The sequence below is a fragment of the Pseudomonas bananamidigenes genome, assembly GCF_001679645.1.
GTDB classification, from domain to species: domain Bacteria; phylum Pseudomonadota; class Gammaproteobacteria; order Pseudomonadales; family Pseudomonadaceae; genus Aquipseudomonas; species Aquipseudomonas bananamidigenes.
Window position 1 is genome coordinate 1 of sequence record NZ_LRUN01000010.1, and the last position, 57,671, is coordinate 57,671.

Genomic DNA, 57,671 nt, shown 5'->3' on the forward strand with positions numbered 1-57,671 from the left:
CCGTTTGCCATGACGCCTTTGCAGGCGCCACACACATCAGGCGATCACGATGCCATCGGCATTGAGGCTGCTCAGCGAAACCCCGACCAGCGTCACCGAATCGGCACCGAACTTCAGCACCGTGTCCTGCCCGACCGCCGAGGCATGGGCACGGAAGTCATCGCCCGGCAACACACCCTGCACGCCGAGGAACACCAGTTTGTCATTGCCGGTGAATCCCACCACCCGGTCCTGACCGAACGCACCGCTGAACAGGAAGGTATCCGCCCCGCCACCCGACTCCATCAGGTCGTTGCCGGCGCCACCGACGAAGACGTCGTTGCCCGCCCCGCCGATCAGGTGATCGTTGCCGTCCAGGCCGAACAACCAATCGCCGCCGGCATGGGCCTTGAGGGTGTCGGCGCCGTTGCTGCCTTTGACGCTCGATGCGTATTGCGTGACGTTGCTGCCGACTTTCAGACCCTCGGCGGTCACGCTGTGGGTCACGTCGTCCTTGAACAGGCCCCAGAGGAACCCCGGCTCCCTGGTGACGATGCTGCCGATGTCGCGGGTAATGCTGATCCCGCCGTTGGCATCGCGGATGTACAGGTTGCCGGCACCGTCGTTGGCGAAGGCGAACTTGTTCACCGACTGCTGCAGTTCAAGGGTATTGCTGCCCGAGCCGCCGAGAATGATGTTGTAACCGCCGCTGTCGCGGAAAGTGTCGTTGCCGGCGCGGCCTTCCAGGTAATCGTTGCCGCTGCCGCCCTGGATCAGATCGTTGCCGTCACTGCCGATGATGAAGGTGCTGCCCTTGTGGGGTTCGGCGTTGCGGTTGAGGTCCTGCACCCAGGTGTTGGCCCGTGCCGGGTCCGACAGGTTGGCGACGATGATCGTTGAATCGCGGCTGGTGAGATCGTAGAACTTCGACTCGATCACCCGGTTCATGCCGTCGCCGTAAGCGGTGGGCAAATGCGAGATCCAGGTCGGGATGTTGACGATCGAATAGGGCAGCACGTTCCACGCCGCCGAGGCGTAGTGGTCATTGAAGTTGACGATGTTGTCGGTCGCCGAGACTTTCGGCGCATCGTGGACGCCCAGCGTTGCTCCGGTGAAGGTCGAACCATCGAGTGCGCGGAACACCGGATCGTTCTCGTAACCGACGTTGAGCACCTTGTCGGTGCTGCTCTGGGTCGGCGAGGCGTAGGCGATGTAGTTGGCGTCCTGGAAGAAGCCGCCCCACTTGCTGCCGCTCAAGTCCGCCATGCTGTTGACCGCCAGCCCCCCGAGGCTGTGGCCGCTGACCAGCACGTCCTTGCCGCTGAGACCGTTGGCCCTGGCGAAGGCCACCACGTTGTTCATCAGATTGCCGAAGGCTTCGCCGACGTAGTTCTTGGCGTAATCCTTGGGACCGAACGCGGCCAGCAGGTCATTGATGGCGTCGGCGATGGAGTCTCCGATCAGGATTTCCCGGGGACCACTGGTACCGCGAAAGGCGATACCGATCTCCGTGAGATGGCCCTGGGCGTCGTACTTGCCGAGGATCTCCACCTGGGCGCTGGTGTAGCCGGGTTTTTCGCCAAAGAAGGTTCCACGCACGTCGGTCTTGCCGTCATAGCCCAGTTGCGCGGCGGTGATGGGCGTCCAGCCCGCCTTTTTCACGGCGTCGAGGGCGAGTTTTTCCGAGTCCGGATTCCACGGCAGGCCGGGAATCACCCCTTGCGAGTCAGTGCCGCCGATCAGCGCACTGATCAGCGTGGCCGGCAGACCGAGGCCGAAACCGTTGTGCTGATAACCGACCGCAAAACCGTTGTCGAGGTTGTGATAGGAATACAGCGTGATGGCCATGGCATCGCTGAACAACGCCTTGGAGTCCGCTGTGCTGAAGTTCTTGTAGTCATACACACCCATTGCTGTTGCCTCTCTCTTTGTTGGAATTATTCAGAGATAGCTCACAACCAGAACGCCCCTCTCGGGACGTCCCGGAGCATTTACTGCGTATTCATACTGTGGGAGCGAACGGGCTCGCTCCCACCGGTTTACTAGGCGAACACGAAACTCGAATCCGACAGGTTAGCCACACCCACCCCGATCAGGGTCACGGCATAGTCGCCAATCTTCAGCACGGTATCGGCGCCGGACTGCGAAGCGTGCTGCTTGTAGTCGTAGCCCTGCCCCGCGCCCTGCACGCCCATGAACACCAGTTTGTCGCTGCCCTGGTAACCGTGAATCGAGTCGAAACCGAACGCGCCGCTGAACAGGAAGGTGTTGTTGCCACCCACCGCATTCATCACGTCGTTGCCGGCGCCGCCGACGAAGGTCACATGAGCCTTGTCGCTGAACAGGTGATCGTCACCGCCCAGGCCGAACAGCCAGTCACCGTCTGCGGTGGCTTTCAGCGTGTCGCCGAGTGCGCCGCCATTGAGCGAATGGTTGTACCCGGTCAGCTCGGCACCGTTGGCCAGGCCTTTGGCAGTGACTGTCCAGGTGATTTCCTTGCTGCTCCACATCGAACCGGACTCTTTGCTCACGATTGCGCCGATGTCACGGGTCATGCTGATGCCACCGTAGGCATCGCGCACGTACAGCGTGCCGTCACCGTCGTTGGCGAAGCTGAAGTTCTGCAACGGTTTCTGCAGGTCGAAGGTGTTGTGCCCCTGACCGCCAAGCAGAATGTTGTAGCCCCCGTCATCGCGGAACAGATCATCGCCGGCACGGCCTTCGAGAAAGTCGTTGCCCGCCCCGCCCTTGAGCCAGTCGTTGCTGTCGGTGCCGATGATGAAGGTGCTGCCGGTGTGCGGCTCGCCGCTGCGGCCCAGATCCTCGACCCAGGTCTTGCCCCGGGATGACGCTTCCAGGTTGGACACGATGATGGTCGAGTCCTGGCTGGTCAGGTTGTAGAACTTCGAGTCGATCACCCGGTTCAGGCCATCGGCGTAGCCCAGCGAGCTGTGAGCCGACCAGTTCAACGGATTGACGATGCTGAACGGCACCAGGTTCTGCGCGGTGGACGCGTAGTTTTCGTTGAAGTTGACGATGTTGTCGGTGGTCGAGTCGTGCGGCTTGTCGTGCTTGCCCATCGACGCCGTGCTGAACGTGGTGCCGTCGAGTGCGCGGAACACCGGATCGTTCTCGTAACCGATGTTCAGCACGTGGGTGCCGGTGCTGCTCTGGGTCGGCGAAGCGAAGGAGATGTAGTTGGCGTCCTTGAAGAACCCGCCCCAGTCGCTGGCACTCAGCTGCGCCACGCTGTTGACCCCGAGCCCGCCGAGGCTGTGGCCGCTGATCAGCACGTCTTTGGCTGCGATGCCGTGAGCCGCGGCAAACGCGGCCACGGATTTGAGCAGGTTGTCGAAGGCGTTCTTCGCATAGTTTTTGGCGTAGTCCACCGGCCCGAGGGCAGCCAGCAGGTTGTTTTTCATGTCGCCGAAGGTATCGCTGTAACCCAGGCCGCCGGTGCCGCGAAAGGCCACGCCGATGCCGATCAGCTTGCCGGCAGCGTCGTATTTGCCGAGCACTTCAGCCTCGGCGCTGGTGAAGCCGTCCTTCTCGCCGAAGAACGTGCCTTTCGCGTCCGTCTTGCCTTGATAGCCCAGCGCCGAGGCGCCAAGCGGTTTCCACCCGGTACCGGGCAACGCCTGTCCGGTCGGTGTGTAGGAATACAACGTCAGCGCGATGGCATCGCTGTACAGCGCTTTGCCGTCGGCATTCTTGTAGTCAAACAGTCCCATGTCGTGCTCTCTCTTCCTTTCAAAAACGGCAGTTCTCTGCAGAACTGCCGCTACACCTTAGAACTGCCAGTCCAGCGTCAGGCCCACACCGTGGTCCTTCTCGTTCGAACCGATCAGTCCGTTGTAGTCCAGGTTGACCCGGACATCGCGATTGAGCGCCAGCCCGGCACGAACGCCAACCACCGCTGCGTCACGATCCATCGACACACTTTGCACGTTGAATGCGCTGTTGCCATTGGCGAAGGCCAGATGGTTTTCGGCATCCACGCTGCTCAGGTTGTGCTGCCAGCCCAGTGTCGCACCCAGTTCCAGCTGATGTTTCTCGGACAGGGCAAATGTGCGCTTGGCGCGCACGCCGAGGGTCGACAGTACGGCGTCTCGGTTGTCTTCACCGCCCTTCAGTGCGGCGGCATCCCCTTTTTCGGTGAAGCTGTCGCTGTTGAGGTGCACGTAAGCCAGGTTGGCGAACGGCTCCAGGTTCATCGGTTGCAGGCCCAGGTCATACGCCGCTTCGGCGAACAGTTGCGTGGTGGCCGCATCGCGTTTGGTTTTCTGCTTGCCGCTGACACCGGCAAATTGCAGATCACGTTTGACGTCGATGCGATGCCAGCTGTAAGCCGCACCGGCGCTCAGGCGCAGCGCATCGATCTGATGCCCCAGGTACGCACCCAGGTGATAGCTGTCGACTGACGCCGAAGAATGCGTGCCGCTGCCCATGTTCAACGAGCTGTCGCTATAACCGGTAACGAAACCCAGACGGGTATCTTCAGTGATCAGGCCATCGACACCGAGCAACAGCCCGCCGATGGAGCTGTTGGAATTGGCGTTGTCATGGCCGCCATCGCTCTTGCCCCAGGCACCGAGCACCTTCATCCAGGCGTTGCTGCGGTCATCGGTCGGCGCGCCGGCATCGAACATATCCCGTTCACGCAGACGTTCGCCCACCGCATCGCGCAGGTAATGGCTGTCGTTGATCAGCATCGTGCCGATGGCCGGGTGAATTTCGCCGGACAGTTGCTGGAACGCGTCCTGCGCCACCGCAGCGGTCGGCGACAGCAACAGGGTTTCGAACAACGCATTGCCCGCGCCCAGACGTTCGGCGGCGGCACCGACGGCCCGCTGGTTCGGGGTCAGGCCGACGCTGGCGAACGAAGCGCCGTTACGCCCCACATTCAGTTGCACACCGCCCGACGAGTAATCGAGGGTGCCGCCCAGGAATGCGTAGCTTGGCAGGACCTGACCAAAACGGCCCTGAATGCCACCCGCCGCCTGCAGGATGTTGAACTGGCTGCCGAGCAGGGATTTCACCTCGCCGGTGGTCAGCAAGGTCGGGCTGTTTTCCAGAGACAGCGCAACGGTCGCGCCTTCGATGGTTGCAGTACCACCGGCCACGACGCGGTCGCTGCTGGCAGGCGAGACTTCCACGGCGTAGGTCGAGCCCGGTTCGAACGTCACATTCCCGGCCACGTTCAAGGTACCGATCGAATTGCCCGGCGCAACGATACCGCCGCTTTTCGCGGTCAGCGCCGCGATGCTGCCGTTGCCGCCGAGGATGCCGCCGTTATTGACCGTGACCGCCGATTGCAGCGAGCCATTGATCGCCAGTCGCCCCTGATTCACCAGCGTCGGACCGGTGTAGGTGTTGGCGCCGGTCATCACCAGCGTACCGAGGCCCTGCTTGGTCAGACCGCCATGGCCGGAAATGTCGTTGCGCCAGATGTCGAGCCCGCAGGTGATGTCGGTGCACACACGCTGGGTTGGCTTGCCGGCGTCGATGATCGCGCCGATGCCCGGCAGGTCTGCCACGAACTGGCTGGAGCCGTAGGCGCCCTCGATGCGGAATTCGGTCGGGATGTCCTGCTCGGTGACGAACATCGCCGGGCCGTCGATGGCTTTGCGCAGGTTGATCATGCCCCAGCCGTACAGGGCGTCGATCCCGGGTGCGCCGAGGTCGGTGGCGGTGGTGCGCAGCACGCTGGCGACCTGGGCACCGGTCATGTACGGGAAGCGCTCCATCAGCACCGCCACGGAACCGGCGGCGTGCGGCGCAGCCATCGAGGTGCCGTTGTAGTTGGCGTAGCCGGTGGTCAGGTTGTCGGCGTTGGTGCCACCGATGATCGAGCTGTAGATCTGGGTGCCCGGCGCCGAGACGCAAAAACTCGCGGTGTAACCGCAACGCGAGGAAAACGTACTCATGATGTACGGGTTGGCGCTGGCCTGATCCGGGTTTCTCTGCAGGGCGGCGACGGTCATCCAGTTCGGCGCGATTTCCGGCACGAAATAACCGAGACCGGCGATGGCGTCCGGGTTGTTCAGGTTGTAGTCGTTGCCGGCGGCGAAAATGGTCACGATCCCGCTGCGTGCGGCGGCAATCGCACCGTCATAGGCACCGCCGGGCTTGGTGCCGAGCAGCGTACGGATCTCGTTGAACTGCAATTGCGCGTCGTTGACGGTGAAATGCGGATAGGCCGGGTCACGACCACCCAGGTCGAAGCGGTCGGTGATGCCGATGCCCCAGCTGTTGTTGATGATCCGCGCGCCGCTGGCGATCAGGGCATCCCAGCCGGCCTTGTACACCGCGCCGTCGTTGCCGCGCACGATGCCGTCTTCCGGGCCCGGGTCGCCGTTGTCGGCGCTGATGATCTGCGCACCGAACGCCACGCCGTGCATGGGGCCGCCGTCACGGCTGCCCGCTGCGATGCCGCCGACGTGGGTGCCGTGGGCGCCGAGTTTGCCGTTGGAACCCACCGACGGTGAACCGTCATAAAGAAACGCATCCCCGGCTTTGACCGGGATGTACGGGTCGGTGTATTCGCGAATGCCGCTGGTGACCAGCGTTATCACTTTGTTCGGACCGGAAAACTCCGGGTGCGCGGCATACACCGGCTGGTCGAAGATCCCGAGTTTCACACCCTTGCCGGTGTAACCGGCGGCGTAGGCGTAATCCGCGCCAATGGCCCCCAGGCCCCAATCGGCCTTGAACTCGGCGCTGCGCCAACTGGCCGGGTCCCCTGCCCGGCCGTTCTCCACGTAAGGTGCAGCCTGTGCGCTGCCCCAGGCGGCCATGGCGCAGAGCAGTGCACAGTTGAGAGATTTCAGGCGAAAGCCTCCACCCGATTGCGCGGGGGTGTTGTTGTTTTTCATCCAGCGACCTTCCTTAGTGATGTTGCGAAAAATCCGTCTTTTGAATTGATCGTTCCCACGCTCTGCGTGGGAACGCCTCCAGTGACGCAGAGCGTCACGGGCTGCATTCCCACGCGGGAGCGTGGGAACGATCATCTCTTGATGAGTCAGAACTGCCAGTTCAGGCTCAGGCCGACGCCGTGGGTCTTCTCGCGGCTGGCCAGTTGTCCGTTGTAATCGAGGTTGACCCGCACGTCGCGGCTCAGCGCCAGGCTGGCCTGCACGCCCACCAGCGCGGCATCGCGCACCAGTGGCGAGCTTTCGACGCTGTACGGCGCACTGCCGCTGGCGAAGCGCAAATGCTGCTCGGATTGGATGTCGCCGAGACTGTGCTGCCAGCCGAGACGGCCGCTGACATCAAGCTTCTGCGAGCCCGACAGGTTGATGGTCTTGATCGCCCTGGCGCCCAGCGTGCCGAGTACTGCGTCACGCTGGTCGCCACGGCTTTTCAGCGCGGCCGCGTCACCCTTCTCGGTAAAACCGTCACTGTCCAGATGCACGTAGGCCAGATTGGCGAACGGCTCAAGGGCCAGCGCTTGCAGATTCAGGCGATACGCCGCCTCGCCGAACACCTGTGTGGTGGCGGCATCGACCCTGGCTTTCTGTTTGGCGCTGACGTCGCCGTATTGCAGATCGCGTTTCACGTCGGCGCGGTGCCAGCTGTAGGCCGCTCCGGTCCTCAGGCGCCAGGCACCGATGTCATGCCCGGCGTAGGCCCCGAGGTGATAGCTGTCGACCTTGGCCGATGAATGCGTGCCGGATCCCATGCTCAACGAGCTGTCGCTGTAACCGGTGACCAGACCGATACGGGAGCGCTCGTCCAACGCACCATCGACACCGGCCAGCAGACCGCCGATCGAGGTGCTGTAACCGGCGGTGTCGTTTCGCGAGTCGGTTGTCCCCCAGGCGCCGAGGGCCTTGACCCAGCCGTTGCCTTGCGCGCTGTTTGCATCGTGAAGGCGTTCGCCGATGGCGTCGCGCAACTGGCGGCTGTCGTTGATCAGCACCGAACCGAGGGCCGGGTAGATTTCCCCGCTCAGTTGCTGGAAGGCTTGTCGGGCATCGCTGGCAGTAGCCGACAGCAACAGGCTTTCGTACACCGAATTGCCTGCGCCCATGCCCTCGACGGCGCCGGCCACGGCCCGTTGGTTCGGGGTCTGGCCGACACTGGCAAACGACGTGTCGTTTCGCTCGACACTGAGCGTAATCCCGTTGCCGGTGGACGCCAGGTTGCCACCGATGAACAGGTAATCCGGCACCACCGCACCGAACTGCCCCTGAATGCCGCCCGCCGCTTGCAGAATGTCGTACTGATGACCGAGCAGGCTTCTGGTTTCGGTGGTGCTGAGCAAGGTCGGGCTGTTTTCCAGCGACAGACTGACGGTCGCGCCGCTGATAGTCGCGATGCCGCCGGCGACAATCCGGTCGCTGGCCGTCGGGGACACTTCCACCGCGTAAGTCGAACCCGCTGCGAAGCTCACGTCACCGGCCACATTCAACGTGCCGATGGAATTGCCCGGCGCCACACGACCACCGTTATTGGCGATCAGCGCGCCGATTCGTCCGGACCCGCCGAGGGTGCCGCTGTCGTTGACCGTGACTGTCGAAGTGAGCGAACCGTTGACGCTCAGCAGACCGCCGTTGACCGTGGTCGGCCCGCGATAGCTGCTGTTACCGGTCAACAGCAGGCGACCGGCACCGGACTTGATCAGACTGCCCTCATACACCCGGCTCGCGGCGGCTGCGTCCCGGGCCGTACCGATGGCGTAATCGGTCTGATCCTGCTGGCTGGCGCCGGCCGGAACGCCGTTCTGCCAGCCCTTGTCACGCAGGGTTTGCTGCCAGGCGGTGTGTTCGGCGAGATCTTCGCTGCGACGCTGGATCAGTGCCTTGTCGGAAATGTCGTTGCTCCACACATCGCTTTGCCCGGCCAGCAGATGCGCGTCGAAGGCGCCGAGCAACTGCCCTGGCCCGCCCATCGCCCGCTTCAGGTTGGCCACACCCCAGCCGACCTGCGTGGTCGGTGCGTCGGTCACCGATCCGTCAAGCTGGGTAGCGGTGGTCAGCAGTACTTGCAGCGCCTGCTGGTTGTTCATGTACGGATACCGCTCCATCACCAACGCAAGCGCCCCGGTGGCATGCGGCGCAGCCATCGAGGTGCCGGACTTGATCGCGTAACCACCGTCGGGGATGGTGCTGTCGATCTTCGCGCCCGGCGTGGTGATGCACCAGTATTTGGCGAGGCCGCACTGGTTGTATTTCTGCTGATTGCTCTGGTCCAGCCCCGACACCGCCAGCCAGTGACCTTCCAGATCCGGCTGAAAGTACGGAAGCGCCGAACGTACGCTGGCGTTGGGATAACCGCTGTTGCCGGCGCTGAACACGTTGATCACACCGCGACGCGAAACATCGGCGGCGGCATCAAGCCAGGTGCCTTTGTTCCAGTGCTGGGCGTAAGCGGCGTGCAGATCCGCCAGGGTCCGATAGCTGACATCCGGCGGCTGGCTGCCCCAGCTGTTGTTGATCGCCCGCACGCCAGCGTCGGCCAGGGCGTCATAGGCCGCTTTGAAATAGCGTGGATCGGGATTGGGGCCGAACAGGAAACTGTCGTTCTTGTTGGTGTTGCCGACGTAGATCTGCGCATTGAACGCCACGCCGTGCATGCCGTTGCCGTCACGGGATGCCCCCATGGTGCCGACCACATGGGTGCCGTGGGAGTCGTTGTTCGGGTTGAGCGTGCCATTGACACTGAACGGCGAGCCATCGATGTAACTGCCGCTGGTCAGCAGCGGATGATAACGGTCGCTGGCGAACTCGGGATGGGCCGCATCGAAACCGGAATCCAGCGCACCGATCTTCACGCCTTTGCCGGTGATGCCGGCGGCGTAGGCCTGATCGGCCTGCATCCGGTCCAGGCCCCAGTCACGGAGAAATTCCGCCGAGCGCCAACTCGCGGGATCACCGGGTTTGCCCGACTCCACATACTGCGCATGAGCCTGGGAGATAGAAACTGCGAGCAACAGCGTGCCGACCGATGTCGGCTTGAAGCGTACGTCCATGTTCACCACTCGTTTTTGTTGTTTGGTGTAAAAACTACTGTGTTATCGCGTTCGCGGACCTTGCCCGAATGCCTCATCCACCCGAGCCAGATCCTGCTCGCTCAAGGTGCCCGCGTAGTAATGCAGCTTGGTCCAGGCCATGAGGTAGTCGTAACGTGCCTGGGCCAGATCGCGGCGGGTGGTAAACAGTTGTTGTTCGGCGTTCAGCGCGTCCAGATTGGTCCGCTCGCCGCCGAGGATGCTTTGTCTGGTCGAGACCACCAGCGCTTCGGCCGAAGTCAGGGCCTTTTGATACGCGCGCAACTTGTTGACCCCGGACAGGCAGGCACTGAACTGGCGGCGCAATTCGATGAGGGTTTCGCGCGTCTTGCCGTCCAGCTCGTATTCGGCCTGCTCCATGTTGCGGCTGGCCTGACGGGTCGAGGCCGATACGCCGCCACCGGCGTACAGCGGCACGTTGACTTCAAAACCGATGGTGTTGGTTTCGTAGCGCTGGTTGTAGGTGTTGCCGCTTTCCGATTCGTTCTGACGCACCGTGGCGTAGGCACTAACTTTCGGCAGGTGCCCGGCGCGGTTGCGTTCGACTTCGTAGCGGGCCACTTCCACGGCCTGGCGCTGCGAGGCCAGATTCGGGTTGTTGCTGATCGCCAGCTCGTGCCAGGTGTCGTAATTGGCCGGCATCAGGGCGAAGGTCTGGAAGTTCTGATCCAGTGGCGCCAGATCGGCGATGTCCACCGCCGGTACGCCGATCAGTGCGCCCAGTTCTCGCAGCGCGGCGTCCTGCTCGTTGCGCGCTTCGATTTCCTCGGCGGTCGCCAGTTCGTAGCGCGACTCGGCCTCGAGAATGTCGGTTCGCGTACCTTCACCCTGCTTGAACATGTGCTCGTTCTGCTGGAACTGCTGCTCGTAGGCCTTTTTCTTGGCCTGGGCGATGTCGATCTGATCCTGGGCGAACAGGGCCTTGGTGTAGTTGTCCAGGACGCGCACCAGCAATTCCTGACTCTTGCCACGGAAGTTTTCGTCGGCGAACAGCGACTGTGCCACGCCCTTGCGATAGGCCGCGTAGGCTTCGTAGTCGAGCAGCGGTTGTTGCAGGGTCAGGTTCGAGCCGTAACTGTTGTAGTTGCGGTTCTCGGAAAAATTGCCGCGATCGGTCAGTTGCGTGACCTTCGACGTGTTGTGCCCCTTGTTGTAGTTGTAACCCAGTTTCGGCAGCAGCCCGGCGCGGCCGATGGCACGGTTTTCCAGACCGGCGTCACGCTCCTTGATCGCGCCGAGAAACACCGGGTCGTTGCGTAATGCCTGTTCGTAGATCTCGAACGGCCCCATGGCCGCCATGGCACTGTTGCCCGCGAGCAGCGCGAACGCTGCCGCCAGCATGGAAAGCTTATTCATACAGCCGAACATCCTTATTCTTCAGTCAATGCGGAGCCGGCCCGGTCGAGCAACGGTTTGAACAGGTAGTTGAGAAGTGAACGTTCGCCCGTGCGCACGAACATTTCCGCCGGCATGCCCGGCTTGATCACCAGGCCATTGAGCTTCTCCATGGCCTGATCGCTGACACTGCTGCGCAACACGTAATACGGCGCACCGGTTTTCTCATCGACCATCTGGTCGGCGGAAATCAGGCTGACTTCGCCCGCAACACGCGGTGTCTTGCTCTGGTTGAACGCGGTAAAAAGGATGTCCACCGGCAGGTGCGTGCCGACCTTGTCGATCAGGTTGATCGGCAGGTGCCCTTCCACTTCCAGGCGAGTGCCTTGCGGAACGATCTCCAGCAGGGTTTCGCCCTGACGCACCACCGCGCCTTCGGTGTGTACGCCGAGATTGACGGCGACGCCGTCCGAGGTCGCAAGGATTTCGCTGTGTTGCAGGTCGAAACCGGCGGAGGTCAGTTGCTCGGACAGCGTGACGCTTTTGAGTTGCGCATCCGCCAGTTGGCTGCGGACTTCTTTCTGGTATTCCTCGCCGTGCTGTTGCAGTTTCAGGCGCGATTCGAGAATGCCCTGCTCCACACGGCCGCTTTCACCGGTGTTCTCTGCCAGCTGTTGCTGTACTTGCGACAGTTGACGCTGATATTCCATCAGACGGTTGCGCGGAATGTAGCCGTTGTCTGCCAGCGGTTGCAGGTTGCTCAATTGCTGCTGCAAAGATTGCGCCTGAGCATTGAGGTCGGTACGGGCGCGGCGCATGCCGGCCAGTTGCGCCGTGGCACCTTCGATACTGGCACGCAAGGCGGCCTGCTCGCGGGAGAAGGCTTCACGACGGCTGCTGAACAGTTGACGCTGGCCTTCCAGCACCAGCGCCAGGCGCGGATCGGTGCTGTCGCTCAGTTCCGGTGGAAACGTCACCTGCTTGAGGTTGTCGCGCTCGGCCTGCCAGCGTGCCACGCTGGCCCAGGCCATACGGTACTGGGCCTGCAGCGATTGCACGTCGGCGGCGACCTGTGTCTGGTCGAGGCGGAACAAGGGCTGGCCCTGCTTCACGATCTCGCCTTCGCGCACCAGAATCCGGCTGACCACGCCGCTGCTCATCGACTGCACGGCCTTGCGCTTGCCGGAAACCACCACCGTGCCTTGCACCGGAATCCCCTGATCCAGCGGCGCCAGGGCCGCCCAGGCAAAGAAACTGCCGGCGCCGGCGATGGCGAGAATCCAGCCCATGCGGGCGAAAAACTTCGCGTCGCGCTCCGGACGTTCGGTGATGTAGGCGTGTTCCATGGTCGCTTCGTTTTCTGTGTTCATGCTCGCGCTGCTCATACACCCGAATTCCTTGTCGAGGGCTGGTACTGCCGGCTCATGCTGAGCCCGCCCGGTGCCTGCGCGGTTTTTTCCGTTTGCTGGGGCTGTTGCGGCGGGTTGCCGGACAGCGCCTTGAGCACGTCATGGCTCGGGCCGAAGGCTTGCAGGCGACCATCGTTGAGCACCAGCAGCTTGTCGGCCTGGGCCAGCACCGAGGAACGGTGCGTCACCAGGACCACCGTGGTGCCCTGCGCCTTGAGTTGCACGATGGCGCTGGACAGCGCCGCTTCGCCGACGGTATCGAGGTTGGAGTTCGGCTCATCCAGCACCACCAGGCTTGGCGTACCGTAAATGGCCCGCGCCAGCGCCACACGCTGTTTCTGGCCGCCGGACAGACCGCTGCCGTCCTCGCCCAGCTGGGTGTCGTAACCCTGCGGCATGCGCAGGATCATTTCGTGAACCCCGGCCTGTTGCGCGGCGGTCACGACTTTCTGCGGATCGGTCTCGCTGAAGCGCGCAATGTTTTCGGCGATGGTGCCGCTGAACAGTTCGATATCCTGCGGCAGGTAGCCGATGTACGGACCAAGTTGATCGCGGTTCCAGCGGTGGATGTCGGCACCGTCCAGGCGCACCGTACCGCCCAGGGTCGGCCACACACCGACCAGCACCCGCGCCAGGGTCGATTTGCCGGAACCGGAGGCACCGAGCACGCCCAGCACTTCACCGGCCGCCAGATTGAAGTTGATCATGTGCAAGGTTGCCGCACGTTGCCCGGGCGGGCCGGCGCTGACTTGTTCGAAGGCGATCTGGCCTTTCGGCGCCGGCAGCGCCATGGCGTCGTCGCTCGGCGGATACGCCTGCAACAGGGCATCGAGACGGCGATAAGCCAGCTTCGCCCCGCTCCACTGTTTCCACACGGCGATCAACTGGTCGATCGGACTCAGCACCCGACCCATGAGAATGGAGCCGGCGATCATCATGCCGGCGGTCATGTCGCCCTTGATCACCAGCAAGGCTCCCAGCCCCAGCACCAGCGATTGCAGGCACAGACGCAAGGTCTTGCTCAAAGAACTGATGACTGCGCCAGTGTCACTGGCCTGGTTCTGCAAGCCGAGGAAACGCGAATGCACCTGGAACCAGCGCTTGCGCAGCGAGCCGAGCATGCCCATCGCCTGAATGGTTTCGGCGTTGTGCAGGTGGCTGGTGGCCAACTGGCTGGACTTCTGCGAGAAACCGGCGGCTTCGCCCAGCGGAGACTTGGTCATGTATTCATTGAGGCACGCCAGCGCGATCAACAGCGCCGCACCGGCAGTGGCGAGCACGCCGAGCCAGACGTTGAACAGATAAATGACAAACAGATAGACCGGGAACCATGGCGCATCGAAAAACGCGAACAGCGCAGGCCCGGTGACAAACTGGCGAATGTGGGTCAGGTCGCCCAGAGACTGGCCGGCATTACCCTCGCCCTTGAACAGGTTGCGCTCGAACGCCGCCTGGTAGACCCGAAGGTTGAAACGACGCTCCAGCTGGCTGCCGATGCGGATCACAATGAAGCTGCGCACCACTTCCAGCAGACCGATGAACGCGAAGAAACCGACGACCATCAGCGACAACATCGCCAGGGTGGTTTCGTTTTGCGAAGACAGCACTCGGTCATAGACTTGAAGCATATAGATGGAGGGCACCAGCATCAGCACGTTAATCAGTGCGGTAAAACACCCGACACTGATCAGAATGCCTTTATAGTCACCCAATGCCTTGAATAAGGGAGCGGTGGCCGGGGCCTTCGCCATCTTCATTGTTTATTCCTGAAATGATATTTCCCGCCATACTTGGCGAGTCTTCAATTAATGAGCCCGCGCTCATGGCGGGACATACACCAACAGTATCCGCTTACACTTCAATAACAACTTCCGCTATAAAACCGGAATCCTTGATTATTAAAGCCCTGCTTATAACTGTAACGGACTGCCTTATATTTAAACTGTGTATCGATCCCGGCCATCACGGCTGTTTCGCCGCCCGTTCAAGGGTAATTACCAGGCCCGACTTCAAAGTACTCAGATAAAGCCCATCACGTTGTCGGCTGAAGAACTGGATTCTTGAGCCCTCCTTGCCGGTGATCGAGAGCCCGTCCGGATCCGGAAACCAGCCGGTGGCGGTCTCCTGCAACCACGCACTCAGGCAATCGGCACCCTTGCCCAGGACCTGATTGGCCTCAAGGTCGACCACACAGGTATTCGACGGTTTGTCCTGCATCGCTTGTGATTCGGGGCTGTCGCCGCGGGCGCTCAAGGTCGCCTGCCACGGCCCGGCAAATACCGATGGATCTTCGAGTCTCAGGCTGCTTGCCATGGTTGTTTCTCCATACATCATCAGCATCGGCAACAGGTACGCCGCCGCTTTGCGGGTAAAAGCGAATTGGATCATAGGAAATTTCACTCCGGCGCGTAGCCTTGCTTACCGGCCAAGGCGATGCAAGTGAAAGAAAGCGGCGCATGACACGCCGCTTTCCCGTTACATCACGCCACGATGTCGCTGTACGCCGCCTGGCCAACGGTGCTGACCTGGAAGTCCGCCACGCCATGCCCGGAGAAGTCCACCGACAGCAGGCTGTTGCCGCCCGAGGTGGTCAGGATCGCGTCGCCCGCCGCACCGGTGAAGGCGCTGACGAAATGCAGGCCTGCACCTTTGGTGATGCCGGTCAGGTCGATTTTGTCCAGACCGCTGACGAAATCGAGGATCTGATCGATTGCACCCGGCTTGGAATCGGAGCTGGCGGCGAACACGAAAGTGTCCGAGCCCGAACCGCCCCACAGTTTGTCGGCGCCGCCGGCCCCGTAGATGATGTCGTTGCCGGCACCACCCTTGATTTCGTTGGCTGCGCTGTTACCGATGATCAGGTCGTTGCCCGAACCGCCGATGGCGTTCTCGATGGTGACGCCCTTGGCGATGGACACGTTGCCCACCAGGCCGCCCACGTCGGAGAACGAGGCTTCATTGAGGTTGATCTTCTGGTTCTGGGTGAAACCCGAGAAGTCGAAGGTATCCTTGCCACCGGCATCCCACACCGAGAACACCAGCTTGTCCGCCGACGAAGTCGCGCTGAGGAAGTCGCGACCGGCGTTGGAGTTGAAGCCGTAGGTGGTGTCACCGGTACGGGTGGACATGTTGGCGCCGTAGAGCTTCTGGATGGCGGCGATGTCATCCATCAGCGGGCCCGAAGCGTAGGCCTCGACACCGCCCTTGCTGAAGTTCTGGCTGGTGTTGCTTTCACTCCAGTAACTCATGAGGCTGTAACCGCGGGTGTCTTGCCCGTAGGTCGCGTCATTGTAGGTCGGGTTGCCATTGCCGGCGTTGTAGTCGCCGGGGTGAGACAGGCCCAGGGTGTGGCCGATTTCGTGGGTCAGTGTCTGACGCCCGTAGTTGTTCACGCCCGGGGTTTTGTTGACATCGTATCCACTGCCGGTCAGGTACCAGGACTGACCGTCATAGCCTGGTTCGGTACCTGGCAGGAATGCGAATGCCGCTGCGCCTTCCTGACCGCCGCTGTAGTTACCGAAGGTCATGTGGCCGTCGCCACCTCTGGCGGCTTCGGTAAAGGTCACGTTGGCGACGTCGGCCCAGGATTGCATGGCGAGCACCGCCTGGGCTTTTTGCAGGGCACTGAACTGACTGAAACCGGTGACGCCCAGTCCACCGAAGTTGGCGGTCTTGGAGGTCAAGAAGGTGTAGGTCAGTTCGATCTTGCCGCTACCGTCGAGATCGTGCCAGGAGGCACCGTCGCGCAGCAGCTGAGTGGCGGCTTGATCCACCGTGAAGGAGGGTTTGCCATTGACCGTGAGGTTGCCGCCACGATCGTACTGATGGCTGAAGCTATTGATCTGGTTGTACGCCGAGCTGGTCGCAGCCAGAGGTTGTGGCGCCGCGTTCAGCTGGAAAAGCTGTTCGGCGGTATCAATAGCATTAGCTTTTACTTTCGACATAAACACACTTCCTTGTTTAGCAATGGAACAGTTTTTGTCCGATAGCGACAACCTCTGGCGAGATTGTCCTATCACTCGCCCAATGAAGGCGTAAGAAACCTGACACAATTTGAAATCTGTCGTCTAGCGTTTTTTTCGAGATCAAATTGAACTATTCCGGGAAAGCCCCGTAAACAAAGCGCATGCCGCCGAAAGAATGTTGCAAGTATGGTGAGTTTGCCTAATTGTCTGACGATTTCTTATTTAAATATTAAATATCGGTAAGTTTCCTTTTGCTGCACGCGTCTCACTTTTCTGCACTTTATTAGTGCAACGCCATTGAAGTGACATCAGTCAGATAAACACTTTTATTATGAGAGCGAAGAAACTCGCCCTCATAATTGCAATTCCTGAAACTTCAGCTACCGGTGCGGATCTTGTTCCACACCCGCGTCCGGATCCGGTCGATATCCAGGGGCATTGCCTCGAGCGCAAACAGCTTGCCCATCATGTCCGGGCTCGGATAAACCTTGGTGTCATTCTTGATGGCCGGGTCGATCAGAGCGTCGGCCTGCTCATTGCCGTTGGCGTAATGCACGTAGTTGCTGATACCGGCCATGACCTCCGGCTGCAGCAGGTAGTTCATGAAGGCGTAGCCGGCCTTGGCGTCCGGAGCATCGGCGGGCATGGCGACCATGTCGAACCAGATCGCAGCCCCTTCCCTGGGAATCGCGTAACCGATATCGACACCGTTCTTCGCCTCTCTGGCGCGGTTTTCCGCCTGCAGGATATCGCCGGAGAAGCCGACCGCTACGCAGATGTCGCCATTGGCCAGGTCACTGGTGTACTTCGACGAGTGGAAGTAGCTGACATAGGGCCGCACTTTCATCAGCAGCGCTTCGGCCTTCTTGTAGTCCTCGGGATTTTTACTGTGATGCGGCAGCCCGAGGTAGTTGAGCGCTGCGGGAAGCAGCTCCGGGCCGTTGTCGAGGATCGCCACGCCGCACTTCTGCAGTTTTTGCATGTTTTCGGGCTTGAAGATCAGATCCCAGGAATCCACCGGCGCGTTATCGCCCAGCACGGCCTTGACCTTGGCGACGTTGTAGCCGATGCCGGTGCTGCCCCACAGGTAAGGAAAGCCGTGTTCATTGCCCGGGTCGTTGGTCTGCAAGGCCTTGAGCAACACTGGATTGAGGTTTTTCCAGTTCGGCAACTGGCTCTTGTCGAGCTTCATCAGCGCCCCGCCCTGAATCTGCCGGGCCATGAAGTGGTTGGACGGAAACACCACGTCGTAACCGGATTTGCCGGTCATCAGTTTACCGTCGAGGGTCTCGTTGCTGTCGTAGACGTCGTAGGTCACGCCGACGCCGGTGGCTTTTTCGAAATTCTTCGCGGTGTCCGGCGCAATGTAATCGGACCAGTTGTAAACCTTGACCGTGTCTGCGGCGTGGGCAAGGGAAACCGCGAGCATCATGGGTGCAAGAGCGAGGGTCTTTCGGAGCATGGATCGATTCCTGTATTGGCTATTGTTGTTGGCAGGCAATCAAAAGGATCAAGCAATCAGAAAATCAGGACGTAGGTCTTGCGCACGGTCTCCTGGATGTCCCAGATGCCGAGCGTATTGGCCGGCAACATCAGCGCGTCGCCACCTTGTATGTGCAGGGTCTCGCCGCCGTCGTCCGGAGTGAACGTGCAGCGCCCGGAAATGAAGTGGCAGAACTCCTTGGCGGTGATCTGCCGCCGCCAGCGCCCGGGCGTACATTCCCAGACGCCGGTTTCGACGCCGTCATCGCGTTCGACGCTGGTGGTCGAAGCGATGGCGACCGGTGTGCCGATCGGTACGGCGACCGGATTGGAGTCCTCCAGCTGCAACGCGGGGGTGTTCTTGAATTGGGTGATGCTCATGGCGTTACCTCGTCAGGAGTAAAACAATGTTCAGTGCATGAAACCTTCCATGAACCCGGCCACCCGACTGGCAAGCCTGCGCCGCCAGGGCGCGGTCGCCGGGTTGGCCAGGGTCTGGTCCTCGTGGACAAAGCTTTTGATGATCGCGTTGTAGCCGAGCCAGCGGCACGGCTCCGGCTCCCATGCCCGAAGTGCATGGATCCCGCCGTCCGGCAGCACCCAGGGCTGGCGCACCAGTTCGGTATCGCGCTCGAGAATCAGATCGGCCAGGGTGCGCCCGCCCAGGTTGGACGCGCCGACACCTTCCCCGCCATAACCGCCGGACAATGCGATGCCGTTGGCCCGATCGCAGAGCATGTGCGGCCTGAAGTGCCGGGACATGCCGAGGTTGCCACCCCAGGCGTGGGTGATCGTGGTGTTTTTCAGCTGCGGGAACAGTTCGCCGAACAGGTAGCGGCGCAGTTCCACCTCATCCCGGGTCAGGTCGAAGTCATGGCGCAACCGACCGGCGAACTGATAGCCGCCACGAGCGCCGAAAATCAGCCGATTATCGGCACTGCGCTGACCGTAAGTGACCTGGCGGCTGAACTCACTGAAGGCCTGCCCGCGATCAAGACCGATTTCGTTCCAGGTCGCCGCCGACAACGGCTCAGTGGCGACGATCAGACTCTGTACCGGCAATTGATAACGGCCCAGCGGTGCCAGGGTGACTGAATAGCCTTCGATGGCCGGGACGATCCAGCGACTGCGCACACTGGCCTTTTCGGTGCGCAGACTGCCCGCCTGCCAGTGGGTTACGGGACTGTTTTCGTAGACCTTCACGCCCATGCCCTGAACGGTGCGGGCCAGACCGCGCACCAGCTTTGCCGGCTGCAGGGTTGCGACATGCGGTGCGTAGATTGCGCCATAAGGCTTGGCAACGCGGATCTGTTGCGCCAGTTGCTCGCGACTGAGCCAGCGATAGTCATCGTCGGTCAGGCCTTGGGCATGCAATTTTTTCAGATAGGCACGAAGACTGGTTTCCTGCTCGGGATAGCGGGCCGCACAGTACAACACCCCGCCTTTGCGATAATCGCAGTCGATGCCTTCGCGTTCGAGGACGATCTCCACCTCATCGGGAATGCTGTGCAGCAAATCGTATGAGGCCCGACGCTGCTCGGGTGACAGTCCCGCCAGCAAGCGATCTTCGCCGAGCAGATTGCCCATCAGCCAGCCACCGTTGCGACCGGATGCCCCAAAACCAGCGGTTTGCGCCTCGACGATGGCGATGTCCAGCCCCGGTGCCAGCTTCTTCAGGTAGTACGCCGTCCACAACCCGGTATAACCGGCGCCGATGATCGCCACGTCGACGTCCAGGTCTTGCTCCAGGGCCGGGCGCGCAGTGAGCGGCTCGTCGAGTTGGTCCATCCACAAACTGATAGTGCGCCACGCCGGCATGCAAGACTCCGCCAATCCAGATTTCGATGGCGTCGATCCTAGTGGTTGATCTCAGGGGATGTCTTGCGCGCGTGCCCGCAAAGAAATTTGTTTGACGTAGGCTTTGGGCGACTGGCCGGTGTGCTGACGAAAACAACTGTAGAACGCCGAAAGTGAGTTGAATCCGGCGGCGAACGCCAGTTCATCGATGCGCAGCGGCGGCATGGCGCCGTCCAGCGATTGCAGCAAATGTTGCAGCCGGGCCTGGTTGACGTAACGGTAGAAGCTCTGCCCCAGCACCTGATTCAGCAGATAGGAAATCTGGTTGCGGCTGTACCCGCACTCCTTCGCCACCCGCTGCAGGTCCAGTTCGGGATCAAGGTACGGCTGCTGACGCTGAAAATACTGCTGCAGATCGTCGGCCATGAAGCTCAGCTGACGGGGTGACAGCCCCAGGCGGCTTGCCGCCGGGCGCTGGTTTGTCATCGGGGCACCGGCACTGTGTTCGCGTACCAGCGAGGCGTATTCGTTGACGCGCCAGATTTTGGCGTCCCTGACCGTGATCGCTTCACTGGAACGAAACGACACCAGGCCGTTACCGCCACGCAGCGTCACTTCGTACTGGATGAACGCAGTGTTGCCATCAATGCGAATGCGGTCGCAATGCTCCAGCGCTTCGTCGGATTCCCGAGGCATGCTGACACGAACGTACTCACGCAATTCATCGAGGCCGAGCACGCGATTCTGGAAAAAATCGTTGTACTGGATGTCCGGGTGATACAGCGCCATGACGCCGTCCAGATCCCGGTGTTTCCAGCACAGGTGATAGCGCATGACGGTATCAGCCGTGGCCCGGGTCTGTTCCGGACCGTCATCGTCGGCGTGCATAAAAGGCTCTTGAAGAAAAGAACCGAGCTTGCCCAACTTCCCGAACGACATCAACACGCCAGGAATGATGGCACTTTGGCGATAGTTTGATCGACTGTGACTTACATCAAAAAAATCCCTGCAATTGCCAAACGGCCTGAAAAATCTCACAGGCTTTTCACATTCAGATGCTACTTTTAAGGACAGTCTCCGGTTGAGCCAATGAGGGCTCTTCCCACCTACCATGAGCAAACGGAAGTGCTCGATGAAGAAGGCGGGCAACACATGAACAATGGATCCAGCAAAGTCACGTTCCCCAACGCCTGCCAGCTGATGCGCTGGCATTTTCACCCCATGGGCTTCGAAGCCACGATGGATGCGCCGGGCAGCATGATCGCCCGCCTGTTCGATCGGGCCAGTGGTGAAACCATGATCGCCATCGCAGGCATACCCTGTGCCACGGTGATGAACGCGGCCGATGTCGAGCGAATAATCGAAGCGGTCGAGGATGAGCTGGAGGCGTTCATTCCTTCGGAATCCTTGAAGAATTACGCCTAGCTCATTGATTTAAAACAAAAAGCCCGCGATTACGCGGGCTTTTTTGTTGTTCGATTCAAGCGCTTTTCTGTTCCGGTCGATGATCGAAAAAGAACGGCTTGCTCCTGGCGACCCGGTCTGAGGCACGCGGCATGTTCACCGCCTGAGCATCCTGCGGCTCGACATACCAATAGCAATGACTGACCGCACGGGTGATACCGACATAGGCCAGACGCAGGACTTCGTCTTTCTGCGCGCTGTCGTAAGGCTCGTTGTCGCCCGCCTTGCCCAGCCCGGCCATTCGGTAAACCTGATTCTTGTAGGGCGAACTGGTGAGGTGCTGGCAATCACCCAGCAGGAACACCGCGTCGGCCTGCAAGCCTTTGGCGCTGTGATAGGTCAGTTGTTTCAGGCGCCGGGACTCATACGGCAAGCTCGAATCAACATTAACTACAGACTGAATATGCTGCTCTATCAACGACTTATCGCTACTTTTTCGATAGAGCATCAAGATTGAATCACCCTTTGCATAGTGCTCTGACAGTCGCAGGCCGAGGGCCTGATCGTCGCGTTCCAGCACATTGACCGGTTGCAACGGCTTCTCCTCTCCAGCGGCTTTGGCTTTTTTGCCGGGGATCGCCGGCGCTGCACGAACGATGTGTTCGGCCGCGTCAATGATGTGCTGATGGCTGCGATAGTTGTCGCTGAGCATCACTCGCGTCGTGCCGGGCGAGGAAAACGTTTTGTTGAACTCCATGAAGTAGCTCGGCGAACTGCCCCGCCAGCCATAGATCGACTGCCAGTCATCCCCCACGCACAGCAAAGAAGAACGTTGCGCCCCGCGTCCGACGTGCATGGCCGGGCCACGGCTGCGAATTTCTGCGAGGCTGGCACGGATCCACGAAACGATCTGCGGTGAAACGTCCTGAAACTCGTCGATCATCAGGTGCGACAAGGGACGCAGCAGCTCATCGCTCAGCAGCTTGAGGTTTTCCGGCGAATGCTCGCTGAACAGCGCGAACATCCGGTTGTAGGTCATGATCGGTGGCTTTTGATCGAGCAGATGGTCTTCCAGCGCACGCCAGAACAGACTCAAGGCCTCGAAGAAAAACCGGTCGGGGTCGTCCTTGGCGAAACTCATTCGGCCAACGGCGTCCGGCACATCCAGGCCCAGGTTCTCGATAAAGCCTGCGGCGGCGACGAAACAGTCAAGCAAAGGTGCAGACGCAAGCTCGCCCTTGACCTTGTAATCGAACCCCGGCCCCGCACTCGCATCGCCAGCCAGAGATGCCAGAACCCGCCGAGAAGCCTCGTAACTATCCAGCCAAATCAAAGGCTTACGACAGAAAGCTTGAAACAGGGTGCGCTTGACCGCCCATTCCGCCCGAACCGTGAGTTTGGCATTTGGACGACAAACCTGAGGGTTTTCCCGAGGATCGAAACCCAGAATGACCCAGGCATCGAGACTCGGTATATAGCCGTGACAATGGAAAGTGGCGCCGTTGATCTCAAAAGCCTGGCGATTCGGCTCGACCCCCTGTATCGGCCAGGCCCCCGCGCGAAACCACAGGTCTTCGATCACATCGCACAGTTCTTCGTCGCGCCTGGCAGCCAGTTCGGTCACCGCCACCCGCTTCTGTACATCCGGGTGATCGCGTTCCAGCTCCTTGAGTTGCAAGGCATGCCGGGACAAAGGCTGAATCAGCTGGCGAAAACGCTCGTTTTCGGTGTAGAGACGGTGATAACAGGCATTGAGCTGCTGACGCTGAGCGTCGTTGATCCGCAGATCGAACGGATTACTGTCGACATCCTCCTCGGTACCTTGCGACCGATGGCTCAGATTTTCAAAGGCCTGCAAGCGCTCGAACCCCGGCAGGCTGCGCACCATCGGCAGAATTCGCGAGTGGAAGGTGCGCACCAGATCCCGGGCGGTTTTCTGGCTGATGACCTGCCCCCACAGCGCAAACAGTTCGATCAGCTTATTGATGAAGTCCTTGCGTGATTCCCGGGTGAAGGTCACCACGGTCATCGAGTCCAGCTCAAAGCCCAGATAGTGCGTCAGCAGCAAAATGCGCAACACCAGCGTGGTGGATTTGCCTGCTCCGGCGCCAGCGACGACCGAGGTTGAAGGCGTGTCGCTGAAAATCATTTTCCATTGCGCTGCACTCGGCTGGGCGTGAGCCGGCAATAAACGTGCGACGTCCGCTTTCATGCGCTTCTTCAGTTCAGCGGTGAGCGGCAGGCGCCAGTCATCGAACAAGTGGTCGTCAATGGCCGGCGCGGGATGCTCGGTGCTGCGGCTGTCGCGGATCAACAACACCTGACGCCCCTCTTCCAGCCCGTCGGCCTTGCCTTCCTTGTAACCGTATTCGACACCGGCCGTGTGACCGCTGCGAAAACCATCGGCCTGACCATGCAGCCACGACGCCCGGTGCTGTGCACGCAACTGCGTCAGGCCATGACCCAGGAAACGCGCCGCCAGTCGCTTGAGCCATGACATCTCGGCCAGGGGACGAAGTTCGGGAGGAAGATCGGGGGTGTGTTGCGCCACGCTGACGGACTCCAGAGTGTGAGGCTGTTGAGGGGCTATGGTGTCTGCATTTGCCTTGGAGTTCTAGCGAAATGCTTACAGGTCATTGGCTTAGGCGATGAACTGAAGGCTGGATGAGAGCGATTCGAGGCTTTAAACATCTAACCATTCGATTGGAATCCCGCAATTTTTACGCTTTTTATCGATCATTTCCTGATAGATGATGAGCACCATCAATCACGGAGGTCGCTTCAGGGCCAAGGCCGGAACGCCCCATGACGAACCTGATGAGGAGAAAAACATGCTTGAACTCAGACCCTTCAGCTCGCTGGGCGGCGCCCATCACGGCTGGCTGGATGCCCATCACCATTTTTCCTTCGCCGAGTACTACGATCCGCAGCGCATGAGCTGGGGCAATCTGCGGGTGTGGAACGATGACATCATCGCCCCCGGAACCGGATTCCCGACTCACCCGCACCGGGACATGGAAATCATTACTTACGTGCGTGAAGGTGCGATCACCCACCAGGACAATCTGGGCAACAAGGGCCGCACTGAAGCAGGCGACGTACAGGTAATGAGCGCCGGCACCGGCATCGCCCACAGCGAATACAATCTGGAAGCCACTCCTACCAAAATCTTCCAGATCTGGATTCTGCCGACCGAAACCGGCGCACCGCCCTCCTGGGGCGCCAAACCGTTCCCCAAAGGGGATCGCGAAGGTTTTGTGACGCTCGCCAGCGGCAAGGACGGAGACGACGAAAGCCTGCGGATTCGCGCCAACGCCCGCCTGGTAGCCGCCACGATCAAAGCCGGTGAAACCGCCGAGTATCGACTCGATACCGGGCGTCGTGCCTACCTCGTGCCGGCAACCGGTGCGATTGAAGTCAACGGCTTGCGTGCGCAAGCCCGGGACGGTGTTGCGGTGAGCCACGAATCGGTATTGAGCGTGACAGCGCTCGAGGACAGTGAAATCGTGCTGGTGGACCTGGCCTGATCGGCTGAATGACGGGCAAAAAAAGGGCGACCGCTTGGGTCGCCCTTTTCTATTGAGCACCGATCACTGGGTGGAAATTGCACCATCGACCAGCGTTTGCGCTTCGGCCACCAGTTGCTTGAGGTGGTCATCGCCAATGAAGCTTTCGGCGTAGATCTTGTAGATGTCCTCGGTGCCCGAAGGACGTGCCGCGAACCAGCCGTTTTCGGTCATGACCTTCAGACCGCCGATGGCCTGGTCGTTGCCCGGCGCCTTGCTGAGAATGCTCTGGATCTTCTCGCCCGCCAGTTCGGTCGAGGTCACTTGCTCCGGCGACAACTTGCTCAGCAGGGCTTTCTGCTCAGGGTTGGCCTTGGCATCGACACGTACCGAGAACGGTTCGCCCAGTTCTTCGGTCAGCGCACGGTAGGCCTGGCTTGGATCCCGTCCGGTGCGGGCGGTCATTTCAGCAGCCAGCAGGGCCGGGATCAAACCGTCCTTGTCGGTGCTCCAGACACCCCCGTCCTTGCGCAGGAACGATGCGCCGGCGCTTTCTTCGCCACCGAAACCCAGCGAGCCGTCGAACAGCCCGTCGGCAAACCACTTGAAGCCGACCGGCACTTCGTACAGGCGACGGCCCAGACGTTTGGCTACGCGATCAATCAGACCGCTGCTGACCACGGTTTTACCCACGGCCGCATCGGCGCGCCATTGCGGACGGTTCTGGAACAGGTAGTCGATCGATACCGCCAGATAATTGTTCGGCGCCAACAGACCGCCGGACGGAGTGACGATGCCGTGACGGTCGTGGTCCGGATCGCAGGCGAACGCCACGTCAAACCGTTCCTTGAGGCCGATCAGGCCTTGCATGGCGTGGCTGGAGGACGGGTCCATGCGGATCTGGCCATCCCAGTCGACGGTCATGAAACGGAACGTCGAATCGACTTCCTTGTTCACCACCTCGAGGTCCAGACGATAGTGCTCGGCGATGGCCGACCAGTAGCGCACCCCTGCTCCACCCAGCGGATCGACGCCCAGACGCAGCCCGGCGCCACGGATGGCATCGAAATCGATGACGTTGATCAGGTCGGCGACATAGGTGTTCACGTAATCGTGACGATGGGTGGTTGGCGCCTTGAGCGCCTGCTCGTAACCGATGCGTTTTACGCCTGCCAGCTTGTTGGCCAGCAGTTCGTTGGCCTTGGCTTCGATCCACTTGGTGATATGCGTGTCGGCCGGGCCGCCATTGGTTGGGTTGTATTTGAAACCGCCGCTTTGTGGCGGGTTGTGCGAAGGCGTGATGACGATACCGTCTGCGAGGCCGGTCGTGCGGCCACGGTTGTAGCAAAGAATGGCGTGGGACACGGCAGGCGTCGGCGTGTATTCGTCGCCTTCGGCGATCATGACCGTCACACCGTTGGCGGCCAGCACTTCAAGCGCGCTCGCGCCCGCCGGAGTCGAGAGCGCATGAGTATCAATGCCGACGAACAATGGACCGGTGATGCCTTGGGATTCGCGGTACAGGCAGATCGCCTGGCTGATCGCAAGTACGTGCCACTCGTTGAAACTCAGATCGAAGGAACTGCCACGATGCCCGGAGGTGCCAAATGCCACGCGCTGGGTGGAAATCGACGCGTCAGGCTGCCCGGTGTAATACGCCGTTACCAGTCGCGGGATGTCGACCAACAGTTCTGCCGGTGCCGGTTTGCCCGCAAAAGGACTGAGTGTCATGCAAAACCTCTGAAATAGAGTGGTTCAGGAAATTACAGCGGAGTTTACTGGCAGTTTGACCGTAGTGCGATGGGATCTATCCGGTCCATCCCCGATGTTTTTTAACAGCTCAGTCCCCGGGGGCCAACCGCAATGCATCGCCGAGCAAATCCACGACGCCCGCCAGCTCGGGGCCGCTGCTGCCGATGGCACTCAAACGCATATGCTGTGCGTGCATGCCCTGGGTACTGAACAATTCTCCCGGCGCGATCAGAACATGCTGCTTCAGCAGGCGCTGAAACACCGCCCCCATCGCTACCCGACGGGATGACTTTGCCCAGATCGTTGCGCCACCCTGCGGCTCGTCGAAATGCAGCGCATCACCCAGCCCTTCTCGCAGCAGCTCGATCAGCTGCGTACGGCGCTCCTTGAGCAGCCGCTTGAGCACGGGAAGGTGTTGATCGACCCGACCCGTTGCATACAGGCGGGCAATGGCTCTTTGACGAATCGGCGAAAGGCGGAACGAGCGCAGCAGAAAGTGCCGCTGCAGGTGATCACGCCACTGGCGAGCGAGCACGAAACCGTAAGGCGCCTCCACACCGATCACCTTTTCGAACGTGGAGAACACCAGCAGCCGATCGGGATCAAGCAGTTCCCGTAGCGGCCGCCGCTCACCGTCATCCCTCAACTCGCTGTAGCTGTCGTTTTCCAGCACCCAGATGCCCTGGCGTCTGAGCAGACCGGCAACAACTTCAAGGTTCTCCTGGGGGGCCAGGCTGCCATTGGGCATGTTCAATTGCGATGACAGCAGGACCAGCCGCACCGGCTCGGTTTCGAGCATCCACGCCAGTTGCTCGGGATCGATCACTCCACCGGGTTGCAGGGGCAACTCGATGATGCGCACATCCGCCGACTGAAGCAGGCGCAATATCACCCAGTCGCAGGGCGACTCCACCACTACGGTAGCGTGGCGCAGTTCGAGTACGGCAATCAGGATTTCCAGAACACTTCGCGTATCGGCGCCAATGTAGACATCTTCGGCGTGCCAGCAATGGGTGGGTGACGAGGTATAACGTGCGGCGAGCAATGTGCGCAGCTCCAGTTCGCCACACGGCTGAGCCAGCACCTGAGGCTGTCGGGGGTACTGACGCATCAGCTCCCTTTCGAGCATCAGCAACGGACCGTCCAGCGGTTGCACCGCAGCCGGGTCGTCGGCGCTCAAAACGCGCATCCCGGAATACCTGGCGTTGACATAGACGGTTTCCAGCAGGTCACTTCCCTGATCGGGCGGTTTGATCGCGGTCGCTGCCCGTGCGAAATAGCCTGACTTGGCCACGGAATAGACCCGACCTTCCTTTTCCAGCAGTGCATAGGCGTACTGAATGGTTGAAATCGACACGCCCAGACGCTCGGCCAGTTGCCGCAGGGAAGGCAACCGGAAGTCACTTGTGGCGCCAGGCTCGTCGATCAACTGGGTGAGGTATCGATAGACGGCCTGATAGGCGAAGTCGGATTCACGTGCGGCATTCATGAGCAGGCGTACGCCGACATGTTTTCGTCCCTGGACGACAGGCTCACACTCAACCTTCCGCAGAGCGGTCGCCCACGGCAACCATGTCGTCGTTGAATTCAGATGCCTGCGCGACCGGCTTATCACCGGAGATGGAGTCCATGGCATATAGCCGGCTGATCAGATGTACCGGCAACCCACTGACTTCGGTCATCCATTGCAGCACCTGGTCCGGGGCATGGAGCCCCTGCATGGCGCGGTGCAGATCCGGCATGGCGATCAACATGCCTGGATGGCAGGTCCGCAGAAAACGTTCAAGACCGGCACCGCCTTCGATGAAGGGCGTGAACAACAGGCAGACCAGTTGTGACTCACTGAGCCCGAAGCTCTGTTGCAGTGCAGCCAGCGCCAGCGACCTGTGCTCCGTCAGATCGGACAGATTGCCGAACGATGCCAGGAACCGTTCGCACACCGCCTCTGAAACGCTTTTGCGGCGCATCGCAGCCAGGCGACGCTGCAAGTAATCCGAAACACCGGCCTCGTATGAGCGCCCATCGACATGACAGGCGTGCAGTCCATTGAAGCAGGCTTCGACTATAGGGTCTTTGGACTCGACGTCACCCGTCTCGATCTGCAGTTCATCGGCCTGAAAACCGAGAAAATCGCTGAGCAGTGGCCATCGTTCCTCCATCTTGCCCGCCACGATATCGTCGATGCCGATGTAACAAGTACGCCGACAGGCCTCGAACTGACCTGACGGGCGCCAGGGTTGCAGATCCCCCTCCGGATAAAGCTCCCGATAGTAATCGCCGCCCATGCCATCGAGCAGACCGAACAACTCGTCGAAGCCGTTGGCCCGTTTCGGCAACGCACCCAGGCCTGCCTTGCGGGCTGCACGATCCAGGCCGTGCAGAAAGGACTCCTGGCTGCGGGCAGAGTCGCTGCCGACCAGCGCGTCGACGCCATTGTTCCAGCGAGCGACCTGGCCGAGAAACTCTGCTGTTGCCAGGTAAGTGTCATCCCATAGCGCCAGGTCTTCACCCTGCCCCCGGCGATGGCCGAGCATCAACAAATTGATGCAGTTTGCCTCACGGCCTGCTTCCGAGTCCGGCGCCTGGTGATTGAAGGGCAGAACCTCTCGATGGTCGACCATGAGCAGTTCGACCCTGGGGTCGTCATAAAGAAACAGCGCACTGAAGCTGCGATGCATGTTGTGCAACGCCGCCGGCGGCAGGGTTCCACCTCGCAGCGTCGCAACCCGCAGTTGAAAGGTCCCGGGAGCACGACCGGCAATGCTCAGTTGTGCCGCGCGCAAAAGGGCCAGGTTGTAACAGCACTCACGCGTGCCGGATTGAGTCACCATCACCTTGAATTCACCGAGACGATCCATGCCTCCGGCAGCTACCGCCAATCGCTGAATCAGTAGCTGCAATGCCGTGCGTTCCGCACGGGAAAAGAAACTCAGCAATCGTTGCAATACCTGTTGGTAAACATAGTTCATTGCCTGATCATGGATCGTGCTCATCAGTACTTCACCCGATATCAAAGGTTATACATTGCGCCGCCATAAACATCAGACAGGCAATCATTCTTCATTAATTAATAGACGCTGAAATGCTAACACTTAAGGTTTTGTAGTTATTTGAAACAGTTGTGCTCAAAACATCACAAGCCTTCGGCAGACGTGGCGCAAAGGCCAGCAATTACTGGGCCTCGCCGCTCGTTAAATTTTCTGAGGAAAATTCTTACAACGACCTGCGCACCATTAGCACAAGAAAAAAAGAAGGTATTACATAACCGCCCTACAGCAATTAAACAGAATCCGGAATATCGCTCAACAACAGCCGTCCGGTATTGCACAGGGCAAATAGAATGCACCGACATCGCTCATTCCTTGAGATGAAAACAATCACTCAATTATCAGGGTCTGAAGGGCGATTAGAAGATACAGATCAAGAGTAAAAACCAGCTCAGTTACTGAACTCCCCAGGCATCGCACCCAGGGTTTCTCAAGGTCTGAAGGAAGAAACGCACAAGAGTCCGTGAGGTCACGGACTCTGATGGCAAGGGTCAGGCAGGTTCGACTTGCAGCGCAACGCGCTCACGACAAGGGCATTCGTCCATGTAACGGTGCGCCTCGACAAACTCGTTGAACGGGAAAACCCGGGTCTTGAGCGGCACCAGCACGCGGTCGGCGGTCAATTGGTTGATGTCACGCAGGGCACGTTGCAGGGCGACATGATCCTGGACGATCCCCAGTTCCGGTTTACCGGTGAAATTGCCGATGCAGTGCACGAAGAACTGGATGTTCTTCTGGAACGCCGCGCAGGCCGGAAACGGCGTCTGGTTGCCACCCTGCAGGCCATAAAGCACCAGGCTGCCGCGTGGCGCAAGCACATCGCCCAACAACGACATCTGCGGCCCGCCGAGACCGTCGAACACCACGTCGACGCCACGGTTGTCGGTGATCTTGTTGATTCGCATCAACAGATCTTCCTCTTCGGTGACAATCACCTTTTCGGCACCCAGAGACAGCAGGTATTCACGTTCTTCCGCGGTTTTCGTGGCAGCAATCACCCGTACACCCAAGGCCTTGCCCAGCTGGACAAAGGATGGACCGGCGCAATGGCTGGCATCGGTGACCAGCGCAAACTGCCCCGGTTTGACCCGTGCCAGATCGACGTAACCGAAATAGGCGATCAGCAGCGGCGTGTAATGCACGCTGGCTTCGATCGGGTTGAGCACGTCCGGGTAACGGGTCAGGGCGGTACGTGGCAGAACGATCAGTTCGCCGTAGACCGGATAGTCGTTGGGACTCTCGGCCGGGAAGCTGGCCACCTTGTCACCCACGATCAAGTCTTCGACGCCATCGCCGATGGCTGTCACCACGCCGGCCATTTCATGGCCCAGCCCGGACGGCAGGCGGGCCTGGGACGAAGCCAGGTTCTGGCGCCAGAGTGTGTCGTACCAACTGATGCCGATCGCCTCGACACGCACCTGCACTTCGCCAGGACCTGGCTGAGCGGCCGCATGCTCTTCGCATTTGAGCACCTCGGCCGGACCAAACTTGTGAAAACGGATCGTGCGGGACATCGCAAACCTCGTCAAAGTAACCTCTAATGCCCTGAACTCTATCTGGGCTTTCCGGCCAAGACCATCAGTGGCCATTAATAGTCGACATGCCTGTCATTGATTCCGCAGTATGGCCAGCATTGGGAAAATCCATGAAAAAACTGGCTCTGCCTGCTCAGTAAAGCTGAATTACCCGGTGCAGACTACCAGCCTTTCCCCGTAATATTCATGCCGGCCATTGTTCTCATATGGCTGCCCTCGTCAAGCTTGATGACTCTGCCAGGACTCCAGATGAATCGTAATGACCTGCGTCGTGTCGACCTGAACCTGTTGATCGTATTCGAAACCCTGATGCACGAACGCAGCGTGACCCGCGCGGCGGAAAAGCTGTTTCTCGGCCAGCCGGCGATCAGTGCGGCGCTCTCGCGCCTGCGTGGTCTGTTCGATGATCCGCTGTTTGTGCGCACCGGGCGCAGCATGGAACCCTCCGCCCGGGCGGTGGAAATCTTCGCCCTGCTCTCCCCGGCGCTGGATTCGATTTCGACGGCGGTCAGCCGTGCGGCTGAATTCGACCCTGCCACCAGTACATCGGTGTTTCGCATCGGTCTGTCGGACGATGTCGAATTCGCGCTGCTGCCCATGCTGCTCAAACGTCTGCGCGCCGAGGCCCCGGGCATCGTGCTGGTGGTGCGCCGCGTCAACTACATTCTGATGCCCGGTCTGCTCGCCTCCGGCGAAATCTCCATCGGCGTCAGCTACACCACCGACCTGCCGGCCAACGCCAAGCGCAAGGTCTTGCGCCGCAGCCAGCCCAAACTGCTGCGCGCCGACACCGTACCCGGCCCGCTGAGCCTGGACGACTACTGCGCCCGCCCCCATGCGCTGGTGTCGTTCGCCGGCGACCTCAGTGGCTTCATCGATGAAGAACTGGAAAAACTCGGACGCAAGCGCCACGTCGTACTGGCCGTGCCGCAGTTCAACGGCTTGAGCACATTACTGGCCGGCACCGACATCGTCGCCACCGTTCCGGATTACACGGCGGAGGCGCTGACGTCTGCGGGCGGGGTCCGGGCGGAAGATCCACCGCTGCCGACGCGCACGTTCGAACTGCACATGGCCTGGCGCGGGTCGCAGGATAACGATCCGGGGGAGCGGTGGTTAAGGTCGCGGATTCAGATGTTTTTTGGGGATCCGGACAGCCTTTGAGCGAGTCGCTGAATATCCATAGACTGGCAAAGACAGCGAGGCACGCGCATCGCGACGCAATTCCGTGCAGCTGAGCCGGCCATCCCCAAAAGGCGGGGGCACCGGGCCCGCGCCCTATCTGCAGGAAGCGCAATCAGAACATGTACTGCACTCCGACGGTCGATGTCACCGGCGTATCCTGGCGCAGGATCGGGCTATGGCGGACCTGATCGGTGTAGTGCATTACATTCACGCTGGCGAGTGTCGACCAGTGCGAGTCGAACCGGTGCATCCATGACAGTTCGCCCGAGTAGGCATAAATGCCTTGGTCGGCCTTGAATCGATCAAAACCACTGTTATCACTTTGCAGGCCGGTGACGCCGAAGTAGGTCTGGTTGTAGCGGGCTTGCCCGGCGTGTGCATTGAGGCCGAAGGTAAACGTGTCTGCGTCGCTGTGGTAGAGCGTGCTCAACAGGCCGAGCTGATAGCGGTTGCCGCGCTTGTAGCCACCGGTACGCAGTTCGGCGTCGGCGGTGATCGCCAGCCAGGGCAGGATCTGCTGGGCCAGGTTGATGTCGACCACGGTCGCACTGCCCACCTCCCCCATACCTTTCAAACGGTCCGAGCCATCGCGATACTTGCTGTCACCGTCGGCGCGGCCAAAGTCGTAACCAAGCGACAGGCTGGCACTGAAACCACTGTCGAACTGGTGCTGGACCCCCACGCCCTTGAGGCTGTCAGCGAAGAAAATGCCACGCTGGACGGTCACCGATGGCAGCACGTGCCCGATGCTACCATTCGCGCCCATGTAGCGCGGCGCGGTGTGCAGGGCCAGGCCAGCGGTGACCTGGGTCTCGTCGCCCCAGAGGGTGTCCGCCGCAGTCTTTTCCTGCGCGCCGGCCTGGCTGCAGACCACTGCCGCGTTGAGGGCAAGCGATGTGCCCACTATCTTCTTGATGGACGTTGATTCGAACATGATGTTGACTCGCTGAATAAAGTTTTCGACACCGTGGAAACGCACCGGGGTTACGCGGCGCATTTCAACGGGCCGCACTCTAGCGAGGGTCTGTCAACGTTCCTTTCAGCGATTATCAAGGTTTCGTCAAGATGGCTGATTTTCTGGCCGATTCTGGCAATGGCGGACAGTGGGGAGTGAATCGGCCAGTTCTGCCGGGAAAACATCAGGCACACCGGTTCTGCTTGAACTAAAAGGCGTGACGGTAGAACAACGAGTACGACTCGATGCCGTCGTTCGGCTCCTTGATGCCGGCATTCGAGTAATGGATCACCCGCAGGCCGACACGGTCCTGGTTGGCGAATCTCAGACCCACGCCCAGGCGATCCTCGAAGTTAAAGGATGAGCCCAGGTTTTTGGCGCCCACCCGCGTGCCGGAAAACAGCGCAACGCCGACACCTGCTTCGATAAAGGGCACCACCGGACCTGCGGTAGTGAACTCGTAGACGAATACCGGGGCAAAGGACAGCGAGGTACGCGATGAGGCCTGTTTACCCGCGCCCCAGTGGGTCAGGCCGGTATCCCAGTACCCCGTCAGGTGGCCGCTTTCACTTTGCAGCCAGTGTTTGTGCCAGTCGAAGCCCAGGCCGATGCGGCCGGTGAATTCGCTTTGTCCGGTGGTGCCGAGGGCGCCGCTGATATCGGCAGCATGGGCATTACCCAAGGAACAGAAGACCAGGGCGGCGAGCATGTATTTTTTCATGTGATTGACTGCACGGTGAGTGATAACGAGGGCCGACGTCACGCATCGGCCCGATCGCCGGGCAGGTTAAGACGGCCCACTCAAGATTCCGTGCAGTGCATGTCAAGATTTGTTGAAGAATTGCGCCCAGCAAGTCCTAGAGGTTAACGGGCGTCACCAGGGGCAATGTCACCAGCAAGGCCATCCCGCCACCGTCCCGGCGCTGCGCCGAAATGCAGCCACCGTGGGCATCGCAGATCGCCTGGGCGATCGACAGGCCCAGTCCGCCACCTCCACTGACCCGCGCCCGCGACTGCTCCGCACGCCAGAAGCGTACGAACATGTTGCCCAGGTCCTTCTGATCCACCGCGTGGCCACGATCAAGAAACTCGATTTGTACACACCCTTTTGCCTCACGCAGGGCGACTCGGAGTTCGCGCCCTTCCGGGGCGTACTTGAGGGCATTCTCGATCAGGATGTTGAGCAGTTGGCCGACCCGCGCCCGATCGGCTTCCATCAACAGCGGATCGGCAAGCACCGTATGCAACTGCATACCGGCAGCCTCGAACTGTGGCGCGAACCACGCCAGGCGCTCCTCGACCAGTCTGGCCGGCGAAAACAGGCTGATGTGCAATTGCAGTTGCCCGGCATGGGCCAGTGACAGCAGGTGCAGGTCACCCACCAGGGTGTTGAGGTTGTACAGCTGGCTCTGCACCAGGCGCAGCTGCTCGGGCGTCATCGGAAACACCTCGTCGAGCATGCCCTGTACCCGCCCCAGGGCTGCATTGAGCGGAGTGCGCAGTTCGTGGGCCAGGTTGGAGCTCGACTCGGCCACCTCGCTTTCGTACAGCGCCAGACGTTCGACCAGTTTGTTGAAGTCGGTGCACAGGCGCTGCATTTCCTTGGGCTGGCGCGGGTGCTGACGGACCCGCACGCCGAGGTCGCCCTCGGCCACCCGCCTCGCCCCTTCGGCGATCTGACGAAACTGCCGGGACAGCGGCCTTGAGAGGTAGAGACCGACGATCAGCGTGAACGGAATGACCACGATGACGAAACCGTACAGCACCAGCCAGTCGATGCTGTTGCCGGGACCGGGAAGAAAGTCGTGAATGTCGTAGTAGGTCTGCATCAACTGCCACAGCCTGGACTCGTTGCGCGGAACATCGACCAGGCCGGCCAGCATTTCGGCGCGATCCGCAGGCCGCATCGACTGCAGTACCAGGTAGTCCCTGATCCAGAAATACAGGTACATGCACACGGTGATCGTGATCACCGCGCCAACGGCGAGCAGGGTCATTCTCAGGCCGACCCACAGCCACAGCGGACGTTTGCGCATGACGATCAGCGGAACCGGTAGCCTACGGAGCGCACGGTCACCAGCACACCGGTGATGCCCAGGGCCTCGAGCTTGCGTCGCAGATTGTGTACGTGAGTATCGATGATGCGCAGCAGCGCATCGCTTTCGGGCATGCACAGCTCAAGCAGTTCCACGCGGCTGAAGGCCTTTGTGGGAGCACGCAGCAATGCGGCGAGCAGGAGCAGTTCCGAACGGGTCAGGTCGAGCACATGCTCCTCGCCCCCCACCTGCACCCCGGCCACAAAGCGCTCGGCATCGACCCAGACGCCCTGACACTCAAGGCGCTGGCGACTGTCGGCAGGCGCCCCGTAGCGGCGCAACACCGCGTGCACCCGGGCCACCACTTCCTTGGGGTTGCAGGGTTTGACCACGTAATCGTCGGCGCCGTAGCGCAGGGCGCCGATCTTGTCCGGCTCGTCACCGATGGCGGTGACCATGATCACCGGCGTATCGGCATCGCGACGGATCTCGCTCAGCAGCTCCGGACCGGAGAGTTTCGGCAGCATCATGTCCAGCAACACGATCGCCGGCGTCCGTTGGCGGAACAGGGCGAGTCCGCGGGCGCCATCCTCGGCGATGTCCACCTCAAAGCCATCGCGCTTGAGGTAGGCCTCCAGAATGCTTGCGCCATCGGCATCATCCTCGACGATCAATACGCGTTTGGGGGTCATGGGTTACCTCGAAGATCTTGCTGCCGGATCGGAAGGCGGCGCAGCTTAGCACGGGATTCAGACGTGCGATGTGCCGGGTTTGAATGCAGGTTGCAGGCGACTCAAGAGCTCAACAGGAAGCCCCGGATCGAGCCACCCGATAGACCGACAGGCAGTAAATCAGCAACGCCGACGCCGCCAATATCCCGCCCACCACGCCGACATAAGCAAAACCAAACTGGCTCCCCACCCAGCTCCCCATCAGCGCCCCGCCGCCAATGCCGATGTTGTAGATCCCCGAAAACAGCGCCATCGCCACATCGGTGGCGTCAGGCGCCAGCACCAGCACCCGGGATTGCAACGCAAGGCCGAACGCCATGATCGCCATCCCCCAGAACACGCTCAGCGCACACAGGTACGAGACGCTGCCGTTCAGAGGCAGCAGCAACGCCAGGCACAGTGCGAGCAGCGATACGGCAACGATCAGAAAACGCGACGGGCTGTAGCGATGCAGCCAGCTGAACAGCACAGATCCGAAAATACCCGCACCACCGAAGATCAGCAGGATGAGCGTCACCGTCTCGCCGCTCATGCCTGCCACGACCTGAATGAACGGCTCGACATAGCTGTAAGCCGTGAAATGCGCGGTCACGACCATGGCGGTCAGGATGTAGATCGCCACCAGCGCCGGCCGCTTCAACAACATGGGCAGACTTCTGAGTGAGCCGGAATTCTGGCTGGGCAACAGCGGCAAGACTCTGGCCAGCCAGAGCACCAGCGTGGCGGCCAGCGCGGCGATTGCGATAAACGTCGTCCGCCAGCCCATGGCTTCGCCCAATAACCGACCGAGGGGAATACCGAGCACCATTGCCAGGGAAGTCCCGGTTGCCAACAGACCGAGAGCCTGCACCTGCTTGCCCGGTGGCGCCAGGCGTACTGCCAGCGAGGCGGTGATGGACCAGAACAATGCGTGCGACAACGCCACACCCATCCGGCTCAGCAGCAGGACCGCGAAGCTTGTCGCCAGACTCGACAGGACGTGGCTGACAATGAACATGCCGAACAGGACGAGCAACAACTTGCGCCGCTCGACGTTGCGCGTCAGCAGCATGATGGGCAGCGACGTCAGCGACACCACCCAGGCATAGATGGTCAGCATCAGCCCGACCTGCGCCGACGTCATGTCGAAACTGCCGCCGATCGAACTCAACAGACCGACAGGCACGAACTCGGTGGTGTTGAAGACGAATGCAGCCAGTGCCAGCGCGATGACCGAGTACCAGTTGCCGCTGGTTGTAGCCGTAGAGTCGTTCATTTACAGGTCGTTCCAACTGTCGGTTTTGCGCACACCTTGTGCCGGAAAACTTCAGACGACAGGTGGTTCGATGGCGACTCTACTATAAAGAAGCACGATCGGCTTCCTCGCTGCATGGCTCCACGCTTTGAAGCCCTCTTCAGCCGGTTCATGACTGTTGCATTCACGGCAACACAGATTTGTCATGGAATACATTGATAGCCCCCTAACGAAAGACGCATGCTAGAGGGCTTCGCTCGGTCTTATATCATTCCGAATGATAGTTACCTTCGTGTCATTCGATTCGTTTGCTATCTACCCGCCGAGCATCATCCGCCCATCTTCAATACATTGGCGGATGCATCCATGGAACAATCACTCAAACATTTGCGCTTCCCGTTGGCTTTGTTGGCCGTGATGGTGATGAGCGCCTGCGGCAAAGCCCCGGAGACCGCCGCCACCATGCCCGCTGCCAAAGTCAGCGTGGCCAAGGTGCTTGAACAGCCGGTCAACGAGTGGGACGAATTCACCGGGCGCCTCGAGGCGCCGGAAACCGTTGAAATCCGTCCACGGGTCTCCGGCCAGATCGACGAAGTCGCCTTCACCGAAGGTGCATTGGTCAAAAAGGGCGACCTGCTGTTCCAGATCGACCCGCGTCCGTTCCAGGCCGAGGTTCGCCGCCTTGAAGCCCTGGTTGCTCAGGCCCGTGCCAATGCCACCCGTAGCGAAAACGAAGCCGGCCGTGGCGAACGTCTGCGCGCCAGCAACGCAATTTCCGCCGAACTGGCCGACTCGCGCACCAGCGCTGCACAAGAAGCCCGCTCCGCCGTGGGTGCACTGCAGGCCCAACTGGACCTGGCCAAACTGAACCTGAGCTTCACCCGCGTGACCGCACCGATCAGCGGTCGCGTCAGCCGTGCGGAGATCACCGCCGGCAACCTGGTGACTGCCGACACCACTCCACTGACCAGCGTGGTTTCCACCGACAAGGTCTACGCCTACTTCGACGCCGATGAACGCGTGTTCCTCAAATACACCCAACTCGCCCGTCAGGGTCAGCGCGGTGCGACCACGCCGGTGTACATGGGCCTGTCCAACGAAGACGGCAACCCGCACCTGGGCCAGATGAACTTCGTCGACAACCAGGTCAACCCCAAGACCGGCACCATCCGTGGTCGCGCCGTGTTCGACAACAGCGATGGCACCTACACCCCGGGTCTCTATGCGCGTCTGAAACTGGTCGGCAGCGGCACCTACAACGCCATGCTGATCAATGACGAAGCGGTCGGCACCGACCTCGGCAAGAAATTCGTACTGGTGATGGATGGCGACAACAAGACCGCCTACCGCCCGGTGGAACTCGGGCCGAAGATCGAAGGCTTGCGCATCGTGCGCAGCGGCCTGAACAAGGACGACACGATCATCGTCAAGGGGCTGCAACGGGTTCGCCCAGGCTCTCCGGTATCGCCTGAAGTGATTCCGATGGCCAGCGAACAGACCCTCGCTGCACTGGCTCAACAACGACAAGCGCTGGAAGCCAGCAACCTGCCCAAAGTCGCACCTGCCAAAGGCGCACAGGGTTCGGTTGTGAAACTGGCTGCTACGGCCCCACGCGGTTAAGGGACGACAACTCCGATGAATTTTTCCCGATTCTTCATTTCACGGCCGATCTTCGCAGCGGTGCTTTCGCTGCTGATTCTGATCGCCGGCGCCATCTCGCTGTTCCAGCTGCCGATCAGCGAATACCCGGAAGTCGTGCCGCCAACCGTGGTGGTGCGTGCCAACTTCCCGGGCGCCAACCCCAAAGTCATCGGTGAAACCGTGGCCGCTCCACTGGAACAGGCCATCACCGGCGTCGAGAACATGCTGTACATGTCCTCGCAGTCGACCGCCGACGGCAAGATCACCCTGACCATCACCTTCGCCCTGGGTACCGACCTGGACAACGCGCAGGTGCAGGTTCAGAACCGTGTGACCCGTACCGAACCGAAACTTCCCGAGGAAGTGACGCGTATTGGTATCACCGTCGACAAGGCTTCGCCCGACCTGACCATGGTTGTGCACTTGACCTCGCCGGACAAGCGCTACGACATGCTGTATCTGTCCAACTACGCGATCCTCAACATCAAGGACGAGCTGGCTCGCCTGGGCGGTGTCGGTGACGTGCAGCTGTTCGGCATGGGCGACTACTCGCTGCGTGTCTGGCTCGACCCGAACAAGACCGCTTCGCGCAACCTGACCGCCACGGATGTGGTGACGGCCATTCGCGAACAGAACCGTCAGGTGGCGGCCGGTCAGCTCGGCGCACCTCCCGCGCCGAATGCCCAGAGCTTTCAACTGTCGATCAACACCCAGGGCCGCCTGGTGTCCGAGGAAGAGTTCGAGAACATCATCATTCGCGCAGGCGATAACGGTGAGATCACTCGTCTGAAGGACATTGCCCGAGTCGAGCTGGGTTCCAGCCAATACGCCCTGCGTTCGCTGCTGAACAATCAGCCGGCCGTGGCGATCCCGATCTTCCAGCGCCCGGGTTCCAATGCCATCGAAATTTCCAACGAAGTTCGCGGCAAGATGGAAGAGCTGAAAAAGAACTTCCCGCAGGGCATGGACTACAGCATCGTCTATGACCCCACGATCTTCGTGCGCGGCTCCATCGAAGCGGTGGTTCACACCCTGTTCGAAGCACTGATCCTCGTGGTTCTGGTAGTGATCCTGTTCCTGCAGACCTGGCGTGCGTCGATCATTCCGCTGGTGGCGGTGCCGGTATCGCTGATCGGTACGTTTGCGGTGATGCACCTGTTCGGCTTCTCGCTCAATGCCCTGTCCTTGTTCGGTCTGGTACTGGCGATCGGTATCGTGGTGGACGACGCTATCGTGGTGGTGGAAAACGTCGAGCGAAACATCGAACTGGGGCTCAAGCCGTTCGAAGCAACCCAACGGGCCATGGGTGAGGTGACCGGCCCGATCATCGCCACGGCACTGGTGCTGTGCGCCGTGTTCGTGCCTGCGGCATTCATTTCCGGCCTGACCGGCCAGTTCTACAAGCAGTTCGCCCTGACCATCGCGATTTCGACGGTGATCTCGGCCTTCAACTCGCTGACCCTGTCGCCGGCTCTGGCCGCGGTACTGCTCAAGGGCCACGACGCGCCGAAGGACCGGTTCTCCCGGGTGCTGGACAAGTTGCTGGGGGGCTGGCTGTTCCGTCCCTTCAACCGCTTCTTCGAAAAGGCCAGCCATGGTTACGTCGGTACCGTGCGCCGGGTCATCCGCAGCAGCGGCATCGCCCTGTTGCTGTACGCAGGTCTGATGGTGCTGACCTTCTTCGGTTTCTCCAGCACGCCAACCGGTTTCGTACCCGGTCAGGACAAACAATACCTGGTGGCCTTCGCGCAACTGCCGGACGCCGCGAGCCTGGACCGCACCGAAGATGTGATCAAGCGCATGTCCGACCTGGCGCTGAAACAGCCAGGCGTGGAAAGTGCCGTGGCTTTCCCCGGCCTGTCGATCAACGGTTTCACCAACAGTCCGAACGCCGGCATCGTGTTCGTGACGTTGAAACCGTTCGATGAGCGTAAAGACCCGAGCATGTCCGCCGGTGCGATTGCCGGTGCCTTGAACGGCCAGTACGCCGGGATCCAGGAAGCCTACATGGCGATCTTCCCGCCGCCGCCGGTACAAGGTCTGGGCACCATCGGTGGTTTCCGCCTGCAAATCGAAGACCGGGGCAACCTGGGTTACGAGGAGCTGTACAAGGAAACCATGAACATCATCACCAAGAGCCACAATGTTCCGGAACTGGCCAACCTGTTCACCAGCTACACCGTGAACGTGCCGCAGATCGATGCCGCCATCGACCGGGAAAAGGCCAAGACCCACGGCGTGGCCGTCAGCGACATCTTCGACACCCTGCAGATTTACCTGGGTTCGCTGTATGCCAACGACTTCAACCGCTTCGGACGCACCTATCAGGTCAACGTTCAGGCCGAACAGCAGTTCCGGCTCGAATCCGACCAGATCGGTCAATTGAAAGTGCGCAACAACAAGGGCGAAATGATCCCGCTGGCGACCTTCATCAAGGTCAGTGACACCTCGGGCCCGGATCGCGTGATGCATTACAACGGTTTCATCACCGCGGAAATCAACGGTGCGGCGGCCCCGGGCTACAGCTCCGGTCAGGCTCAGGCGGCCATCGAGAAACTGCTCAAGGATGAACTTCCGAACGGCATGACCTACGAGTGGACCGACCTGACCTACCAGCAGATCCTGGCCGGCAACACTGCACTGTTCGTGTTCCCGCTCTGCGTATTGCTGGCGTTCCTGGTACTCGCCGCGCAGTACGAAAGCTGGAGCCTGCCGCTTGCGGTGATCCTGATCGTACCGATGACGCTGCTGTCGGCCATCACCGGTGTGATTGCATCGGGCGGTGACAACAACATCTTCACCCAGATCGGCCTGATCGTACTGGTGGGTCTGGCGTGCAAGAACGCGATCCTGATCGTCGAGTTCGCCAAGGATAAACAACAGGAAGGCCTCAGCCCGCTGGCTGCGGTACTGGAAGCCTGCCGCCTGCGTCTGCGGCCGATCCTGATGACCTCGGTGGCTTTCATCATGGGTGTCGTGCCGCTGGTGCTCTCCAGTGGTGCCGGTGCCGAGATGCGTCATGCCATGGGCGTGGCGGTGTTCTCCGGAATGCTCGGGGTGACCTTCTTCGGTCTGTTGCTGACGCCGGTGTTCTACGTCCTGATCCGCAACTTCGTGGAGCGCAGCGAAGCTCGCAAAGCGGCCAAGGCGAACAATCTTCAAAAGCCACTGGAGGCGCACCCATGAGTCTGAAAGTCTTCCTGCCGAGTCTGCTGGTGCTGGCCCTGAGTGCCTGCGCCGTCGGCCCCGACTACAAGACCCCGGCCACGGAGGCAGCCCACATCACGGCCGCCTCCGACGGTGCCGCCGGCCAGAAGAACTTTGACCGTTCGAAGTTCGAAGGCATCTGGTGGCAACAGTTCGACGATCCGACCCTCAACCAGTTGGTGACCCAGTCGCTGCAGGGCAACCGTCAGTTGCGCGTGGCCTTCGCTCGCTGGAAAGCAGCCCGGGCCATCCGCGACGATGTCAGCAACGATGCAATGCCGACCATCACCAGCCGCGCCAGCAGCAATCTGGGCAAGGGGCAGATTCCCGGCCAGACCACCCAACGGGTCAACAGCGAACGCTATGACCTGGGTCTGGACATGGCCTGGGAGGTCGACCTGTTTGGTCGCATCCAGCGCAACCTGGAAGCCAGCGAAGCCGATCAGCAGGCTGCCGAAGCCGATCTGTACCAGCTGCAAGTCACCATGATTGCCGAACTGGTGGACGCCTACGGTCAATTGCGTGGCGCCCAGCTGCGGGAAAAGATCGCCGTGGCCAACCTGGAAAACCAGCAGGAGTCACGCAAGATCACCATCAGCCTGCGTGACGCCGGCGTTGGCGATCAGCTCGATGTCGAACGCGCCGATGCCCGTCTGGCATCGGTCGAAGCCAGCGTGCCGCAATTGCAGGCCGAACAGGTACGGCAGAAGAACCGCATCGCGACCTTGCTGGGCGAGCGTCCGGACAAGCTGACCGTCGACCTGAGCCCGAAGGACTTGCCCGCCATTGCCAAGGCATTGCCGATCGGTGATCCGGGTGAACTGCTGCAACGTCGTCCGGACATCCTCAGCGCCGAACGCAAACTGGCATCCGCCACGGCGCGTATCGGTGTGGCCAAGGCCGACCTGTTCCCACGGGTCAGCCTCAGCGGCTTCCTCGGCTGGACCGCCGGGCGCGGTTCGCAGATCGGCTCCTCGGCGGCCAACGCCTGGGCACTGGGCCCGAGCATCACCTGGGCAGCGTTCGACCTTGGCAGCGTGCGGGCCCGTCTGCGGGGTGCCGACGCCGACGCCGAGGGCGCGCTGGCGACCTACGAGCAACAAGTGCTGTTGGCGCTGGAAGAATCCGAGAACGCTTTCAGCGACTACGGCAAACGCCAGCAACGTTTGATCTCGCTCATTCGTCAGAGTGAATCGAGCCGCAAGGCCGCCGATCTGGCTGAGATCCGCTATCGCGAAGGCACCACCGATTTCCTGGTGTTGCTCGACGCCCAGCGTGAACGTTTGAATGCCGAAGACAGCCAGGCCCAGGCCGAAGTCGATCTGTATCGCGGCATCGTGGCGATCTACAAGGCCCTCGGTGGCGGCTGGCAACCGGAAACGGTCGCCAGCAAGTAACAGGTTTTCAAAGAGCTCCTTTGGTTGGCCGCAACCAACCAATTTTTTGCCCCGCGTATCATTCGGTCGCGGGGCTTTTTTGTGCCTGTCTGTCGTGGTTTTCCAGAACGGTCACGGTGGCAGTCGTGCCCGCCCGTAGACGGTCCTTGCCCGCATAGTCAGGGTCGATGCCGATCCGCACCGGCACCCGTTGCGCCAGTTTCACCCAGGTGTAGCTGGGGTTGATGTTGGCCAGCAGCCGGCTGCCCGGCGCGTTTTCCCGATCGGCGATGGCGAACGCGATACTTTGCACGGTGCCGCCGAACCGCTCTCCGCTCATCAGCTCGATCCGTACGCGGTCGCCCTCTTCGATCCTCGGCAGCTTGGTCTCCTCGAAATAGCCACTGACGTAAAACGAGTCACTGTCCACCAGTGCCAGCAATGCACTGCCGGCCACCGCGTAGTCGCCCTGCCGGGTCAACAGGTTGGTGACGTAGCCGCTGACCGGCGATTCGACCCGGGTACGCTGCAAGTCCAGCTCTGCCTGGGTCAGTGCTGCAACAGCCAGTTGCACGTTGGCTTCGGCCAGCCCCAGATTGGCCTGATTGCGCAGCAGGTCAGCCTGGGCCACGGCCACATCGGTGCTGGACTTTTCCCACTCCTCCCCTGAAATCGCAAACCCCTGCTTGAGCGTGCGCCTGCGCCGTTCCTCGCTCTCGCGCTGTTTGAGCAAGGCTTCGCTGGCCACGATGGACGCCCGGGACTGCCCCAGTGTGGCCCTGGCCACCTCGACCGAGCGTTTGGCATGCTCGACGGCCAGGCTGTAGCGGGCCGGGTCGATTTCCAGCAGCAGTTGCCCTTTTTCAACGTGCTGGTTGTCCTGTACGGCCAGACTGACAATGCGCCCGGAGACGTCCGCCGAGAGTGTCACCACGTCCGCCCTCACCCGCGCGTCCCGGGTCCAGGGTGCCCGGGTGTAATGCTCCCAGGCGAACCAGCCGAGCACGATGGCCAACAGCACCACCGCCAGTGTCGTCAATCGGGTGAGCAATGTCTTCAAGGCCTCAGGCTCCCATCAGCAAAATCAATGTGGCACACACACAGGCGTACAGAGCGCCTTCGAACAGCGCTTCATGCCAGACCAGACGCAACACGCCAAGACGACGCAATACCCAGTCCAGCAACAGAAAGATCGGGACGGCCAGAATCAACGCCTGGGCAATGGGCGGCAGGTAGACGCCGCCAATCTCGAAATCAATGGGCAAGGCCGGGTACTCCTTCAGGGACGTGGTGCTGCATGTACTCGCCATGACGCTCAAGAAACGACACGACGATCAGTAACGCCACACGCATACGAAAAACGGACCACAGGTGTTCATGGGTCGCGACATGCAGATCATCCAGCTCGTCGCCCAGTCCATGCAGTGTCGTCAGCAGGGGTTTCAAGTCGGCGTCCGGCCGACCGGCGACGAAGCGCCCGGTCTGGCGCAGGGCTGCCATCAATTGCCGGCTGAAGGCATCCGACAATAAGGTATTGGTCTGCATTTGCTGCCTGAGCTGGAAAGTGGCGACACCGAGTGCCACGCAAGCGAGGCTGATCTCATAACGTCGTTGCATGTCCGGATCGTTCGCTGCCGGTAACAGCCCCAGCATCGTTGTCAGGCGATCGACCATGCGGCTTTCAAAAGCGAATTGCTGTTCGTCCGTGGCAGGCAGCCTGGTCAATTGATACACCTGCTCTCGCGCTTCGTTGTAGAGCCGGCTTATCCGCAACACCGGACGAAACGGAAAGATCCACGCATATACAATCAGGGCCAGCATCGCCGCGCTGACGTAGGCGCCGGCGAACTCGAACCATTGAATGGCCGTGTTCTGGCCTGTGCCGACATTCTGGGGGCCCAGCATCAGGAAACTCGACAGTCCCAACCCCATTCCGATACCGGCAGTAGCCGGACTGGCCAGCCCGACCGCAATCACATACAGCAGCGGCGCAAGCAGCAAGGCCAGCCATTCGAAGTCGCTGACCGCCGGCACCAGCATGAACTGATACAACGCCGAAACCACCAGTGCCAGGCCCAGCCCCCGGGCGTAACTCTGTGCCGCGATCAAGGGGCGCGGAAACGTCGCCATCAGCGAACACAGGATCCCGACCAGAATCATTCCGCCACGGGCACCATCCCAGGCGGTTTCGATCCAGATCAGCCCGGCGATCAACAAGGCGCTGAAGGCGCGAATCGCGTTCATGGTCGCCAGGGTGAAATCCAGGTGCAAAGGACTGGACTGGCCACGGAACATGCAACTGGCCTCCCGCCCCTCCTGTATCGCCTCGCTCAGCTCGAGAATCTGCTCGATCTGTTGCAGCAGCCGCGCCTGCTCCCAACGCAGCGCCCATGCGAGGGAGCGCAGCGTCGCACTCATGTCTTCCGTCAGTTGTTCGGCCCTGTAGGCCAGTTGCTCGAACTGCTGTTGCAGAATGACCAGCCGATGCCGCGTCTCTTGCGGCAATGAACGTCCGTGGCGAGCCAGTTCATCGAGAAATGCCAACTCATCGGCGCGCAAGCGCTGAACCTCAAGTGGCAGGTCACCTTCCCAGCGCTCGGTCAACAATTGACGTTGATGACGCAGGGCGGTCAGGCGCGAGGTAAGCAACATCAGTTGATTGCCCAGCAGCAATACCAGATTGTTGGCGCTGCGCAGGCGCGGAGCATCGAAATACAAATGTCGCCGCAGCCCTTCCAGGGCGCTGATTTCGCCGAGCAGCAGCATTTGCCGGCGCTGGAACTCCGCCTCGCTTTCCTCTGTACGGATTACCGCAGCGGCATGGGTGGCGACCAGTTTGATCACCTGATCGACTTTCGCGAAATAGTTGCGGGAAACCGCCTCCGGCCGGGCCGTGAGCAAGCTGACGATACACACGCACGCCACCGCCAGCAGCGTTTCCGTTACCCGCGTGACCGCCAGCAGAAAGGTGCCGTCCTGATCCGGAATCGCCAGCAGCGCCACCACCACGGCGGTATAACCGCTCAGCACGAAGGCCTGAGAACTGGTGTAGCGCAACAGGGTGCCACCGGCGGTGCAAAGAGCCAGCCACAGCGCCAGGGTCGCAATGAAGGGCAATGGCGCCTGGGGAAAGATCGCCATGATCAATACGGCGACCGCCGCGCCGAGGGTGGTGCCGATGACCTGGCCGAAACTGCGTGCCAGTGCCATCCCGGCCAGTGGCTGGCTGATGATGACCACCGCCATGATTGACCACTTGGGCTGATCCAGATCGAACAGAAACGCCAGGTACAACGTCAGCAGTCCGGCCGCGATTGTGCGCAGGGCGAATAGCAATACCGCCTGACCTGGATGGATCACTGCCTTGAAGTAACTGAACAGGGCTTGCATGGACACGCTCATAGAAGGAGGTTCACCAAGCGTAGTCACTGCTTCGAGCGCTGGAAGGTTTCGGCTGGCGACAAATCCTGTAGGCCCGTTCACCAAACGCGGTGGGGCGTGTCGGGCACAGTGTTTGACTCACGGCGTCGCCTGACCGAAGCTTGCTCCCTCTGCGTCAATGGAATGCTTCGGATACCTGCATGCCTCAGTCCCGCCGCTACTTGCTCATCAGTCTTGGCCTCGTGGTCATCCTCGTGATTGCCTGGCTGTCCCTGCGCAGCACCGCTCCGGTGGTGCCGGAAGCGATCAGGCATGGTTACAGCGAAGCGCTGTCTGCTGCCCGCTCCGGGCATCCGGGAGCCGCCAGGATGTTGTATCAGCAACTGGGACGCCCCGACCTGACCGTCAAACGGCGTGTCTGGCTGCATGCCGAACTGCCCAATTACCCGAGTCCTCAGGCCCTGAAGCTGGCCGATGCCGATCTGCAGAACCCGTCACCCGAAGTGCGAATGGCGGCGATCAGGAGCGTGACCGGTCTGGTGCCAGGCGGCCAACGCAGCCTTCTGCTGGGCCCGTTGCTGGACGATGAGGATCAGGCCGTGCGATTTGCGGCGATCAATGCGCTGCTTGGCCTGTCGCCGGATCAACTGGGGCTGTATTTCGCGCCGTTGCAACAAGGTATCGACGGTTGGGAGCTGGCCCTGCAAAGTCAGCCGGAAAGCGCCGACAACTTCGTCCAGCTGGCGCGCCTGCATCTGCACAACGCCGAGCTCAAACAGGCACAGGAGGATCTCGATCAGACCTTGCGCCTGGACCCCGGTAACCTGCCGGCGCTGGTGATGCAAATCGAGGTACTCGACCGTCAGGGCCAGAGCGATGCCGCCCGCCAACTGCTGGCCAGGCAATTGAAGGCCCAGCCCGATTCCGCCTATCTGCAACATGCTCTGGGCCTATGGCTGCTGCATCACGACCAACGCGAGTTCGCCCTGCTCGGCCTGTCCAAGGCCGTGGAGCTGGAGCCCGACAACAAGGATTATCGCTACGACCTCGCCACCACACTGCACAACGCCGAGGAACTGGAAGCTGCGCAGAAACAATTGCAGGAGATCGTCCAGCGCCACCCGGCCGACCGCAAGGCCCGGGTCCTGCTGATCAATTACTGGAAGGAAAGCGGTCAGTTGCAGAATGTGCAGATACTGCTGGCCCAACTCGAACAGATGAACCCGGACGACCCGGCCCTGCAGCAGGGTCTGTAAGCGATAATTGACAGCCTCCGGACATCTCTGGCAATAAAATCGGAACCGTCACCCCGTCAAAAGGTCAAGTTAATCAGGCAGCCCTGAACGGCGTGCACCGCCGCTGCCTCGTTTCCCTGTTTATGAGAGGACATTTCTTGTCTACATCGAACGAGTTGATCAGTGAGAAAGCCGCCACCGGCATCGAAGGACTGGACGATATCCTGGCCGGTGGCTTGTCTCGTGGTCATGTTTTTCTGTTGGAGGGCGAACCCGGGACCGGCAAGACGACGATTGCGTTGCACTTTCTGCTGGCCGGTGCCCGTGCCGGTGAACGCTCGTTGTACATCACGCTTTCGGAAACCGAGCGAGAGTTGCGCCAAGGCGCGGCCTCCCACCGCTGGGCGCTGGACGAAAATATCGAGATTTTCGAGCTGACGCCGTCGGAAAGCCTGCTCAACGCCGAGCATCAACAGAGCCTGCTCTATTCTTCGGACCTGGAGCTGGGCGAAGCCACCCGGCAGATTTTCGAAGTGGTCGAACGTTTCAAGCCGGCTCGCGTGGTGCTCGACAGCCTTTCGGAAATCCGTCTGCTGGCGCAGAGCTCGCTTCGCTACCGCCGACAGATTCTGGCGATCAAACACTATTTCGTCCGCTACGACGCCACCGTTCTGCTGCTGGACGACCTGACCGCCGAGTCCCTCGACAAAACCGTTCACAGCGTCGCCCACGGCGTGATTCGCCTGGAAGAGCTGACCCCCACCTATGGGGCGGAGCGTCGGCGCGCACGCGTGGTGAAATACCGTGGCCAGAAATATCGTGGCGGCTTTCATGACTTCACCATTCTGAGCGATGGCGTACACGTCTTTCCGCGTCTGGTGGCGGCGGAACACAAAACCGACTACTCGCGAAGATCGATGAGCAGCGGCATCAGCGAGATGGACGATCTGCTGGGCGGCGGTGTCGAAGCAGGCTCCAGCACCTTGATCCTCGGCCCGGCAGGTACCGGCAAGTCACTGGTGGCCATGGTCTATGCCACGGCGGCGGTGGCCCGTGGAGAGAAAGCGGCGCTGTTCATTTTCGATGAAGAACTGGGTCTGCTGTTCAAACGCATGAAGGGCCTGGGCATCGATCTCAATGCCCTGCAGGCCACCGGCAATCTGCTGATTGAACAGGTGGACGCCGCGGAACTGTCCCCCGGCGAGTTCTCCCATCGCGTGCGACGTTGCGTCGACGAAGGCGAGATCAAGACCGTCATTATCGACAGCCTCAATGGTTATCAGGCTGCCATGCCGGAAGAGAACGCGCTCGTTCTGCATATGCACGAACTGTTGCTGTATCTGAACCGTCAGGGCGCCGCCACGTTCATCACGGTGGCCCAGCACGGCGTGGTCGGAGACATGCAGGCACCCGTCGACATCACCTATCTGGCCGACACGGTCATCCTGCTGCGCTACTTCGAAGCCCTGGGCAAGGTCCGTCGGGCCATTTCAATCATCAAGAAGCGCACCGGCAGCCACGAATCCACCATTCGCGAATACCGTATTTCCTCCGAAGGGCTGACCATCGGTGAGCCTCTGGACGCCTTTCAGGGCGTACTGCGAGGTGTGCCGACCTACCTCGGCGAAAGCAAACCGTTGCTCAAGGATGCCGACTTGTGACCCTTGCAATGCCGCTGACCGAACGGACATTGATTCTGACGCCACAGGGTCGGGACAGTCAGATCGCGTTGATGATTCTCAACGAGGCCGGCTATGGCGGCACGATCACCCCCGATTTCACCGGGCTCTGCCACGAGCTCGAAGCCGGAGCGGGTCTGCTGCTGATCGCAACCGAGGCCCTTCGTGACGCAGGTCTGGAGGGATTGTTGCTGTATCTGGAACAGCAACCGGCGTGGTCGGATCTGCCGATCGTTTTGCTGACCCATCATGGAGGTTCCGATCGAAGCCCTTCCTCGCAGCTCAGTGAACTGCTCGGCAACGTGACATTTCTGGAGCGTCCCTTCCATCCTGCGACGTTGATCAGCCTCGTTTCCACCGCATTGCGCGGGCGACGACGACAGTACGAGGCTCGCGACCGCCTGATCGACCTGAGCAACAGTGAGCTGCGCCTGCAATCGATCCTGGAAACCCTTGAGCAGCAGGTCGAAGAACGCACCGCACAACTGCGCCATAACGAAGAAGCCCTGCGTCAGTCGCAGAAAATGGAAGCGGTCGGCCAGCTCACCGGCGGTATCGCCCACGACTTCAACAACATGCTGACCGGCATCATCGGCAGCCTTGAACTGTTGCGCCGGCGTCTGGCTCGCGGGCGCCTGGAAGACCTGGACAGTCTGATCGATCTGGGTGTGACTTCCGCCAACCGCGCCGCCGGCCTGACGCACCGCCTGCTGGCATTCTCCCGCCGGCAGTCGCTGGACTCCAAAGCCGTGCAGATGAATGATCTGGTGCAATCGATGGGTGAGCTGTTGCATCGCAGCCTCAACGAGAGCATCCAGCTGGACATGCGCCTGCACGATCAATTATGGGTGGCCAAGGCGGACCCCAACCAACTGGAGAGCGCCCTGCTCAACCTGGTGATCAACGCCCGTGATGCAATGCCCGATGGCGGCAGGCTGGTGGTTGAAACGGGCAATCAGGTGCTGGACAGCGACTTCACCGACGCTTACAGCAATTTGAAACCTGGCGATTATGTGGTGCTCAGCGTGAGCGACGACGGTTCCGGCATGCCGGAGAGCGTCATCAACCGCGCGTTCGATCCGTTTTTCACCACCAAGCCCATCGGTCAGGGCACCGGGCTGGGCCTGTCGATGATCTACGGTTTCAGCAAGCAGTCCGGCGGCCACGTTTCGATCGACAGCGAAATCGACCGGGGCACGACGGTCAGACTCTATCTGCCGCGCTTCGAGGGTGAATCCCTGCCCCACACGCCTGTAGATACGGAACAGATGCCCCAAGCGCAGGAAGGCGAAACCGTGCTGATCGTCGAAGACGACCCGGCCGTGCGTGTACTGGTCAGTGCCGTATTGAGCGAGTTGGGTTATGGATTTGTCGAAGCCAGCGACGCCGACGGCGCCGTGCCTATCCTCGATTCCGCGCAACGCATCGACCTGCTGATCAGCGATGTCGGCCTGCCAGGCATAAACGGTCGGCAACTGGCGGAAATCGGCCGGCAATACCGGCCTGAATTGAAAGTGCTGTTCATCACCGGCTACGCCGAGCACGCCGCGGTTCGCGGCGGGTTTCTCGATCCTGGCATGCAGATGATCACCAAGCCGTTCACCTTCGATCTGTTGACGTCGAAGGTGCGGGAAATGATCAAGAACTGAGGCGTTTGACGCCTCAGGCCAGCAATTCCTGAATCTTCTCCTGCAACACGTCCAGATCGAACGGTTTCTCCAGAATCGGCGCCCGACGGGTGATCGGGCTGCCGGTCTCGCGGATTTCCTGCGGATAGCCGCTGATGAAGATCACCTTCAGGTCAGGGCGCAATTTGACGGCAGGTTCGGCGATCTGCACGCCGGATATTCCGCCCGGCAAGCGAAAATCGGTAATCAACATGTCCAGATGCGGCTTGCTCGCCAGAATCTCGAACGCTTGCTCGCCGTTTTCGGCCTGCAATACGCGATAGCCCTGCCCCGACAGATAGTCTGTCAGCACCATCAGGATCACCGGTTCGTCCTCGACGACGAGTACTACATCTTGTGCATCTACGCTCATGGGAAGCCTTTGTTCGGTCAATAGCTGCTGATACGACCGTGTGGTCACTCAGAGGTTGCGTTTGTTTCGCCGTTTTCCTGGAGCGGCAGACAAACGCGAAACAGGGCGCCTTCGTTGATCTTGCTTTCGACGACGATGGAGCCGCCATGGGCGGCGACGATCTGCTCGGAAATGAACAGACCCAGCCCGAGACCGGCGACCACCGTCTTGGCGGAGACCCGTTCGAACTGTTGAAAAATGCGTTTCTGGTTCTCTTCGCTGATGCCGATGCCCCGATCCGCGACTTCCACCCGAGCCTCATTGCCTTCACGATAAACCCGGACCTGGATCGGACTCTTGCCGCCATAACGCAAGGCGTTGGTCAGCAGATTCGTGACCACCTGCTCGATACGAAACTCGTCCCAGTGCCCTTCTACCGGGCCGTCCGCAGTGAAGCTGACCTCGGTTTCGGCCGCTTCGATCTGCTGGGCGAAGTTTTGCAGCAGATTGTCCACCAGTTGCACGAGATCGAACCGGTTCGGGCGGATCGACAGTTTGCCGGTACGGATCCGCGACACGTCGAGCATGTCCTCGATCAGACGGATCAGGCTCTTGATCTGCCGCTCGTCGCGGTCGACCATGGCGTGCATCTTGTCGAGGGTGAACGCGGCGGCGTTATCACGGGCCAGATGCATTTTGCGCAACTGGGTCTCGAGAATAAGGCCGTTGAGCGGCGTGCGCACTTCATGGGCGACGATCGACATGAAATCGTCCCGCATGCGCACCGCCTGCTCCAGTTCGCCCTGGGTGCTCTGCAACTGTTGAAGCAATGCCTCCTGTTCGCGGCGACTCTGCTCCAGTGCTTCCACCTGTTGTTTCATCGCCTTGCTGTGGCGATAGAGATCGACAAACACATTGACCTTGCTCTTCACCGCATGGATATCGAGCGGTTTGTGCAGGAAGTCCACCGCCCCGCTTTCATAGCCCTTGAACGCGTAGTTCAGTTCACGACCGGCGGCACTGACGAAGATGATCGGGATGTTCTTGGTTTTCTCGGTGCCGCGCATCAGTTCGGCCAGCTCGAAGCCGTTCATGCCGGGCATCTGGACATCGAGGATGGCCATGGCGAATTCATGTTGCAGCAGCAGCGACAGCGCCTCGTCCGCCGACAGCGCTTTGTACACGGTGCGATCTTCACGTTTGATCAGTGCCTCGAGCGCCAGCAGGTTCTCGGGCAGATCGTCGACGATCAGCAGTTTTGCCTGGATATTACTCAGCATGCGATTCGTTCCAGCTCGACAAGCAGACGGCCGATGCCGTGGATGGGAAGTATGTGGTCCGGTTGGTGAATCTTCAGTGCAGCCTCGGGCATGGTCGCCACCAGGGCGTCTTGCGGATCCTGGACGATGGTCAGCCCGCCGTGGCGTTTGACCTGCGCCAGGCCTCGCGCACCGTCGTGGTTGGCCCCGGTCAGCAACACGGCAGCCAGCGCTTCGCCGTAGGCATCGGCGGCGGACTCGAACAGGAAATCGATCGACGGCCGCGAATGATGCAGTCGGTCTTCCAGACTCAGCGACAGGCTGCGGTCCTGCTCCACCGACAAGTGGTAACCGGGTGCGGCGAAATACACCGTGCCGGGCTTGATGTCCTGCTTGTCCATGGCCTCAGTGACTGGCAGCGCCAACCGCCGGGCAAACACCTCGGCCAGCTGGCTGCGTCGTTCTTCCGGCAGGTGCAGCACGATAATGATCGGCAGACCGAAGCCTGCCCGCAGTGCACCGAGCATCGTCATCAAGGCTTCGACACCACCGGCCGAGGCTCCGACCACAATCGCCTCGACCTTGGGCAGATCCACTGCACCGTTCATGATTTGCGGTAGATCCGTTCTTGTTTCACCAGAGGTTCGAACTGGTTGGAATAGCCGGAGAAATCCAGCGTTTCCTTGCTGCCCAGCACCAGAAAACCACGGTGACACAACGATTCATGGAACAGCCCGAACGCACGATCCTGAAGTTTTTTGTTGAAATAAATCAATACGTTACGACATGAAATTAATTGAGTTTCGGAGAATACGCTATCCGTCGCCAGGCTGTGATCGGCAAACGTCACGTTCTCGCACAGGCTCTTGTCGAAAATCGCGTAACCATAGGCCGCCGTGTAGTAGTCCGCGAACGAACGCTGGCCGCCGGCCTGCTGGTAGTTGGCGGTATAGGCACGCACGTTCTCCATCGAGAAGATGCCCTGCTTGGCCTTCTCCAGCGAGCGCGGGTTGATGTCGGTGGCGTAGATGATCGTGCGATCGAGCAGACCTTCTTCGCGCAACAGGATCGCCATCGAATAGACCTCCTCGCCGGTGCTGCAGCCGGCGATCCAGATCTTGATCGACGGATAGGTCTTGAGCAGCGGCACCACTTCCTGACGGATCGCCAGAAAGTGCGACGGATCTCGGAACATCTCACTGACCGGAATCGTCAGCAGTTGCAGCAGTTGCATGAAGGCGGTCGGATCATGCAGGACCTTCTCCTGCAACGCCGAGATGGTCGCGCATTCGAACTGGCTCAGCGCATGTTGCACCCGGCGCTTGATGGAGGCGCCGGAATAGTCTCGAAAGTCATAGCTGTATTTGAGGTAGATGGCCTCGATCAGCAAGCGCAATTCGATTTCACTGTTTCGTTCGGCTGGATAACTGCGTTCCACTAAATGCGTTCCATCTTCGGCAACCACACGCGAATCAGCGAGAACAGGCGATCCAGGTCGATGGGCTTGGCCAGGTAATCATTGGCGCCCGCCTGCAGGCAGCGCTCCTGATCGTCCTTCATGGCCTTGGCTGTCACCGCGATGATCGGCAGCTTGCGCCAGCGCGGATCCTTGCGGATTTCCATGGTGGCTTCAAAACCATCCATTTCCGGCATCATCACGTCCATCAGCACCAGATCGATGTCCTCGACTTCATTCAGTTTTTCAATCGCTTCACGGCCGTTACGACCGATCACCACGACTGCGCCCTTGGTTTCCAGCGCACTGGTCAGGGCGAAGATGTTACGTACATCGTCGTCCACCAGCAGCACCTTGCGGCCTTCGAAGACCTTGTCGCGGCTGCGGGCGGTCTTGAGCATCTTCTGCCGCTCATGGGACAACTGCGATTCGACTTTGTGCAGAAACAGTGTCACCTCGTCCAGCAAGCGCTCCGGCGAGCGCGCGCCCTTGATGATGATCGAACGCGAATACTTGCGCAGATCCGCCTCTTCGTCGCGGGTCAGGTTGCGCCCGGTATAGACGATCACCGGCGGGAACGAGCAGATGTCCTCGGTAGACATGCGCTTGAGCAGATCGTTGCCAAGCATGTCCGGCAGCTTCAGGTCGATGACCATGCAATCGAAGATCGTCGTGCGCAGCAGCTCCAGCGCGTCCTGGGCCAGGCCGACAGCGGTGATTTCGATGTCGTCGTCGCCGATCAGCCGGGCGATGCTTTCCCGCTGCAAGTCATCGTCTTCGACCAGCAACACGCGCTTGACCTTCTGGGTCAGCTTGGCTTCAAGACGCGCAAACACATCCTTGAGCTCTTCGCGGGTGGTCGGTTTCACCGCGTAACCGATGGCCCCCATGTGCATGGCCGCTTCGACGCGGTCTTCCACGGAAATCACGTGCACCGGAATGTGCCGGGTTTCGGCGTGCTCCTTCAAACGCTGCAGGACGGTCAGCCCGGAGTGATCCGGCAGGCGCATGTCCAGCAGAATCGCATCCGGGCCGAAGTCTTTCGCCAGGTCGTAACCTTCATCGGCGCCGTGGGCCACCAGGCACTGGTAACCCAGCTCATGGGCCAGGTCGTACAGGATATGAGCGAAGTTCGGCTCGTCTTCCACCACCAGAATGCAGCGAGTATCGAATGGCGCCTTGTTACGGTCGTCGTTGAAACGCGGGATTTCAACGGACGCCAGCGGCGAGACGTCCGGATTCGGTGCGGCCACCGGCGCGGGCGGTGCCAGCGCCAGCGGTGCAACCGCCTTTTCGGCCCCTTCGCTGTAGTGCTGCGGCAATACCAGGGTAAACACGCTGCCCTGCCCCGGTGCGCTGCTGACACTGATCGAACCACCCAGCAACGTCGCCAGGTCCCGGGAAATCGACAGTCCCAATCCGGTCCCGCCGTACTTGCGGTTGGTGGTGCCGTCGGCCTGACGGAACGCCTCGAAAATGCTTTCCTGCTGATCCGCCGCGATGCCGATCCCCGAATCGCGCACGATAAAGGCGATGCGCTCGTCCGGCTGGCCGGCGATGGTCAGGCTGACTTTGCCGTGCTCGGTGAATTTCACGGCGTTGGACAGCAGATTCTTGATCACCTGCTCCAGGCGCTGACGGTCGGTGAACAGCGTCATCGGCGCATCGGGCTGCAATTCAACGTCGAACGCCAGTTGCTTGTCTGCCGCCAACGGTTCGAACACGCTGCGCAGGCTGTCGGCCAGACGTGCCACGCTGGTGTTTTCCGGAACCACTTCCAGCTTGCCGGCTTCGACCTTGGAAATATCGAGAATGTCGTTGATCAGGTTGAGCAGATCGTTGCCGGCGGAGTAGATCGATTCGGCGAACTTCACCTGTTCGGCACTGAGATTTTCCTGCGGGTTTTCCGCCAGCAGCTTGGCCAGGATCAGCGAACTGTTCAGCGGCGTGCGCAGTTCGTGAGACATGTTGGCCAGGAATTCAGATTTGTATTTGCTCGAACGCTGCAATTCTTCGGCGCGTTCTTCCAGCTGCACCTGGGCCTGATTGAGCTCAGTGTTTTTGCGGTCCATGGCATCGCGTTGCTCAGCCAGGGTCAGCGCCTGTTCAGCCAGTTGCTCGTTGGTCTGCTCCAGCTCTACTTGCTGGGTTTCCAGATGCGCCTGGGACTCCTTGAGAATCCGCGACTGTTCTTCCAGCTCTTCGTTGGCGGTTTTCAGCTCTTCCTGCTGTACCTGCAACTCTTCGTTCAACTGCTGGGTCTCGGCCAGCACTTCCTGCAGACGCTGGCGATAACGCGCGGCCTCGATGGACGTGCCGATGTTGCCGGCAATCAGTTCCAGCAGCGCCACATCACGTTCGGTCAGCGGACGCAGGAAGCCCAGTTCGATCACACCGTTGACCCGGTCGTCATCGCTGGTCGGCACCACCAGCACACTGTGCGGCAAGCCTTCGCCCAGGCCGGAACTGACCTTGAAATAATCGGCCGGCACCGAATCCAGACGAATCAGCCGCGCCTGCTGCGCCGCCTGTCCGACAATGCCTTCGTCGCTATAGAGGGAGTGTTCCTGCTGTTCCTGCTCCCGTGAGAAACCGTAAGTCGCCACACGCTTCAGGCCGCCATGTTCTTCGCGCACGTACAACGCCGCCACGGCAGTGCCCAGGTATTGCGCACAAAATTGCAGGATATTGCGCCCCAACAGATTGAGCGTCAGTTGCCCCAGCACCTGCTCGGCCAACTCCGTCTGGCCGGTGCGTAACCAGGCCTGCTGCTCCAGGCGTTCGGCGCTGGCCTGCTGTGCAGCCAGATTGGCACCATAGCTGCTGGAAAGACTGAGCAGATCGCGACGGCCGATATAGGCCAGCAAACCGCTGATGCCGGCAATGAACAACAGGTACAGACTGATGCTCCAGATCGTGGTCCGGCGCACATCTTCGTTACGGGTGGTGCGTAACGTCTGCTCGGTGTCGATCACGTCTTCGAATTGCTTGCGGATTTCATCGGTCAGGCGCTTGCCGCGACCGGCCTTGACTGCACCCTTGTAGTCACCGCTG

40 protein-coding genes (1 of these 40 running past the window's edge) are annotated in these 57,671 nt (G+C 60.6%); 9 read left to right on the forward strand and 31 right to left on the reverse strand.

Annotated elements, in window-relative coordinates:
• Positions 1-36: 36 nt before the first annotated feature.
• The 13 genes from BBF94_RS04625 to BBF94_RS04685 all read right to left on the reverse strand — a co-directional run bounded on the left by BBF94_RS04625 (position 37) and on the right by BBF94_RS04685 (position 20,867).
• Complete coding sequence (locus BBF94_RS04625; protein ID WP_065257872.1) at positions 37-1,890, reverse strand: polyurethane esterase; 1,854 nt, start codon at positions 1,888-1,890, stop codon at positions 37-39.
• A gap of 131 nt (positions 1,891-2,021) precedes the next feature.
• Positions 2,022-3,710 (reverse strand): polyurethane esterase, encoded by a 1,689-nt coding sequence (locus BBF94_RS04630; RefSeq protein ID WP_065257873.1) that lies wholly within the window; start codon positions 3,708-3,710, stop codon positions 2,022-2,024.
• Positions 3,711-3,767: 57 nt separating this feature from the next.
• A complete protein-coding gene (locus tag BBF94_RS04635) occupies positions 3,768-6,854 on the reverse strand; it encodes an autotransporter serine protease (protein WP_065257874.1) in 3,087 nt (1,028 codons plus the stop codon).
• A gap of 146 nt (positions 6,855-7,000) precedes the next feature.
• A complete protein-coding gene (gene eprS, locus BBF94_RS04640) occupies positions 7,001-9,952 on the reverse strand; it encodes an autotransporter serine peptidase EprS (RefSeq protein ID WP_065257875.1) in 2,952 nt (983 codons plus the stop codon).
• 42 nt (positions 9,953-9,994) lie between these two features.
• Complete coding sequence (locus BBF94_RS04645) at positions 9,995-11,359, reverse strand: TolC family outer membrane protein (protein WP_065257876.1); 1,365 nt, start codon at positions 11,357-11,359, stop codon at positions 9,995-9,997.
• Between the two features lie 2 nt (positions 11,360-11,361).
• Positions 11,362-12,711, reverse strand: a complete 1,350-nt coding sequence (locus BBF94_RS04650) for an HlyD family type I secretion periplasmic adaptor subunit (RefSeq protein WP_065257877.1) — start codon at positions 12,709-12,711, stop codon at positions 11,362-11,364.
• The gene (locus BBF94_RS04655; protein WP_065257878.1) at positions 12,708-14,492 is read right to left on the reverse strand and encodes a type I secretion system permease/ATPase; all 1,785 of its coding nucleotides are present in this window, start codon (positions 14,490-14,492) and stop codon (positions 12,708-12,710) included. The genes BBF94_RS04650 and BBF94_RS04655 overlap by 4 nt, the downstream gene beginning before the upstream one ends.
• 205 nt (positions 14,493-14,697) lie before the next feature.
• Positions 14,698-15,123: an AprI/Inh family metalloprotease inhibitor gene (locus BBF94_RS04660; protein ID WP_176704414.1), complete on the reverse strand. Its 426-nt coding sequence runs from the start codon at positions 15,121-15,123 to the stop codon at positions 14,698-14,700.
• A 92-nt stretch (positions 15,124-15,215) separates the two neighbouring features.
• Complete coding sequence (locus BBF94_RS04665; RefSeq protein ID WP_065257879.1) at positions 15,216-16,679, reverse strand: serralysin family metalloprotease; 1,464 nt, start codon at positions 16,677-16,679, stop codon at positions 15,216-15,218.
• A 397-nt stretch (positions 16,680-17,076) separates the two neighbouring features.
• Entirely contained in the window at positions 17,077-18,162 is a 1,086-nt protein-coding gene (locus BBF94_RS04670; protein WP_065257880.1) for a polyamine ABC transporter substrate-binding protein, read from the reverse strand.
• 56 nt (positions 18,163-18,218) lie between these two features.
• Positions 18,219-18,563 (reverse strand): cupin domain-containing protein, encoded by a 345-nt coding sequence (locus BBF94_RS04675; RefSeq protein WP_065257881.1) that lies wholly within the window; start codon positions 18,561-18,563, stop codon positions 18,219-18,221.
• 30 nt (positions 18,564-18,593) lie between these two features.
• Complete coding sequence (locus BBF94_RS04680) at positions 18,594-20,000, reverse strand: NAD(P)/FAD-dependent oxidoreductase (RefSeq protein ID WP_065257882.1); 1,407 nt, start codon at positions 19,998-20,000, stop codon at positions 18,594-18,596.
• A gap of 51 nt (positions 20,001-20,051) precedes the next feature.
• Entirely contained in the window at positions 20,052-20,867 is an 816-nt protein-coding gene (locus BBF94_RS04685) for a helix-turn-helix transcriptional regulator (protein ID WP_065257883.1), read from the reverse strand.
• Positions 20,868-21,131: 264 nt separating this feature from the next.
• Here BBF94_RS04685 and BBF94_RS04690 point away from each other — a divergent pair, with 264 nt between their 5' ends.
• The gene (locus BBF94_RS04690; protein ID WP_065258018.1) at positions 21,132-21,404 is read left to right on the forward strand and encodes a DUF1652 domain-containing protein; all 273 of its coding nucleotides are present in this window, start codon (positions 21,132-21,134) and stop codon (positions 21,402-21,404) included.
• 55 nt (positions 21,405-21,459) lie between these two features.
• Here the strand turns inward: BBF94_RS04690 and BBF94_RS04695 are convergent, their stop codons facing one another.
• Positions 21,460-23,934: a UvrD-helicase domain-containing protein gene (locus BBF94_RS04695; protein WP_065257884.1), complete on the reverse strand. Its 2,475-nt coding sequence runs from the start codon at positions 23,932-23,934 to the stop codon at positions 21,460-21,462.
• Between the two features lie 280 nt (positions 23,935-24,214).
• Here BBF94_RS04695 and BBF94_RS04700 point away from each other — a divergent pair, with 280 nt between their 5' ends.
• Positions 24,215-24,910, forward strand: coding sequence for a pirin family protein (locus BBF94_RS04700; RefSeq protein ID WP_065257885.1), 696 nt, complete (start codon positions 24,215-24,217; stop codon positions 24,908-24,910).
• Positions 24,911-24,973: 63 nt separating this feature from the next.
• Here BBF94_RS04700 and pgm read toward each other — a convergent pair whose 3' ends face one another.
• The 4 genes from pgm to BBF94_RS04720 form a co-directional block, all read right to left on the reverse strand.
• Positions 24,974-26,620 (reverse strand): phosphoglucomutase (alpha-D-glucose-1,6-bisphosphate-dependent), encoded by a 1,647-nt coding sequence (pgm, locus tag BBF94_RS04705; RefSeq protein WP_065257886.1) that lies wholly within the window; start codon positions 26,618-26,620, stop codon positions 24,974-24,976.
• 109 nt (positions 26,621-26,729) lie between these two features.
• On the reverse strand, positions 26,730-28,130 hold the full coding sequence (locus BBF94_RS04710) for an aminotransferase-like domain-containing protein (RefSeq protein WP_065257887.1): 1,401 nt from the start codon (positions 28,128-28,130) through the stop codon (positions 26,730-26,732).
• A gap of 49 nt (positions 28,131-28,179) precedes the next feature.
• Positions 28,180-29,634: a hypothetical protein gene (locus BBF94_RS04715; RefSeq protein WP_065257888.1), complete on the reverse strand. Its 1,455-nt coding sequence runs from the start codon at positions 29,632-29,634 to the stop codon at positions 28,180-28,182.
• A gap of 545 nt (positions 29,635-30,179) precedes the next feature.
• Positions 30,180-31,202 (reverse strand): zinc-dependent alcohol dehydrogenase family protein, encoded by a 1,023-nt coding sequence (locus BBF94_RS04720; RefSeq protein ID WP_065257889.1) that lies wholly within the window; start codon positions 31,200-31,202, stop codon positions 30,180-30,182.
• Between the two features lie 270 nt (positions 31,203-31,472).
• On the opposite strand from BBF94_RS04720, the gene BBF94_RS04725 reads away from it, so the two are divergent.
• Positions 31,473-32,387: a LysR family transcriptional regulator gene (locus tag BBF94_RS04725; RefSeq protein ID WP_065257890.1), complete on the forward strand. Its 915-nt coding sequence runs from the start codon at positions 31,473-31,475 to the stop codon at positions 32,385-32,387.
• 133 nt (positions 32,388-32,520) lie between these two features.
• Here the strand turns inward: BBF94_RS04725 and BBF94_RS04730 are convergent, their stop codons facing one another.
• The 5 genes from BBF94_RS04730 to BBF94_RS04750 all read right to left on the reverse strand — a co-directional run bounded on the left by BBF94_RS04730 (position 32,521) and on the right by BBF94_RS04750 (position 37,385).
• Positions 32,521-33,342: a MipA/OmpV family protein gene (locus tag BBF94_RS04730; RefSeq protein WP_065258019.1), complete on the reverse strand. Its 822-nt coding sequence runs from the start codon at positions 33,340-33,342 to the stop codon at positions 32,521-32,523.
• Positions 33,343-33,571: 229 nt separating this feature from the next.
• Positions 33,572-34,084 (reverse strand): acyloxyacyl hydrolase, encoded by a 513-nt coding sequence (locus tag BBF94_RS04735; RefSeq protein ID WP_065257891.1) that lies wholly within the window; start codon positions 34,082-34,084, stop codon positions 33,572-33,574.
• Between the two features lie 136 nt (positions 34,085-34,220).
• Positions 34,221-35,399: an ATP-binding protein gene (locus BBF94_RS04740; protein ID WP_065257892.1), complete on the reverse strand. Its 1,179-nt coding sequence runs from the start codon at positions 35,397-35,399 to the stop codon at positions 34,221-34,223.
• Positions 35,400-35,404: 5 nt separating this feature from the next.
• Entirely contained in the window at positions 35,405-36,091 is a 687-nt protein-coding gene (locus BBF94_RS04745) for a response regulator transcription factor (protein WP_065257893.1), read from the reverse strand.
• A 109-nt stretch (positions 36,092-36,200) separates the two neighbouring features.
• Complete coding sequence (locus BBF94_RS04750; RefSeq protein WP_065257894.1) at positions 36,201-37,385, reverse strand: sugar transporter; 1,185 nt, start codon at positions 37,383-37,385, stop codon at positions 36,201-36,203.
• A gap of 345 nt (positions 37,386-37,730) precedes the next feature.
• Here BBF94_RS04750 and mexE point away from each other — a divergent pair, with 345 nt between their 5' ends.
• Genes mexE through BBF94_RS04765 form a run of 3 tightly spaced genes read left to right on the forward strand, consistent with a single transcriptional unit; the run spans position 37,731 to position 43,609 of the window.
• The gene (mexE, locus tag BBF94_RS04755; protein ID WP_065257895.1) at positions 37,731-38,984 is read left to right on the forward strand and encodes a multidrug efflux RND transporter periplasmic adaptor subunit MexE; all 1,254 of its coding nucleotides are present in this window, start codon (positions 37,731-37,733) and stop codon (positions 38,982-38,984) included.
• A gap of 15 nt (positions 38,985-38,999) precedes the next feature.
• A complete protein-coding gene (locus BBF94_RS04760; protein ID WP_065257896.1) occupies positions 39,000-42,191 on the forward strand; it encodes an efflux RND transporter permease subunit in 3,192 nt (1,063 codons plus the stop codon).
• Positions 42,188-43,609: an efflux transporter outer membrane subunit gene (locus BBF94_RS04765; protein ID WP_065257897.1), complete on the forward strand. Its 1,422-nt coding sequence runs from the start codon at positions 42,188-42,190 to the stop codon at positions 43,607-43,609. Before BBF94_RS04760 ends, BBF94_RS04765 begins: the two co-directional genes overlap by 4 nt.
• 58 nt (positions 43,610-43,667) lie before the next feature.
• Here the strand turns inward: BBF94_RS04765 and BBF94_RS04770 are convergent, their stop codons facing one another.
• Genes BBF94_RS04770 through BBF94_RS04780 form a run of 3 tightly spaced genes read right to left on the reverse strand, consistent with a single transcriptional unit; the run spans position 43,668 to position 46,978 of the window.
• On the reverse strand, positions 43,668-44,648 hold the full coding sequence (locus BBF94_RS04770) for a biotin/lipoyl-binding protein (RefSeq protein ID WP_065257898.1): 981 nt from the start codon (positions 44,646-44,648) through the stop codon (positions 43,668-43,670).
• Between the two features lie 4 nt (positions 44,649-44,652).
• Positions 44,653-44,853: a DUF1656 domain-containing protein gene (locus BBF94_RS04775; RefSeq protein WP_065257899.1), complete on the reverse strand. Its 201-nt coding sequence runs from the start codon at positions 44,851-44,853 to the stop codon at positions 44,653-44,655.
• Positions 44,843-46,978, reverse strand: coding sequence for an FUSC family protein (locus tag BBF94_RS04780; RefSeq protein WP_065257900.1), 2,136 nt, complete (start codon positions 46,976-46,978; stop codon positions 44,843-44,845). Before BBF94_RS04780 ends, BBF94_RS04775 begins: the two co-directional genes overlap by 11 nt.
• A gap of 191 nt (positions 46,979-47,169) precedes the next feature.
• Between BBF94_RS04780 and BBF94_RS04785 the strand changes: the two genes are divergently transcribed.
• The 3 genes from BBF94_RS04785 to BBF94_RS04795 all read left to right on the forward strand — a co-directional run bounded on the left by BBF94_RS04785 (position 47,170) and on the right by BBF94_RS04795 (position 51,532).
• Positions 47,170-48,225, forward strand: coding sequence for a tetratricopeptide repeat protein (locus tag BBF94_RS04785; protein ID WP_065257901.1), 1,056 nt, complete (start codon positions 47,170-47,172; stop codon positions 48,223-48,225).
• A 137-nt stretch (positions 48,226-48,362) separates the two neighbouring features.
• Complete coding sequence (locus tag BBF94_RS04790; protein WP_065257902.1) at positions 48,363-49,865, forward strand: ATPase domain-containing protein; 1,503 nt, start codon at positions 48,363-48,365, stop codon at positions 49,863-49,865.
• On the forward strand, positions 49,862-51,532 hold the full coding sequence (locus BBF94_RS04795) for an ATP-binding protein (protein WP_065257903.1): 1,671 nt from the start codon (positions 49,862-49,864) through the stop codon (positions 51,530-51,532). The genes BBF94_RS04790 and BBF94_RS04795 overlap by 4 nt, the downstream gene beginning before the upstream one ends.
• A gap of 13 nt (positions 51,533-51,545) precedes the next feature.
• Here BBF94_RS04795 and BBF94_RS04800 read toward each other — a convergent pair whose 3' ends face one another.
• The 5 genes in view from BBF94_RS04800 to BBF94_RS04820 are tightly spaced (at most 44 nt apart) and all read right to left on the reverse strand, a layout consistent with a single transcriptional unit that may run on beyond the window.
• Positions 51,546-51,923, reverse strand: coding sequence for a response regulator (locus BBF94_RS04800; RefSeq protein ID WP_007954537.1), 378 nt, complete (start codon positions 51,921-51,923; stop codon positions 51,546-51,548).
• A gap of 44 nt (positions 51,924-51,967) precedes the next feature.
• Entirely contained in the window at positions 51,968-53,182 is a 1,215-nt protein-coding gene (locus BBF94_RS04805) for a hybrid sensor histidine kinase/response regulator (RefSeq protein WP_065257904.1), read from the reverse strand.
• Positions 53,176-53,769, reverse strand: coding sequence for a chemotaxis protein CheB (locus BBF94_RS04810; RefSeq protein ID WP_065257905.1), 594 nt, complete (start codon positions 53,767-53,769; stop codon positions 53,176-53,178). Before BBF94_RS04810 ends, BBF94_RS04805 begins: the two co-directional genes overlap by 7 nt.
• Entirely contained in the window at positions 53,766-54,599 is an 834-nt protein-coding gene (locus BBF94_RS04815; RefSeq protein WP_065257906.1) for a CheR family methyltransferase, read from the reverse strand. Before BBF94_RS04815 ends, BBF94_RS04810 begins: the two co-directional genes overlap by 4 nt.
• Positions 54,599-57,671, reverse strand: the 3' portion of a protein-coding gene (locus BBF94_RS04820; RefSeq protein WP_065257907.1) for a response regulator. It continues 413 nt past the right edge of the window; 3,073 of the gene's 3,486 nt are visible here — the last part of the coding sequence; its start codon lies beyond the right edge, outside the window; it ends in the stop codon at positions 54,599-54,601. Before BBF94_RS04820 ends, BBF94_RS04815 begins: the two co-directional genes overlap by 1 nt.

Coding starts and splice junctions, on each gene's coding strand:
- BBF94_RS04625 (WP_065257872.1), bottom strand. CDS start 1,890: ATGGGTGTGTATGACTACAAGAACTTCAGCACAGCGGACTCCAAGGCG.
- BBF94_RS04630 (WP_065257873.1), bottom strand. CDS start 3,710: ATGGGACTGTTTGACTACAAGAATGCCGACGGCAAAGCGCTGTACAGC.
- BBF94_RS04635 (WP_065257874.1), bottom strand. CDS start 6,854: ATGAAAAACAACAACACCCCCGCGCAATCGGGTGGAGGCTTTCGCCTG.
- eprS (WP_065257875.1), bottom strand. CDS start 9,952: ATGGACGTACGCTTCAAGCCGACATCGGTCGGCACGCTGTTGCTCGCA.
- BBF94_RS04645 (WP_065257876.1), bottom strand. CDS start 11,359: ATGTTCGGCTGTATGAATAAGCTTTCCATGCTGGCGGCAGCGTTCGCG.
- BBF94_RS04650 (WP_065257877.1), bottom strand. CDS start 12,711: ATGAGCAGCGCGAGCATGAACACAGAAAACGAAGCGACCATGGAACAC.
- BBF94_RS04655 (WP_065257878.1), bottom strand. CDS start 14,492: ATGAAGATGGCGAAGGCCCCGGCCACCGCTCCCTTATTCAAGGCATTG.
- BBF94_RS04660 (WP_176704414.1), bottom strand. CDS start 15,123: ATGATCCAATTCGCTTTTACCCGCAAAGCGGCGGCGTACCTGTTGCCG.
- BBF94_RS04665 (WP_065257879.1), bottom strand. CDS start 16,679: ATGTCGAAAGTAAAAGCTAATGCTATTGATACCGCCGAACAGCTTTTC.
- BBF94_RS04670 (WP_065257880.1), bottom strand. CDS start 18,162: ATGCTCCGAAAGACCCTCGCTCTTGCACCCATGATGCTCGCGGTTTCC.
- BBF94_RS04675 (WP_065257881.1), bottom strand. CDS start 18,563: ATGAGCATCACCCAATTCAAGAACACCCCCGCGTTGCAGCTGGAGGAC.
- BBF94_RS04680 (WP_065257882.1), bottom strand. CDS start 20,000: ATGCCGGCGTGGCGCACTATCAGTTTGTGGATGGACCAACTCGACGAG.
- BBF94_RS04685 (WP_065257883.1), bottom strand. CDS start 20,867: ATGCACGCCGACGATGACGGTCCGGAACAGACCCGGGCCACGGCTGAT.
- BBF94_RS04690 (WP_065258018.1), top strand. CDS start 21,132: ATGAACAATGGATCCAGCAAAGTCACGTTCCCCAACGCCTGCCAGCTG.
- BBF94_RS04700 (WP_065257885.1), top strand. CDS start 24,215: ATGCTTGAACTCAGACCCTTCAGCTCGCTGGGCGGCGCCCATCACGGC.
- pgm (WP_065257886.1), bottom strand. CDS start 26,620: ATGACACTCAGTCCTTTTGCGGGCAAACCGGCACCGGCAGAACTGTTG.
- BBF94_RS04710 (WP_065257887.1), bottom strand. CDS start 28,130: ATGAATGCCGCACGTGAATCCGACTTCGCCTATCAGGCCGTCTATCGA.
- BBF94_RS04715 (WP_065257888.1), bottom strand. CDS start 29,634: ATGAGCACGATCCATGATCAGGCAATGAACTATGTTTACCAACAGGTA.
- BBF94_RS04720 (WP_065257889.1), bottom strand. CDS start 31,202: ATGTCCCGCACGATCCGTTTTCACAAGTTTGGTCCGGCCGAGGTGCTC.
- BBF94_RS04725 (WP_065257890.1), top strand. CDS start 31,473: ATGAATCGTAATGACCTGCGTCGTGTCGACCTGAACCTGTTGATCGTA.
- BBF94_RS04730 (WP_065258019.1), bottom strand. CDS start 33,342: ATGTTCGAATCAACGTCCATCAAGAAGATAGTGGGCACATCGCTTGCC.
- BBF94_RS04735 (WP_065257891.1), bottom strand. CDS start 34,084: ATGAAAAAATACATGCTCGCCGCCCTGGTCTTCTGTTCCTTGGGTAAT.
- BBF94_RS04740 (WP_065257892.1), bottom strand. CDS start 35,399: ATGCGCAAACGTCCGCTGTGGCTGTGGGTCGGCCTGAGAATGACCCTG.
- BBF94_RS04745 (WP_065257893.1), bottom strand. CDS start 36,091: ATGACCCCCAAACGCGTATTGATCGTCGAGGATGATGCCGATGGCGCA.
- BBF94_RS04750 (WP_065257894.1), bottom strand. CDS start 37,385: ATGAACGACTCTACGGCTACAACCAGCGGCAACTGGTACTCGGTCATC.
- mexE (WP_065257895.1), top strand. CDS start 37,731: ATGGAACAATCACTCAAACATTTGCGCTTCCCGTTGGCTTTGTTGGCC.
- BBF94_RS04760 (WP_065257896.1), top strand. CDS start 39,000: ATGAATTTTTCCCGATTCTTCATTTCACGGCCGATCTTCGCAGCGGTG.
- BBF94_RS04765 (WP_065257897.1), top strand. CDS start 42,188: ATGAGTCTGAAAGTCTTCCTGCCGAGTCTGCTGGTGCTGGCCCTGAGT.
- BBF94_RS04780 (WP_065257900.1), bottom strand. CDS start 46,978: ATGCAAGCCCTGTTCAGTTACTTCAAGGCAGTGATCCATCCAGGTCAG.
- BBF94_RS04785 (WP_065257901.1), top strand. CDS start 47,170: ATGCCTCAGTCCCGCCGCTACTTGCTCATCAGTCTTGGCCTCGTGGTC.
- BBF94_RS04800 (WP_007954537.1), bottom strand. CDS start 51,923: ATGAGCGTAGATGCACAAGATGTAGTACTCGTCGTCGAGGACGAACCG.
- BBF94_RS04805 (WP_065257904.1), bottom strand. CDS start 53,182: ATGCTGAGTAATATCCAGGCAAAACTGCTGATCGTCGACGATCTGCCC.
- BBF94_RS04810 (WP_065257905.1), bottom strand. CDS start 53,769: ATGAACGGTGCAGTGGATCTGCCCAAGGTCGAGGCGATTGTGGTCGGA.